The organism is Rhodovastum atsumiense (assembly GCF_937425535.1).
Taxonomy (GTDB): domain Bacteria; phylum Pseudomonadota; class Alphaproteobacteria; order Acetobacterales; family Acetobacteraceae; genus Rhodovastum; species Rhodovastum atsumiense.
Map to the genome: position 1 here is coordinate 1 of NZ_OW485605.1, position 54,968 is coordinate 54,968.

At 66.2% G+C, this 54,968-nt stretch carries 60 protein-coding genes; 20 read left to right on the forward strand and 40 right to left on the reverse strand.

Going from position 1 to position 54,968, the window contains the following annotated elements:
- Positions 1-31: 31 nt before the first annotated feature.
- The gene (locus NBY65_RS31610; RefSeq protein ID WP_150041074.1) at positions 32-430 is read right to left on the reverse strand and encodes a hypothetical protein; all 399 of its coding nucleotides are present in this window, start codon (positions 428-430) and stop codon (positions 32-34) included.
- 176 nt (positions 431-606) lie between these two features.
- Between NBY65_RS31610 and NBY65_RS31615 the strand changes: the two genes are divergently transcribed.
- Positions 607-1,299, forward strand: a complete 693-nt coding sequence (locus tag NBY65_RS31615; protein WP_150041072.1) for a hypothetical protein — start codon at positions 607-609, stop codon at positions 1,297-1,299.
- A gap of 1 nt (position 1,300) precedes the next feature.
- Positions 1,301-1,600, forward strand: coding sequence for a hypothetical protein (locus NBY65_RS31620; protein WP_150041070.1), 300 nt, complete (start codon positions 1,301-1,303; stop codon positions 1,598-1,600).
- A 247-nt stretch (positions 1,601-1,847) separates the two neighbouring features.
- Here NBY65_RS31620 and NBY65_RS31625 read toward each other — a convergent pair whose 3' ends face one another.
- From NBY65_RS31625 to NBY65_RS31670, 10 genes are all read right to left on the reverse strand, one after another.
- Positions 1,848-2,834, reverse strand: coding sequence for a site-specific integrase (locus NBY65_RS31625; RefSeq protein ID WP_150041068.1), 987 nt, complete (start codon positions 2,832-2,834; stop codon positions 1,848-1,850).
- A 183-nt stretch (positions 2,835-3,017) separates the two neighbouring features.
- Positions 3,018-3,782, reverse strand: coding sequence for a hypothetical protein (locus tag NBY65_RS31630; protein ID WP_150041066.1), 765 nt, complete (start codon positions 3,780-3,782; stop codon positions 3,018-3,020).
- Between the two features lie 32 nt (positions 3,783-3,814).
- Positions 3,815-4,456: a hypothetical protein gene (locus NBY65_RS31635; RefSeq protein ID WP_150041064.1), complete on the reverse strand. Its 642-nt coding sequence runs from the start codon at positions 4,454-4,456 to the stop codon at positions 3,815-3,817.
- Between the two features lie 24 nt (positions 4,457-4,480).
- Positions 4,481-5,590 carry a hypothetical protein gene (locus tag NBY65_RS31640; RefSeq protein WP_150041063.1) on the reverse strand — a complete coding sequence of 370 codons (1,110 nt, stop codon included), beginning with the start codon at positions 5,588-5,590 and terminating at the stop codon, positions 4,481-4,483.
- A gap of 56 nt (positions 5,591-5,646) precedes the next feature.
- Positions 5,647-7,029: a DNA-methyltransferase gene (locus NBY65_RS31645; protein ID WP_203330495.1), complete on the reverse strand. Its 1,383-nt coding sequence runs from the start codon at positions 7,027-7,029 to the stop codon at positions 5,647-5,649.
- A 198-nt stretch (positions 7,030-7,227) separates the two neighbouring features.
- Entirely contained in the window at positions 7,228-7,611 is a 384-nt protein-coding gene (locus NBY65_RS31650) for a hypothetical protein (protein ID WP_150041062.1), read from the reverse strand.
- Entirely contained in the window at positions 7,604-7,876 is a 273-nt protein-coding gene (locus NBY65_RS31655; protein WP_150041061.1) for a hypothetical protein, read from the reverse strand. The genes NBY65_RS31650 and NBY65_RS31655 overlap by 8 nt, the downstream gene beginning before the upstream one ends.
- Entirely contained in the window at positions 7,869-8,432 is a 564-nt protein-coding gene (locus tag NBY65_RS31660; protein ID WP_150041060.1) for a hypothetical protein, read from the reverse strand. Before NBY65_RS31660 ends, NBY65_RS31655 begins: the two co-directional genes overlap by 8 nt.
- Positions 8,425-8,778: a hypothetical protein gene (locus NBY65_RS31665; RefSeq protein WP_150041059.1), complete on the reverse strand. Its 354-nt coding sequence runs from the start codon at positions 8,776-8,778 to the stop codon at positions 8,425-8,427. The genes NBY65_RS31660 and NBY65_RS31665 overlap by 8 nt, the downstream gene beginning before the upstream one ends.
- A gap of 509 nt (positions 8,779-9,287) precedes the next feature.
- Positions 9,288-9,641, reverse strand: a complete 354-nt coding sequence (locus NBY65_RS31670; RefSeq protein ID WP_150041058.1) for a hypothetical protein — start codon at positions 9,639-9,641, stop codon at positions 9,288-9,290.
- 239 nt (positions 9,642-9,880) lie between these two features.
- On the opposite strand from NBY65_RS31670, the gene NBY65_RS31675 reads away from it, so the two are divergent.
- From NBY65_RS31675 to NBY65_RS31685, 3 genes are all read left to right on the forward strand, one after another.
- Complete coding sequence (locus tag NBY65_RS31675; RefSeq protein ID WP_150041057.1) at positions 9,881-11,143, forward strand: hypothetical protein; 1,263 nt, start codon at positions 9,881-9,883, stop codon at positions 11,141-11,143.
- Positions 11,144-11,206: 63 nt separating this feature from the next.
- Positions 11,207-11,959 carry a hypothetical protein gene (locus NBY65_RS31680; RefSeq protein ID WP_150041056.1) on the forward strand — a complete coding sequence of 251 codons (753 nt, stop codon included), beginning with the start codon at positions 11,207-11,209 and terminating at the stop codon, positions 11,957-11,959.
- 91 nt (positions 11,960-12,050) lie between these two features.
- On the forward strand, positions 12,051-13,499 hold the full coding sequence (locus NBY65_RS31685; protein WP_203330494.1) for an ATP-dependent nuclease: 1,449 nt from the start codon (positions 12,051-12,053) through the stop codon (positions 13,497-13,499).
- A gap of 13 nt (positions 13,500-13,512) precedes the next feature.
- On the opposite strand, the gene NBY65_RS31690 is transcribed toward NBY65_RS31685, so the two are convergent.
- Positions 13,513-13,809, reverse strand: a complete 297-nt coding sequence (locus tag NBY65_RS31690) for a hypothetical protein (protein WP_150041055.1) — start codon at positions 13,807-13,809, stop codon at positions 13,513-13,515.
- A gap of 9 nt (positions 13,810-13,818) precedes the next feature.
- Between NBY65_RS31690 and NBY65_RS31695 the strand changes: the two genes are divergently transcribed.
- The 3 genes from NBY65_RS31695 to NBY65_RS31705 all read left to right on the forward strand — a co-directional run bounded on the left by NBY65_RS31695 (position 13,819) and on the right by NBY65_RS31705 (position 17,285).
- Positions 13,819-14,304, forward strand: coding sequence for a very short patch repair endonuclease (locus tag NBY65_RS31695; RefSeq protein ID WP_150041054.1), 486 nt, complete (start codon positions 13,819-13,821; stop codon positions 14,302-14,304).
- A gap of 76 nt (positions 14,305-14,380) precedes the next feature.
- On the forward strand, positions 14,381-15,853 hold the full coding sequence (locus NBY65_RS31700) for a DNA cytosine methyltransferase (RefSeq protein WP_150041053.1): 1,473 nt from the start codon (positions 14,381-14,383) through the stop codon (positions 15,851-15,853).
- A 97-nt stretch (positions 15,854-15,950) separates the two neighbouring features.
- Entirely contained in the window at positions 15,951-17,285 is a 1,335-nt protein-coding gene (locus NBY65_RS31705; RefSeq protein ID WP_150041052.1) for a protein NO VEIN domain-containing protein, read from the forward strand.
- Positions 17,286-17,308: 23 nt separating this feature from the next.
- On the opposite strand, the gene NBY65_RS31710 is transcribed toward NBY65_RS31705, so the two are convergent.
- The 4 genes from NBY65_RS31710 to NBY65_RS31725 form a co-directional block, all read right to left on the reverse strand.
- The gene (locus NBY65_RS31710) at positions 17,309-18,304 is read right to left on the reverse strand and encodes a PD-(D/E)XK motif protein (RefSeq protein WP_150041051.1); all 996 of its coding nucleotides are present in this window, start codon (positions 18,302-18,304) and stop codon (positions 17,309-17,311) included.
- Complete coding sequence (locus tag NBY65_RS31715) at positions 18,297-20,663, reverse strand: Z1 domain-containing protein (protein WP_150041050.1); 2,367 nt, start codon at positions 20,661-20,663, stop codon at positions 18,297-18,299. The genes NBY65_RS31710 and NBY65_RS31715 overlap by 8 nt, the downstream gene beginning before the upstream one ends.
- Positions 20,663-22,732 carry an ATP-binding protein gene (locus NBY65_RS31720; protein WP_203330493.1) on the reverse strand — a complete coding sequence of 690 codons (2,070 nt, stop codon included), beginning with the start codon at positions 22,730-22,732 and terminating at the stop codon, positions 20,663-20,665. Before NBY65_RS31720 ends, NBY65_RS31715 begins: the two co-directional genes overlap by 1 nt.
- A gap of 90 nt (positions 22,733-22,822) precedes the next feature.
- Positions 22,823-23,974 carry a C2H2-type zinc finger protein gene (locus tag NBY65_RS31725; protein ID WP_162530561.1) on the reverse strand — a complete coding sequence of 384 codons (1,152 nt, stop codon included), beginning with the start codon at positions 23,972-23,974 and terminating at the stop codon, positions 22,823-22,825.
- Positions 23,975-24,244: 270 nt separating this feature from the next.
- Here NBY65_RS31725 and NBY65_RS31730 point away from each other — a divergent pair, with 270 nt between their 5' ends.
- From NBY65_RS31730 to NBY65_RS31750, 5 genes are all read left to right on the forward strand, one after another.
- Positions 24,245-24,463: a helix-turn-helix domain-containing protein gene (locus NBY65_RS31730; RefSeq protein ID WP_150041048.1), complete on the forward strand. Its 219-nt coding sequence runs from the start codon at positions 24,245-24,247 to the stop codon at positions 24,461-24,463.
- Positions 24,463-25,794, forward strand: a complete 1,332-nt coding sequence (locus NBY65_RS31735; protein ID WP_150041047.1) for a DUF3440 domain-containing protein — start codon at positions 24,463-24,465, stop codon at positions 25,792-25,794. Before NBY65_RS31730 ends, NBY65_RS31735 begins: the two co-directional genes overlap by 1 nt.
- A 72-nt stretch (positions 25,795-25,866) precedes the next feature.
- Positions 25,867-26,328, forward strand: a complete 462-nt coding sequence (locus NBY65_RS31740; protein ID WP_150041046.1) for a GNAT family N-acetyltransferase — start codon at positions 25,867-25,869, stop codon at positions 26,326-26,328.
- Between the two features lies 1 nt (position 26,329).
- Positions 26,330-26,605, forward strand: a complete 276-nt coding sequence (locus tag NBY65_RS31745; RefSeq protein WP_150041045.1) for a hypothetical protein — start codon at positions 26,330-26,332, stop codon at positions 26,603-26,605.
- Entirely contained in the window at positions 26,599-27,234 is a 636-nt protein-coding gene (locus NBY65_RS31750; protein ID WP_250266046.1) for an IbrB-like domain-containing protein, read from the forward strand. Before NBY65_RS31745 ends, NBY65_RS31750 begins: the two co-directional genes overlap by 7 nt.
- Positions 27,235-27,293: 59 nt before the next feature.
- Here the strand turns inward: NBY65_RS31750 and NBY65_RS31755 are convergent, their stop codons facing one another.
- The 16 genes from NBY65_RS31755 to NBY65_RS31830 form a co-directional block, all read right to left on the reverse strand.
- Positions 27,294-27,887: a hypothetical protein gene (locus NBY65_RS31755; RefSeq protein WP_150041044.1), complete on the reverse strand. Its 594-nt coding sequence runs from the start codon at positions 27,885-27,887 to the stop codon at positions 27,294-27,296.
- An 82-nt stretch (positions 27,888-27,969) separates the two neighbouring features.
- On the reverse strand, positions 27,970-28,548 hold the full coding sequence (locus NBY65_RS31760; RefSeq protein WP_150041043.1) for a hypothetical protein: 579 nt from the start codon (positions 28,546-28,548) through the stop codon (positions 27,970-27,972).
- Between the two features lie 77 nt (positions 28,549-28,625).
- Entirely contained in the window at positions 28,626-29,423 is a 798-nt protein-coding gene (locus NBY65_RS31765; protein ID WP_150041042.1) for a phosphoadenosine phosphosulfate reductase domain-containing protein, read from the reverse strand.
- 2 nt (positions 29,424-29,425) lie between these two features.
- Positions 29,426-29,683 carry a hypothetical protein gene (locus NBY65_RS31770; protein WP_150041041.1) on the reverse strand — a complete coding sequence of 86 codons (258 nt, stop codon included), beginning with the start codon at positions 29,681-29,683 and terminating at the stop codon, positions 29,426-29,428.
- Positions 29,680-30,387, reverse strand: a complete 708-nt coding sequence (locus NBY65_RS31775) for a hypothetical protein (RefSeq protein ID WP_150041040.1) — start codon at positions 30,385-30,387, stop codon at positions 29,680-29,682. The genes NBY65_RS31770 and NBY65_RS31775 overlap by 4 nt, the downstream gene beginning before the upstream one ends.
- A complete protein-coding gene (locus NBY65_RS31780; protein ID WP_150041039.1) occupies positions 30,375-31,301 on the reverse strand; it encodes a hypothetical protein in 927 nt (308 codons plus the stop codon). Before NBY65_RS31780 ends, NBY65_RS31775 begins: the two co-directional genes overlap by 13 nt.
- A 38-nt stretch (positions 31,302-31,339) precedes the next feature.
- Positions 31,340-31,810, reverse strand: a complete 471-nt coding sequence (locus NBY65_RS31785) for a hypothetical protein (RefSeq protein WP_150041038.1) — start codon at positions 31,808-31,810, stop codon at positions 31,340-31,342.
- Between the two features lie 30 nt (positions 31,811-31,840).
- The gene (locus tag NBY65_RS31790; protein WP_150041037.1) at positions 31,841-32,527 is read right to left on the reverse strand and encodes a hypothetical protein; all 687 of its coding nucleotides are present in this window, start codon (positions 32,525-32,527) and stop codon (positions 31,841-31,843) included.
- A 298-nt stretch (positions 32,528-32,825) separates the two neighbouring features.
- Positions 32,826-33,227 carry a hypothetical protein gene (locus NBY65_RS31795; protein ID WP_150041036.1) on the reverse strand — a complete coding sequence of 134 codons (402 nt, stop codon included), beginning with the start codon at positions 33,225-33,227 and terminating at the stop codon, positions 32,826-32,828.
- 88 nt (positions 33,228-33,315) lie between these two features.
- Positions 33,316-33,885, reverse strand: coding sequence for a hypothetical protein (locus tag NBY65_RS31800; RefSeq protein WP_150041035.1), 570 nt, complete (start codon positions 33,883-33,885; stop codon positions 33,316-33,318).
- Between the two features lie 339 nt (positions 33,886-34,224).
- Positions 34,225-34,533 (reverse strand): hypothetical protein, encoded by a 309-nt coding sequence (locus NBY65_RS31805; protein WP_150041034.1) that lies wholly within the window; start codon positions 34,531-34,533, stop codon positions 34,225-34,227.
- Positions 34,520-34,792 carry a hypothetical protein gene (locus tag NBY65_RS31810; RefSeq protein WP_150041033.1) on the reverse strand — a complete coding sequence of 91 codons (273 nt, stop codon included), beginning with the start codon at positions 34,790-34,792 and terminating at the stop codon, positions 34,520-34,522. The genes NBY65_RS31805 and NBY65_RS31810 overlap by 14 nt, the downstream gene beginning before the upstream one ends.
- A 49-nt stretch (positions 34,793-34,841) precedes the next feature.
- A complete protein-coding gene (locus tag NBY65_RS31815; RefSeq protein ID WP_162530560.1) occupies positions 34,842-35,213 on the reverse strand; it encodes a DUF1937 family protein in 372 nt (123 codons plus the stop codon).
- Positions 35,210-35,854 carry a hypothetical protein gene (locus tag NBY65_RS31820; RefSeq protein WP_150041031.1) on the reverse strand — a complete coding sequence of 215 codons (645 nt, stop codon included), beginning with the start codon at positions 35,852-35,854 and terminating at the stop codon, positions 35,210-35,212. The genes NBY65_RS31815 and NBY65_RS31820 overlap by 4 nt, the downstream gene beginning before the upstream one ends.
- Positions 35,851-36,498 (reverse strand): hypothetical protein, encoded by a 648-nt coding sequence (locus tag NBY65_RS31825; protein ID WP_150041030.1) that lies wholly within the window; start codon positions 36,496-36,498, stop codon positions 35,851-35,853. Before NBY65_RS31825 ends, NBY65_RS31820 begins: the two co-directional genes overlap by 4 nt.
- Positions 36,499-36,501: 3 nt before the next feature.
- Positions 36,502-37,047, reverse strand: a complete 546-nt coding sequence (locus NBY65_RS31830) for a hypothetical protein (RefSeq protein ID WP_150041029.1) — start codon at positions 37,045-37,047, stop codon at positions 36,502-36,504.
- 99 nt (positions 37,048-37,146) lie between these two features.
- On the opposite strand from NBY65_RS31830, the gene NBY65_RS31835 reads away from it, so the two are divergent.
- From NBY65_RS31835 to NBY65_RS31845, 3 genes are all read left to right on the forward strand, one after another.
- The gene (locus NBY65_RS31835; protein ID WP_150041028.1) at positions 37,147-37,818 is read left to right on the forward strand and encodes a helix-turn-helix domain-containing protein; all 672 of its coding nucleotides are present in this window, start codon (positions 37,147-37,149) and stop codon (positions 37,816-37,818) included.
- Positions 37,819-38,086: 268 nt separating this feature from the next.
- The gene (locus NBY65_RS31840) at positions 38,087-38,755 is read left to right on the forward strand and encodes a ParA family protein (RefSeq protein WP_150041027.1); all 669 of its coding nucleotides are present in this window, start codon (positions 38,087-38,089) and stop codon (positions 38,753-38,755) included.
- The gene (locus NBY65_RS31845) at positions 38,752-39,099 is read left to right on the forward strand and encodes a ribbon-helix-helix domain-containing protein (protein WP_150041026.1); all 348 of its coding nucleotides are present in this window, start codon (positions 38,752-38,754) and stop codon (positions 39,097-39,099) included. The genes NBY65_RS31840 and NBY65_RS31845 overlap by 4 nt, the downstream gene beginning before the upstream one ends.
- 60 nt (positions 39,100-39,159) lie before the next feature.
- Here the strand turns inward: NBY65_RS31845 and NBY65_RS31850 are convergent, their stop codons facing one another.
- A complete protein-coding gene (locus tag NBY65_RS31850; protein WP_150041025.1) occupies positions 39,160-40,116 on the reverse strand; it encodes a replication protein RepA in 957 nt (318 codons plus the stop codon).
- Between the two features lie 546 nt (positions 40,117-40,662).
- Here NBY65_RS31850 and NBY65_RS31855 point away from each other — a divergent pair.
- Positions 40,663-42,027 carry a hypothetical protein gene (locus tag NBY65_RS31855; protein ID WP_150041024.1) on the forward strand — a complete coding sequence of 455 codons (1,365 nt, stop codon included), beginning with the start codon at positions 40,663-40,665 and terminating at the stop codon, positions 42,025-42,027.
- Positions 42,028-42,044: 17 nt separating this feature from the next.
- On the opposite strand, the gene NBY65_RS31860 is transcribed toward NBY65_RS31855, so the two are convergent.
- The 4 genes from NBY65_RS31860 to NBY65_RS31875 all read right to left on the reverse strand — a co-directional run bounded on the left by NBY65_RS31860 (position 42,045) and on the right by NBY65_RS31875 (position 46,405).
- Positions 42,045-42,374, reverse strand: coding sequence for a helix-turn-helix transcriptional regulator (locus tag NBY65_RS31860; protein WP_203330492.1), 330 nt, complete (start codon positions 42,372-42,374; stop codon positions 42,045-42,047).
- A gap of 726 nt (positions 42,375-43,100) precedes the next feature.
- A complete protein-coding gene (locus NBY65_RS31865) occupies positions 43,101-44,918 on the reverse strand; it encodes a DEAD/DEAH box helicase (RefSeq protein WP_239002810.1) in 1,818 nt (605 codons plus the stop codon).
- A 242-nt stretch (positions 44,919-45,160) separates the two neighbouring features.
- A complete protein-coding gene (locus NBY65_RS31870) occupies positions 45,161-45,451 on the reverse strand; it encodes a hypothetical protein (RefSeq protein ID WP_150041022.1) in 291 nt (96 codons plus the stop codon).
- Entirely contained in the window at positions 45,452-46,405 is a 954-nt protein-coding gene (locus NBY65_RS31875; protein ID WP_150041021.1) for a helix-turn-helix domain-containing protein, read from the reverse strand. It lies immediately after the preceding gene.
- Positions 46,406-47,249: 844 nt separating this feature from the next.
- On the opposite strand from NBY65_RS31875, the gene NBY65_RS31880 reads away from it, so the two are divergent.
- On the forward strand, positions 47,250-48,236 hold the full coding sequence (locus NBY65_RS31880; protein ID WP_150041020.1) for a site-specific integrase: 987 nt from the start codon (positions 47,250-47,252) through the stop codon (positions 48,234-48,236).
- A 793-nt stretch (positions 48,237-49,029) separates the two neighbouring features.
- On the opposite strand, the gene herA is transcribed toward NBY65_RS31880, so the two are convergent.
- A complete protein-coding gene (gene herA / locus NBY65_RS31885) occupies positions 49,030-50,793 on the reverse strand; it encodes an anti-phage-associated helicase HerA (protein ID WP_150041019.1) in 1,764 nt (587 codons plus the stop codon).
- Positions 50,790-52,061: an SIR2 family anti-phage-associated protein gene (locus NBY65_RS31890; RefSeq protein ID WP_162530559.1), complete on the reverse strand. Its 1,272-nt coding sequence runs from the start codon at positions 52,059-52,061 to the stop codon at positions 50,790-50,792. The genes herA and NBY65_RS31890 overlap by 4 nt, the downstream gene beginning before the upstream one ends.
- Before the next feature lie 158 nt (positions 52,062-52,219).
- On the opposite strand from NBY65_RS31890, the gene NBY65_RS33980 reads away from it, so the two are divergent.
- Complete coding sequence (locus NBY65_RS33980; RefSeq protein ID WP_275266303.1) at positions 52,220-52,699, forward strand: histidine phosphatase family protein; 480 nt, start codon at positions 52,220-52,222, stop codon at positions 52,697-52,699.
- Between the two features lie 538 nt (positions 52,700-53,237).
- On the opposite strand, the gene NBY65_RS31900 is transcribed toward NBY65_RS33980, so the two are convergent.
- Positions 53,238-54,101, reverse strand: coding sequence for a hypothetical protein (locus NBY65_RS31900; protein ID WP_150041016.1), 864 nt, complete (start codon positions 54,099-54,101; stop codon positions 53,238-53,240).
- Positions 54,102-54,262: 161 nt separating this feature from the next.
- Here NBY65_RS31900 and NBY65_RS31905 point away from each other — a divergent pair, with 161 nt between their 5' ends.
- Positions 54,263-54,727: a hypothetical protein gene (locus tag NBY65_RS31905; RefSeq protein WP_150041015.1), complete on the forward strand. Its 465-nt coding sequence runs from the start codon at positions 54,263-54,265 to the stop codon at positions 54,725-54,727.
- Positions 54,728-54,968: the final 241 nt, after the last annotated feature.

Below are 54,968 nucleotides of genomic sequence, written 5' to 3' on the forward strand. Positions count from 1 at the left end.
TTCCCGGATTCTTGCCGTGCCACGGCAAGCCCTACGCGGCGGACGGCAAGCCCTTGTCGGCTTCGGGCATCCGAGATTCTGCAGCCGCCTCGGAGAACCATCCGCACGCCGCCTCCCCAAACGACGCCGCAGTGGCCCAAGGATGCCCGTGGATCAGGTGCGCGGCCGCCGCAGCGGCGCAGGCGGCCATCTCCGCATGCTTGCCGTCGGCGCTCGGGAGGCACCGCACGAGTGCGCCGGCCGCAGCGCATTCCGGCGCGCAGCCGTCTTTCACGGCGGCCAGTGCGGCGCGCGCTATGGCGGCCGCGACGATCTCGGCATGCTGCCCGTCGCGCACGCCACCCAGGCGGTGCAGGGCACGGCCGCAGAGGCGCGCGATGGGGCCATGGACTCGCCAGGCGACCTTACTCGCTTCCACCGTTGTCAACATTTCTCGGCCTCCCGGCTGCAACTACGCAAAGCATGGGCCAAGGTGAGCCTAGGGCTCAAGGACGTCGGCGCACGCCACGTGTCGTCAACAACTTTCCTGCGTCGGAATGCTTGCCTTTCTTCCGTCGTGTCCCTCATCATTAGGGACAGGGCAACCAAGCCCACTGGGAGGCATCAATGGACTTCGGTTACAGTATCTCGCAGAGCGCGGAGCGGGACCGCCTGCAAGTCACGTTCGCGGACCCCGCGTTTCTAGCTGTCATTGACTTGACGAAGGTCATGCGCGTCGGCTCGCGCCGTGATGCGGCCAACCTCGTCACGCACTACGTCTTCCCGCCAGAGGTCGAGCCGGCCGTGCGCGCGCACATCGCGCAGAAGGAGGACGACATCATCAACGGCCCCGCGCGCCTGGCGGCGGCACGGGCTGAGGCTGACGCTCGCCGCGCGGCGGCCGACGAGAAGGCCAGCCGCGCAAAGGCTGCCGCGGAGAAGCGGTTCGCCGCCAAGGTCGCGGCGGCGGACGCCGCGGGCGTCAAGATTGAGGTCTCCGCGACGACGCTGAGCATGCCGTGCTACGCAAAGGGGGCGCCAGAGCTGCTGCGGAGCGCCGGGGCGAAGTGGGACGCCGCCGCTCGCAAGTGGCGGTTCCCGGAATCCGCTTCCCCGGCCATCCGCGAGCTCGTGCCGCAGCTCAAGGTCCTCGTCGTGCAGGCTCTGAATGGTGGGCCGTCCGGCGGCGGCGGCCGGCGGCGCAACAGCGGGATCGGCGCTCGCTGGGGGATGACGGACCGCGAAATCGTCGCCGAGATCGGCTACCTTCCGTCGTCCGAGGACGCGATGCAGAGCGCGTTCGGCGCGTCGGACTACTGACGTGACAGGGGAGCCATCCCTGCTGGCGCGCCTCGCCATCGTCGGCGAGGCGCTGCACGGCGCCGAGTGGCAGCGCGCCATCGCGCGCGACCTCGGTCCGCTTCACCCGGCGGGCCCCCGCCCACAGATCGACGACCGCCTCGTGCGGCGCTGGCTGGCTGGGGAAAGGCCGGTGCCCGCGTGGATCGGCGACGCCCTTCCCGCGCTCCTCGAGCGCGCCGTGAGGGAGCGCCAGCAACACATGGCGTCCCTCGAGCGCCTGCGCGCCAACCTCGCCCGCGCGACCGCCGGCGGCTCCTGAAGACGGCTTCGACGTCCATGCCGCCCGGTGCTGGCGGCGGTCCGGGGCGCGAAAACCGACGCCGTGCAATTACAGTGGCTTACCGTGTGCTGCACGGTATTTTGCCGTGCATGTGCCGGGCTGTCGCCGTGCGCCCGAACGACACCCTTTGTGTTGCACGGCTGCGGAAAGGTGTTGCACGGACTTCGAAGAAGTGTTGCACGGCGTCGAACTGGCGTTACCAGGCGGCGAAGAGGTGTTGCACGCCTCAAATCATCCTATGGGCACCCTCGGGAAACTCACTGACAGCATCAGCGCTTTCGGCTGCAACGCATGCCCTGGACATCCCGGGGTGCCTCAGGCGCGCGTTGTCGCGCACGCTCGCCACCTCGTGGACAGCGGGCCGCGGCACGGCACAGCCGCCCGAGAACCTGATGCGGCGCCCATAGCGGGAGGTCGTCCGGGTTGCGGCATGGCCCAGGAGCGCTGCGATTTCCGTCCGCGTAGCGCCGCCCGCCCGAGCTGCGGTCGCTGTCTGGTGGCGCGCGGACACCAGCGTGTAGTGCCGTCGGCCTTGCCAGATCCGGCGGCATGCCTCACGCAGGGCTCCCGCGCAGGCGAGATGGTGGTCCTCGTACGTGCCGGAATCCGACCACCGCTTGGCGTTGCCGAGCATGCGGTGCACGGCGCCCATCGCTTCCTCCGGTAGCGGGGAGAGATCGAGGGTCCGCCAGTCGCCATTGCCGACGCCTTCCCGCCGCTTGGCATTCAGAACGTGCAAGGTTTTCCCTTCCAAGAAGGCGGAAGGCCATTCGCAGGGGCGCAGCCCGGTCGCGATGCCAGCCGCGAGCCAGTCGGCCGTCGCATGGGCATGCGAATGCCGGGAGAAGTGCATCAGGAACACGGTAAGCTTCTCGGCGTCCTGGGGCGGGATGGATCGCTCACGCAGGCTGGAATCCTGCCGCGGCGGACGCGGCATCCGCGGGTCGTACGGCTCGCGGAGGAGCGTCTCGGCCGTCAGCACCGCTGGATCATCCATCTGCGCCAGCAACCCGTACCTGACCGACTGCCGGTAGATGCGCCACGTGGCCTTGGACATGGTTGGCCGAAGGCCGACGAGCCATTCGGCGACCTTCACCGGATCTGGGGCGGCGTCGGCCGGAAGGCCCGCCTCACGTCTCCAGCGAGCGACGAGTGCGGTCGCGCGCTCAGCGTATGTGGCGAGCGTTGCGGCAGAGGGCGTCGAGGTGTTCATGCGGACCTCCGTCGGGAGCGTGGGCGCCCGTGATTCAAAGGTTCGCCGTCAACACGCAGACGTCCAGGAACGGCAGCCGGCGACCAGGATGATGGCCGCCGGCTCCAATGTTGACAGTGTTGACAATGGCGGCCTGCGCCCATGCGGCGGCGCCGACCGGAAGGACGGAGATGCCTCGGAGCCTCAGAGGGGCACGATCTTTGGCTCGGCCCGCCACCACCCGGACGGGTGTCGATCCAGCGCGAGAAACCGGAAACTCCGTTCCCGCAGGAACGCAACCAAGCGGTCCTGGGTGCGAGAGGTAGACGCAACGAGGATCAGTCGTGGTGCCATCTTCCGCAGGCGGCGGTCCAGGTCGTCGCGGATCTCTGGTAGGTCAAAGAGAGCATGCCACGTCCGGTCGCGCACCGCCTTGTTGATGGCGCACCTTGGCTTGGCCGTGCACGCAGCCAAGCTCGTTTGGTATTGCACCGCGTTGACGACGGCGATCCTGAATCCACCCGCTACGCCGTCCGGAACATGCCGGGCGACCTTCTCCAGCAGCCCGGGAAGGCGGTTGAGAACGACTCGGTTTACCTCCGTGTCGCGTAGTGGTCCGAGGGCCTCGCCCCTCCCGCGATCCGCGTACTCTGAGCGGTGCGGGGATTCGATGAGTAGGGCGTCGCATTCTTGTAGGGCATTTCTTACGGAAACGAAGTCGCATGCGCACGCGTGTTCGGTCTTGCCGTCCCACTCGAAGCGCGGGGTGGGGTCGTCGTCCACCCGTCGGGTGGCGCAGAACTGCCAATCCGGCAATTGGAGGATGCCTGGTTCCGCAGTCAGTGTTGGGTCGAACCAGCTCCATTTCCGCAGGCGGAGTTGGTATCGGATTTCCTTGACGGTCGGGCTATCACCGCCCGGCGGTGGAGCAATCCGGGCGACGACCTCGCGCGCAGATAGTGGTGGCATGGGTGGCCTCCCGGCCCGGCCGCGTCGTACGCCTACTGTCCGAGGCACTCGGCCACGACATCCTCCCAGCGCGTGTAATCGAGCACTTCCTGCTGGATCAGCTGCACGATCCGGTGGCGATCCTGGCGCAGTCGCTTCGCTTCGTCGGCACGGTCGGTCCCGATCAAGTAGGAGCGCAGGAAGTCATCGAGCCCCTCGCCCGGCACGCCCGTGGTCCCGTTGATGACCAGGGAACAGATTGGCGGCAGGCAGACGCCCCAACGTTCGCCGATTTCCATGACTGCACGCCCAACGCGGCCGAGCGGGTGGCCGTACTTGGCCAGGGTGCCTGACGGCCCGCGCTCCGGGTGGCGCCTGGCCAGGATTCCGTCCAAATCCAGGTAGGTCATGGGTGCTTCCGCCTCCGCCAGCACGGGCAAGCTCTGCCGCGCCGTCACGGCCGCCCACAAATCACCCTTCAGCACCTCTGGCATGTCGCCGCTGGCGCGGCAGGAAGCGAGCAGGCCGGGGTTGCGCACCAACTCTGCGAGCAGGCCCTGGACCACATATTCGGCCCACCGGGGCGGATCATCCATCGCGAGCGCGTTCGAGAGCGGCTTTCGAGGAATTTCGGCGAACAAGGCGGCCTGGCGGACCGAAAGCCCGCTCCGCTCCAGGAGCAATCTGGGGTGCATCTATCGTGGCTCCATTCACAGCTATCAAGCAGGAATGGCGCCACGATAGATGGCGGGTATCTGGTTTGCAAGCTGAATGGTTTGACCTCGAAAGAGAAGCTGATCAGGTCGCTGCCGCCTCTCCATCCCGGCGGCGACGGGACGGTACGCGGCGAGCAGCTCGAGGACGGCTGGCTGCTCGACGCCGAGACGCACCGCGGCGTGACGGCTGGCGCGGCGGCCTTGCGGTCCGCCGAGCGGCGCGCGGTCACAGGGCGACTTTCGCGGGCGGCGTCGAGAGTCGCCCCTGGTGACCGCGCGCTCTCCCCTGGCTGCCTTGGTGGACGTGCGCGGCGATGCCGCGGGGGCGGCCAGTTCCGCCTTTGGCGGCGTGACGGCGACCGGGGCGGCCTTTCGCCCCGCCGGCGGCCGGGCCGTCGCCTGGGCGGCTGGCATCGCGGGCGGCGTCGGGAGAGGCAGGACGGCCCGGCGCCTGGCGGCTGCGCGCCCTTCCGCCTTCGTCGCCTTGGTGGACGTGGCGGCGTCCTTGCGCCTTGCAGGTGGCTTGGCGGTCGCCGGAACGGCCGTGCGCGCTGCCGCCGGCCGCATCGGCGCGGGCAGCGGCCGCCCATGCGCGGCGCACCAGCGCCTCACGGCCTGCCGCAGCGACGTTCGGTCAACCCCGAGCTGCTGCGCGGCCGCCCTCTGGCTTGTGCCGCCCGTCAGCAGCCTGTAGGCCGCCTCCGGGTCAACTGGCGCACGCGTCCGGCGCGGGAAAGGGCGCACGGCAGGTGGCATCGGGAGCCCCTGCTCGGCGCACCAGCGGACCGTAGCCGCCCTGAGCGTTGAATGCCGCACGCCGAGCGCCTTCGCCGCCCGCTTCTGCCCCATGCCGCCCATGAGCATCTCGTAGGCCGCCTTCCGGTCAAAGGTCCGCCTCGACGGACGGGGCGCGCTGCTCCCTCCCGTGGGCCGGAATGGTGAGGCAAGCCCGCTTTTCGTGATGTAAACCTTGATGCCGAGGCTGACCGCCGCGGGACTGACGCCGAACCGGGTGGCGATTTCCCTCCGCCTCATGCCGCCGGCCGCAAACTGGTAGGCTTCCGCGTGCCATGCGCCGTCGTGGGCAACCGCGTGGCTGTCGGTTCTGTTCAAGGCTTCCCTCCCTTGCCGAGCGGAACCCGGGCGGCACGAGGCCGCCCGGTTGTTGGTCAGGCGGCGATGCCAGATTGGGCCCGCCGGAGCCGGGCTTCGATGTCACCCCAGTAGTCCGGGGTGAGCTCGCAACCGAGCGCGCAGAAGCCCTCGAGCAGCGCGGCTTCCAGCGTCGTGCCGCTGCCCGCGAACGGATCCATGACGACCCCGCCGGGAGGGGTGACGAGGCGGCACAGATGGCGCATGAGAGTGAGCGGTTTCTGCGTGGGGTGCTTCCCCATGCGGTCGCGCGCGCAAGCTTTGGCACAGAAGTAGAAGCGCGAGGCCGTCCCCGTGTCGCCGCGGGGCGCCATGGACGCGTCGGACCTCCCCATCTTGCCGTAGACTCCGCCCGTGCGCGGAGACGCCGCATTGGCGCTGGACCGCCCTTGCTGCCCCGGCCGCTCGCCGAACGCCGCATAGGCCGCCTCGACTTCCTCCGAGCCGTCATGAATGACGTTTCCAGGCCAGCGCCCGTTGTCGGTGACGGTCCGCTCGATGGTGGCGCGTTCCTTGTACGCCTCGGTGCCCTGGCCGTAGTTGCCGCCCCGGATGTCGGGGTAAGACACCGTGCGGGTCTTCCCGGTGCCCGTGCCTACCCGGCAGCCATCGATGTTGATGCCGCCCGTTCCCCACTGGAGCACCGTCTCGGCCACGGTACCGTCAAGGGGCTTCCGGGCTGCGATGATTGGCTCGTAGCAGGGCTTCAACGCTGAGCCCCACCCGGACCAACGGGCGGCCTCGGCGGTGGCGGGCGCCCCGTGTTTCACCCCGGAATGCCTCAGGCTCATCTTTTCGACGGCCTTGCTCACGTCAACGGACTTTGGGAAGCCTGTCGCATGCTTCCACGCCACCTCGGATCCCAGGCCATCCTGATCGTTCAGGAGTTCGAGCAGGGCACCGCGCTGGTCGTCTGTCAGGCTGGCCCACAGCGGCCCGAACTTCGTCTCTGGCGAGTACTCGTAGCGGATGCGGTCCCGGATCTCGAACCCGGCGTCCTCGATGGCGACGGCGAGCCGATGGACGGTGCGCGTGCCGCCGAAGCCGAGCAGATGACCACCCGGCTTGAGCAGACGCCGTACAAGGTCCCAGGTCTCGGCACGGAAAGCGACATCGCCTCCATCCCATGCCTTCCCCATAAAGCCTGTGCCAATCATTGATCGGCCCGCCGGACTACGGGTGTTGACACTGGCCAATCCCGTTCCGCCCCTCTTGCCAGCGGTCAAGTGGTACGGCGGATCGGTCACCACGGCGTCGATGGAGTTCTCGAAGCCCAAGTCGAGGAGCTGCCGCATGATCTGCAGGCAGTCCCCCCTGTAGTAAGCGCCATTGCCGATTTCGACAGGCGCGAAGGTCAGCTGCGCCGTCTCCGCTGGCGCGGTGTTGTCAAGGATTTCCAAGGGAACCTCCGCAACGGAGGTTGGCAACCGGAGGGCGCCGGCGATGGCCGGGATGCCCTCAAAACAAACGCGCGGGCACCGAACAGGTGCGCCACCATGATGTTCGGCAACGGACCCTGCCGATGCAAGAGCATCCCGGGGCAAAATGAAGGCCGGGCATCCTCGCGGGTGCCCGGCCCTGTTCCGCGGCGGCTGCGTTCAGGTCGCCGACGCCTTGGCGATGGCGCGCGCCGCAGCCCTTCGGTGGGCCTCAGCGACCGGGCGGTATGCCGCGAGAAGCTCGAAGACCTCGGGAAGCGAGACGCCCATCCTCCTGGCGGCGGCCTGGATGCTCAGGCCACGCCAGTGCACGAAGTCCCATGCCGTCGCCGGGGTAGCTTCGATCTTCGTGGCCGGCGTGACGGGCGCAGCCGCCTTTGAAGCGCGCAGCCCGAGCGTGGCGCGGTCGCGGATGACCGCTTCGTATCGGATGCCGAGGGTCGTCGCGATATCCGCCGGCGCCATGCCCTCCTCGGTCATCCGCAGGACGTCGGCGCGGCGCCTGGCTATCGCCGAGCCCCTCGGCAGGCTGTCGTCAGGCATGGATGGCCTCCATCTCTTCATGGGCGGCGATCAGCGCGCGCCGCCAGTTCCAGCTCTCCGATGTCGCCCGGCGCACGGGGGCGTCGACGATGAAACGGTGGCCCATGTGCCAGCCGCCACAGAACGAGCAATGATACACCTGATGCGCATCGAACGCCCGCTCGTGCCGCAGCCGCTTGTGCGCCTCGGCCGCCCGCGTCTTCGAGGGGAAGCGGACCTTCCCCTCGCAGGACCGCTCCAGCGTGAACCGCCGCCGTTCAGACATGGCACGTTGGCCGCAGGTAGACGTCGACGGGCGGCGAGATCCAATCGTCGCTGCGCTTACACTCCAGGCAAACCCGGTTGCCGATGCTGTCCGACATGAAGAGGTTCCCGCACAGCAGGCACTTGCGCTCCTTGCGTCCGGTCGTGGGCGTCCTCGGCTTCTTGCGGTCGTCCCTCTCCCTTTCCGACGGCGGACTCTTTCGGGCGGCAACGTCCGGCATGGGCGGCAGCGGCAGGTCCGCGACCGCCCGGGTCCCGACGAGGACGATGAGGCGCGCGGCCACGGCGTCCGGGCTCCGGTCGAGCGCCGTGGCGATGTCGGGCAGCGTGTGCCGCCGCCCGGCCGCCATCGCGATTGCCTGGGCATCCTCGTCCGGCGTCCAGCTATCACGGCGCGCGCGGTCACCCGCCACGGCGCCCATGCGGCTCGCCAGCGTCTGGACGGAGCCGCGCGTGCGCCCAAGGAGGCCCGCCGCAACGTGGTAGGAACCGTATTCCCGGAGGGCGGCGACGAGCCGCTCGCGGTCCTCGGTGGTGATCCGCTGGCGGTCAGACATTGCGCGCCTCCCCGCCCCCGGCCGCCGCACCGACGCCCGCCGCCTCGTCGCCAACCAGGCCGCCGAGAATGGTCCGGGCGGCCGCCTCGAGGTCGTCGCGGACCTGCCTGAGGCGGGCGTCCGGGTGTCCCTCGAGGCGTTCCGTGGCGCGCCAGGCATCCCACAAGGTGTCGCCGGCGACGCGCAGGGCGGCACGGCGGTGGTGGGCCGCCGGGAGTTCGGCGGCCGCCGTGCGCAGTTCGCGCGCATACTCGAGCGCATCGGCAGCCGCGCCCGGCAGCATGTCGTCCAGGCCGCAGTCGGCCAGGTCGCGCGCGGCGGTCGCGTTGATCAACAGGAGCGCCAAATTTGTGTTGTAAGCGGATTGTGCAAAGGACATCTCGCTCCTCCCCGGGGAGCCCGTGCCTTGCTCGGCGCTCTTGCGCGCGGCACGGATGGCGGCCGATTTTTTCCGGCCTCGATCAGAGATGGGCAGTCGGGGAGGCGGAAAGCAAGCTTGGCGGCTTGGGGATTTCTTTGACATAATCTGCAGACTTTCGGAGAAGACGTTGTCTCCCCTCCCCCGCAGGCGCTATGCTGCCAAGCAGGCAACGCCTGCAGGTCCACCATTGGGGGCCGCACCGAGGGCTGGGGTGTTCCCCCGGCCCTCGGTGTTTCTGCGGGTCGGCGGTGAGCCCGCGCACGCGAAAGCCGCCCGAAGCTCTCCTCCGAAGTTCGCAACCGTCCCCAACAATCTCAGTTCGGCGCCGCCGGGTTCATCATGACAACTTTTCCCTCTGGCGGCGGGCCCAAGGATGCGAAAGCCGCCCAGCTGGTGTCCGGGCGGCTTCATGTCAACACGGCGGCTGGTGACCGTCAGGCGGCCGGCAGTGCCTGCAGCGCGCGGCCGCACACGTAGATGACGTCCAGGCAGCAGCCGGCGGCCCGCCCCCAGTCGGCGTCGTCTCCGTGGGCGCCGACGGTCCCTTCAGCGCATTCGGCCGCGAGCCGGAGGATGCCGATGGAATCCCGCAGGCCAGCCGCCTCATCGCCGGACATCGGCGCCGTGCCGTCGGCAACTGGCCTGAGGACCGCGAAGACGGACGTCGAGGCATCGGCCGCGAGCCAGGCCGCCTGTGTGCCCGGGGTGGCCGCCGCGGCGGCGTCCAGGGCGGATGTGGCGGCCGAGATGATCTGGCGGGTGTCGGCGCTCGTCGTGTCCTCCCCCAAAGCTTGCGATGCCCTTGAGGATGATGTCGGCGGTCATGATCGGCATCCGCAAGGGCTCGGCCGCCATTTTCGTTTGCGCACGAAAATGCCGAAGCCGCCCGGACGCCCCTCTATGTGGCGGCTAGAGTAGAGCCGCCGCCATTTCCCGGCCTACGCAGGGCCGCTATATTGTTGACATGCACCGGTTTGCCGGATGCCCAACCTCCACCAATGAGACGGTGAGTCAGAGTTCTGCTCGCATGGAACGATACCGCGACCTGTTCGCCAAATTGTCCTCCGAGGGGCTGCTTGGCTCCGCCGAGGCAATCCGTCTGGCGCGTGAGCGCATGGGCCTGCCTATTGCCCATGCGATGCACCAGAGGTTCGAGCTGGCGCACGGCGCCCTCTCGGAGTTCATGCGTGCCCAACAAGACCGCCAGCGGCTCATTGAGGCCGCCGGGCACCCTCTGTCGGCTACCCTCAAGGACCATGCTGCCTCCTTGGTCGGGGCTGGCGGCATCCCCCCAGAGATCCTGCGCCAGGCAGAAGTCCAGACGCGGCTACTGGCGACGTTCGGGGGCGCAGCAGACCGCATCAATGAACTCATTGGCGCCTCGGCACCGGTGCACGCTCAAGCGGCATCGATGCTGGCAACGTTCAAGGAGGCCAGAATCCATGAGGCTGCCATGCAGGCGGCCGAGATGGCAGCACGTATCCACCTGCCGGATTTCCTCGAACAGCATCGGCTTGGCGCTCCGGCTTTGGCCGACCATCTGACGATCGCTGGCCTGTCCCGTTCTGCCGATGCCAGCCGGTGGAACGATACCGGCTATCTCTCGGCGTTCAGCGGTGCGGCTGCCATGGCGCAGGCACTCGGGCACCACGACCGGATCGGCGCCAACCTATGTGGCGCGATGGACTCACTCTCCGTCGAGGGCTTCGCCGGCCCTTCGGGCCTGCGGGACTACCAGGGGGTCTTGAATGCGGCGGGCCTCGTGCTTCCGAGATGGCCGCAGTTCCGTCCCGTGAGCCACCGGGAACGGGCAGCACGTCAGAGGCGACGGCTGGCTCAGCATCAGCCATCGCAGCATGTCAGAAAGGCGATGCCGCTCGTCCACCAGCACGAATCCTACCTCCGGCAAGCCATAGACGAGGTAATGGAGGCGGAATACGGGGAGAACTGGGTCGAGGAGCGGCTGCCGCTGTGCGGTCCGGCAGGCCGCAGGCTCTTCGGGAAATGGCAGAACAGGGGAGGGCATGCCCTCGACCATGCCGACTATCCCGATTACCTGGCCATCATGGCTCACCCGGAGCACTTCGACGCAATCTTCGCCATCGCCTTCGAGGACATTCCGGTTCTGACCGACCTTATGGAGAAAGCCCGCCGCCTCCGGGCAGCATCACACCACCCGGGGCACGAGTTCACTGCCGCCGACCTGCGCGACCTTCGCGTCACCTGGAATGCGATAAAACGGGGGCTGTGCCTTCTTGAGGGCAGCCATGAAGTCGTCTTTGAGCCCTGAGCCAGAGATGTTGTATTCTATATGGATTCGAAACAGATTTGAGGCGAGGACGTGCCGAGACGAATGACGAGGCGGCAGACTTTCGCATTGAGCGGCCTGTGCGCGGCGTCGCTGGCCACTCAGGCACGCGCCGCCGACATGGTGATTCCCGCTGGCTATGCCGTCGCCCAGCATTTCAACGTCGACAAGCCGGGCGCGCCTCTTTCGTCGATCGTTCTCTTTGAGGACGTGCGCATCGATCGGTCCCTGCGCGCGACCATGTGGGGAACGTCCTCTGACCCGATGTTCATCCTGACCGACCAGGATCCGGGGCGGGCCGAGGAGTTCTCGAGGAATCCCCCGCTGCCAGCCCTCCTCAGGTTCTTGACCCCCGAAGGGAGGGTGAGCGACCAGAGGGCCCTGGAGCATCCGCTGGCCCAGATGGAGATGGCAGCCATCAGGGGCGTCAAGGTGCCCGTGATGCTGCTCACCGTGGACGGGCACTCCGGGGTGGGGAGCTACAACGGCTGGCGCACCACGGTTCTGCGGCCGACCATCCGGGGCCTCGAACCGGATACGGCGAAGCTGCAGGGCTCTGCGCAGACGCTCGCGCTGACGCGAACGGGCAAGGCTTCCTGGCGGATCGTGCCGACGCGCGACCGCCTCGGAGAGGAGATTCAGCAGGTGCGCTGTTTCCCTGCGGTGTCAGGCCCAGGATTTGTCATGACATTCATCACCTACCGCGTGGCAGGCGACGGGTGGATGGCACTGACCAGACAGGAGCCAGGCTTCTGGGAGTCCGATCAGCCGTTCCCTGAAGCGCAGCGGTTTCCGTAGTCGCCAAGCTGCTGCTGCCTGCTGTCAGTGTTACCTATGCTCGTCTTGCTTTCTATATCTTCAAAAAATCGAAACAATATAACTACAGTTGATGCAAATGACTGACTCAAAAATCGTGCTTTCCGCCAAATTCAAATTAGCAAGCCGCTATGCAAACTTCGGCCCACTTCTAACAAAAATGGAAGTCGATGGCTTCCGTGGCATTAAAGCAGATATCGAGTTCGAGTATCCTGTGACAGCAATCACTGGAACAAACGGATCAGGCAAGAGTACACTTGCTCAATTGTCGTTATGTGCATACCGAAGACCCGTCACGTCCAGCGATAAGCGTTATTATGTGCCTGATTTCTTTCCAGTTTCACCAGTAGACCCGGCCCCATTCACAGCTGACGCTGCCGTGAAATACGAATACCAAACGGAAAAAGCCAAGGACTCGCAGAGTGTGACCGTGACCCGCGTGAAAACGAAATGGTCCGGCTACAAGAGGCAACCTGAACGAGATTGCTACTATGTGGGTCTGACGCTCTACATCCCCAAGGTAGAGATGCGGGATATGAGCATATACAGGTCTTCTAAGATTGAGTTGACGGACAAACGAGATTTTGCAGATGGCGCAAAATATATCAGCCAAATTCTTGATAGCGCGTATAATGATGTTTATTTTCAAGGCATCGAGCACAACGACAAGCAGGGCGAACTCGGCATCACTGAGCGGTTCGGCACCAGTTATTCTGAGAACAACATGGGCTTCGGTGAGGGCCGAGTAGTCTATATGGTCCGGCTGCTTGAAACGTCGCCGCTCCAAAGCCTGTTCGTCATTGAGGAGCCAGAAACATCACTGCACGAGAGCGCACAGTACAGGCTTGCAAGCTATCTGTTGGATGTGTGCGCCCGTCGGAAGCATCAGATTATCCTCACCACGCACTCGTCGGCGTTAACCGAGGCGCTGCCACCGGAAGCGCGAAAGTTTGTCTTCAGGGGGGATGCGGGTGTCCGCGTGTTCGACAGGATCTCCGGCTCGCGGGTGCGGGCAACGCTCTCGAATGGGCGCATCGGCAAGGTCGCCGTCTGCGTAGAGGACAATTTTGCATCCGCAATGCTACGGGAGATGATGCGCCGGCATGACCCGCTGATGCTCAAGGCTGTCGACCTTGTCGAGGCGGGCGATACGAAAGCCGTGCTGACAGCTAAATCTTTTTATGAGAAAGCGGGCATGAAGACACTAGCCGTACGAGATGCAGATACGGCCCCTGATGAAGCCACAAACATCTTTGCACTCCCAGGCACGATGCCACCTGAGAAGGAAGTCTTTTCCTGCCCTGATGTCAGAGAGCGCATTGCAGCAGAATTTCAAGTCGAATTCACGAAACTAATGACGCAATATCCCGAAATGGACCACCATGACTATGTCAAAACGGTAGCCTATGAAGCACAGGAAGACCCAGCACATGTGAGGGCGTGCGTCATAAAGTGGTTCCTTGACGCTAACGGGCCGGATTGGGGCGCCGACCTTATGAAGAAGCTCTCGATGGCTATCTGATTTACTTTTCGGATCAGCCTGCCTTGAGCGTTTCGGCGCGCCGCCCCAGGAACGCCGCCTTGGCTGCCTCCCAGTCGCCGCCGGCCCCGGCCAACGGCCGCACCAAGAGCACCTGCATGGCGTCGGCAGGCTGGTAGTAGCCGCCCTCGGTCACCGCAAGCCAAGCAACGTCTCCGGCCGCCTCAAGCTGGCGTGCGACTTCGGCCAGCTCGGCGTCTGTCGGGTCCGAATGACGGCCGAGCCAAGCGTGGCGGCCGTCGGCGGTGATGACGGCCCAGCGGTGCTCGCGGACGATGCCTGTGCTACCCATGGCCGCACCATGCCACCGCCGGCCGCCCCTCGCCAGCTGCCCCGTCCGGACTTCTCGGATGTCCCCGAGGCGCGCCGCCGCAACATGGCGGCCGTCCGGGGCAGGGACACCAAGCCCGAGATGGCGGTCCGCCAGATGCTGCATGCGATGGGTTACCGCTTCCGGCTGCAGCGCCAGGACCTTCCAGGGCGGCCCGACATTGTGCTGCCGGGGCGCCATGCAGTGGTGGATGTAAGGGGGTGTTTTTTCCACCGCTGTCCCAACCCGGGCTGCAAAAACTCCGTGCTGCCGAAGACCAGGGCCGACTGGTGGGCGGCCAAGCTTGCCAGGAACGTCGAGCGTGACTTGGCCAATCAGGCAGCCCTGGAGTCGGCTGGCTGGCGGGTTTTTGTTGTCTGGGAGTGCCAAGTGCGTTCAGACCGGGGGGCGCTGGCCCAAAAACTGGCAGATTTTCTTGGTCCACCAGGGATTGCACGCAGGGAATCGGAGCCCTGAAAGTAGGCTCCTGGCAAGCCTTACAGGACCTGGTACCATCCGCCACGCCGCGACTCGGCGGCCCAGGAGCCTACGAATGGATGCCTTGACGAAACCGGAGATCGATACCGCCGCGCAAGCGAAGCTGGCGCGGCTGGCCCGTGGGGAAAAGCCGCGGGTGTTGGACATGTTCTCCGGAGCTGGCGGGATTTCCCTGGGCTTCCAGAGGGCAGGCTTCCAGATCGACGGCGCCCTTGAGCTGGACGAGCTCGCGGCCTGCACCCATGCCACCAACTTCCACGGGGGCGATCCTGAGCAGCTGAAGCTGCACGCGAAGCCCCGCGACATGACGAAGGTCGAGCCTGAGGAACTGGTCGAGGAGCTCGGGCTGGGCTCGGTGGACAGCGCGATAGACGTCCTGGTCGGCGGGCCGCCATGCCAGGCTTACGCGCGGGTCGGGCGCGCCAAGCTTAGAGAGGTCGCCGAACACCCACAGGCATTCAAGGTGGACCCGCGCGGCAACCTGTTTCTGCGCTATTTGGCGTATGTGAAAGCCCTGCGCCCACTTGCCATACTGATGGAAAATGTGCCCGACATTCTGAATTTTGGTGGGCACAATATCATCGAAGAGATGGTCGAAGCACTTGATGTGCTTGGATATGATGCCCGTTACTCGCTAATCAACAGCGCATTTCATGGCTGCCCACAGATGCGCGACCGCGTTTTCCTTGTCGCCTACCGCAAGGAACTCAAGGTCAAGCCACGGTTTCCCAAGGCTACCCACCACATGGAATTGCCGCCTGGCTATGCTGGTACCCGGGCAGTAGCGCTGCGCTATGTCGACATTCTCGGCGGCGCCGGATACGTCCAGGCCGACCTGGGTGACGAAAGCCTGCCGTTTCCTGTGACCGCCGAAGAGGCGATCGGCGACCTGCCGCCAATCCTTGGCACGTCTGTGAAGCGCGGCGCACGCCGGTTCAGCCGGGCCACCTGGGTCCCCTACCGGGAAGACGTCGAGCCCAGCGATTATGCGTCAAAGATGCGGAACTGGAAGGGCTTCGAGACGGACGGCGGCGTGATCGACCACGCCATCCGCTATCTTCCACGCGACCACTTGGTTTTCAAAGAGATGCGGCAGGGTGCCGAGTATCCGGAGGCACACGCGACCGCCGTCAGAATCGCCCGACGTGAAGCGGTGCGCCTAGGCATCCGGGAGGGCACCAAGGCATACCAGGAACACTACAAAGGGATCGTCCCCCCTTACGACGTCAGTAAGTTCCCCAACCGTTGGTGGAAATTGCGGCCAGACTACCCAGTCAGAACGTTGATGGCCCATCTCGGCAAGGACACCTACAGCCATATCCATTGGGACGGCGGGCAAGCCAGGACGATCTCCGTGCGCGAGGCGGCCCGCTTGCAGGGCTTCCCGGACGCCTTCCGGTTCTGCGGTACCATGAACCCGGCATTCCGGCAGATCGGCAACGCGGTTCCGCCGCTGATGGCGGCTGCCATTGCCAAGATCATGCGCTCCTCTTTGGAATCGGCAGCGAAGAGGTTGGCGGGCAGCTGACAGCTGAGTCCCGTTCGAGCGGAAGGCCCGTCCAGTGGCCTTCCAATGCGAGGCCGGGCGTGATCCAACCGGCGGGTCCTTCAGCAAGGATTCGCCGATGGCCGACGTTCTGTTCCTCAAACTTCTTACCCTCAAGTCAGACCTTGGGTGGTTTCGCGCCATCTACAAGGGTGAGAAGCTGCGAGGTCGCCAGAAGGGCATCACGCTCGGCGCCAAGCTCATCAAGGCGGCTTATCCGGCGATGGTGCCCCGGGAAGCCGCATACCGGACGGCCGTAGCTGCCCAGCAAGCTGCCAAGGCACTTGGGGAAGCCGGACAGGAGATTGTCAAGGCCGAGAAGGTAAAAGCCCGCGAAGCCGGGCACATACCGACTCTGGTTACCATTTACGGTCCTGGCGGCAAGAATGGCTTCAAGGTCGCCAGGCGGATAGTGCTGCAGCGGAAGAACTGGCGACTGGATGGGCAGTTCATCGACGAGCCAGAGAACGAGCCAGGGCGCTTCTACCCCGCCCTCAAGGATGGTGATCTCGCCATCATGGCGTTCAGTGGCATTGAGTTTCCAACGGCCGCCTCTGTGCTCCTGCTGGGCAATAACCCCGCTGATTCCGCCCTCCGCGCCAAGCTGCTTCCCATGGTCAAGAAGAGGGTGAAGTCCATGGTCCGCCTCGACCCGGTCGAGATGCAGGCGCTGGCGGACACGCTCGGGCTTGGGGAAGATCATCCGCTCCGTTCGATGGCGACGGATACCGTGGTCGCCTACGAGATGGAGCAGGCTGCCTTCGGCGACCCCGGCGCTGCCGAAAAGGTCAGAGCGCGCCGCGGCGGGCGGCACATGACCGCCGAGGAACTCGCTGCATCGCTCGAGCGCGCGGCCGCCACCGGGCGTGTGGGCGAGGAAATGGTTGACTGGTATTTACAAGAGCAGACGCCCGCTGGCGCCCCACGTCGGCATCGCCGAATGTGGCCCGACAGCGCGAATCACCCTTACGATTTCGAGATATTTGACGCCACCGTCGCACTCGAAGCCGTCCTGGACGTGAAGTCGACATCGGGCGCATGGACGCTTGAGATGTTCATGTCCATGAGCGAAGTGGAGCATGCGGCCACCAGCACGGTGCCGTATTTCATTTATCGGGTGTCCGAGGTCAGCGAGATCGGCGCTTGGCTGCGCATTTCGGGAGACATCCGGCCGCTGGCCAAAGCCATCTCTGCTGCGTACTGCCCTGCCTATCCAAAGGCCACCCGGGCGACGACAATCGGCATCCGCCCTGCGGACAGCGACATCGTCTGGTCGGATCCAATCCGTCTCGACATTGCCGAGCTGGCTTCGGCTTCTGAGCCAGCCGAAGATGAGGAAGGCGAGGAAGAAGACGAGGAGGAGGGTGACGACGGGCCCGAGGAGGACGACGACACACCTGACACGGCCCCATGATGCGTGTGCGCCCCGGGCCTGCGTCAGGTTGCCGTATGAAGATTCGTCTCCCTGATGATCTCCGTCGCCTCATCCATGCCCAGGGAAGGCAGGTTGGCGAGGTCGATCGTGTACTTCACGGCCACCACGCCGGAAGGCGGCACGAAGTCGTCCGGAAGGCGTGGGAATTCGTCGTCGACCGCGAAGATGGAGGCATCGCGGAGAAAGAACCGCACGAGCTCGCCGGACCTGACCATCTCGTCCGACCAGCCGACGTTCACCAGCTTGGCCATGAACGCGTCCAACGCCGCCGCGTCGCCCCGCAGCTGGTCGGTGACCGCATCGATAGCAGTGGCCAGCGTTTCATTCCCGCCGACGGACTCCTCCACCTGGACGGAGACCACCAGCAGCTGGCAGCCCTCCGGGGCCCGTAGCTGGTCCAGGCGGGAAATCTCATGCTCATGGCGGCTCTTGCGCGTCGTCTTGACCTCCACGTGCAGCCGCTCGCCGACGAAGTCATGTCGCTCGAACTCCGGACCGCTCCACTGGCCGACGGCGGCCGGACCCAGGCAGGGGATCATCAGGCGCTGGAGGACTAACAGTTCGCCAAAGAGGCCGACCTGGGTGGTCTTGTCCATCTCCGGGCGGGCTGGCTTCCATGCCGACTGCCACGCCCGGACGATGGCGCCAACCGCCGCCCATGGATCTCGCCGCTGGACCAGCACGGCGTCCACAACCTCTCGGCAAACGGGGGTGAAGACCCGCTCGTGCGCGGGGGTGGCGGTGAGGTCCAGCACCTGACCGAGGCTCTCGAGGTGGCGATGGCGCACCCTGAGGCCGGTGAGGTCCGGCGGCTTGGGGCCTGCCGGGCCACGCTGGACGGGGACGAGGAGGTGCAGGTGGCCCGCGCTGTCCATGGCCATCAGTACCGGCGTGTCCTTGCCGCCGGCGGTGACCGGCATGGTCGCAAGGGCGTCCTCGGCGACGGGCCTCGCGGCCCTCAGCCCGGCCCATTGCTCGGGAGTGGGGCCCTCAGCCATCGGACACGCCGGAGTTGACGATCCACTTCGTCGCGGAATCGGAGGTGTTGGGCAGGCTCAGCGCGAGGGCGATGACGGCGTCCGTGCTCGTGACCCCCAGGGGTTCCGGATCAAGGGGATAGACGATCAGCAGGCCCTGGGTCGGCGGCCGCGCCCCGCGCATCGCGTCGGCGTCGTAGGAACCTCCCGCCCGCCTGTAGGCGTCCGGCCCGTCCGGTAGGTCGACGCCCTCGTGCCGCGGGTCCGTCAGGATGCCGATGCTTTCGCTGCTGACGCGCGAGCGGCGGGCGAGCCCGACGCGCAGGCCGCCGATGGACGCCTGCCTGGGCGCCTCGCCGGGGGAAGCGACGAAGACCGACCAGTCGGTGAGCTCCCCGGCGGCGGCGCGCTCCGCGATCCAGTCGGCCAGCAGGTCGCTCCGGAAGGCCACAACCTCTTCGTGCACCCAGTAGGCCCTCAGGAAGTCGCAGACGGCCTCCGGGGCGACGTCGCGCAACAAGAGGCCGCCGTGACATGGCAGCGCAGCCGGAAGGCTGGCCAGGAAGCCGTCAGCCAGCGCCCGGTTGGCCTGGAGCCTGCCCGGGTCGGACAGAGGCAGCAGAACCGTCTGGGGGTGCTCCCCTGACCAGGAGTCCTGTCGGGCGACGGCCATGGACGACTTGTTGCGGGCGGTGAGCAGGAGGCTGCTGTGGCCGCGGAGCCTGATCGCCATCTGGTCCGGTCGGCGGCCCGCCCGCCCCAGGGCGACGATGGAATCCCGCATCGACTGCTCGACCAGGGCGAGCTCGGAGAACCAGCGCGCAATCCCGTCAGTCGTCCAGATCCGGATCAGGTCTTCGTAGCCGCTGCGGTAGCCGTACCAACGGGCCATCTGCAGCAGGGTGTCGCACATAGCCGTCGTGCGCAGGAAGTAACTGACCGTCAGCCCCTCAAGGGTCAGCCCCCTGGAGAGCCGGTTGCCGCCGACGGCGACGATGTGCCTGCCGGGCTTTTCCTCGTACTCCAGATCCTCTCCGGTCACGCTGTTGAGCACCAGGATCACCAGCCGCCGCATGACGGCGATGGAGGCGCGCACGACCGCCGCATCGTCCGCAGGGGCGTCCACGCTTGCCCGGAAGGCTTCCCAAGCCTCCTGGAATAGCGGCTCCAGCCTCTGCCCCTGCCGGTCCGCCTCGCGCCACAGCTCAACCTGCTCGCGGATGGCGTCCGCAATGCGCTCCTGGTCCTCGATCCGCTGGCTGACGTGCACCAGCATCGTGTGCGGCTGGCCGTCCAGGGACGGCCGAAGCGAACGCACGCCGCCGGCGACGCAGAACGCGAGGATGGCCTCGCGCAGCGACCCTGGGAGCGCGCCCTGCTCCGCCTGCAGCACGACCTCGGCGGACTTCCGCCGCCGCGCCGGGCGCAGGGCCCGCACGTCGTCGTCAGGAACGGGGCGCAGGACATCCCGTCCCTGGGCGGAGGCGCCGAAGAGCTCCTCGGTTCCCGTGTAGCCATCCGGCCGCGGCAACTGGACCACGAAATCCCTGGGGAACAGATCGTCCCCCACCTCCCGGTCCGCGGCGGCCGGATTGACGAGAAGGTTGGCGAAGGGGGTGGCCGTATAGGCGACGTAGGACGCCTTGGGGATCCGCCCGAGGATGGAGCGGATGAGCTCGTTCGTTCGGGAGGGCGGCGGGCCGTCGTCCTCCTCGTCCTCGCAGACCGCCGGATCAGACGCCCGGTTGCCCCGGGTGTTGATGGACGCCTGGTCGGCCTCGTCGTCGATCAACAGGACCGCCCTGTCGCTGAGGAAGGGCTGGGCGGCTTCAAGCCAGCGGTCCAGCCTGGCCAGGACGCTCACGTTCTTCTTCGCCACGACCAGGAACGCCGCGTCGGACTGCAGGACGCCGGGATCGCATTCCCTGAAGTCCTCCGTCGCGGTCGTGAGCAGCCCCCACTCCCGCCCCGGACCGTCCGTGCCGCCAATGCCAGCCTGGCTGCCGACCAGTTCCCGCTCGAGGCGGAGCTGCGTCTGGGTCCTGAGCGAGTCGTGGATGCCCGAGAGGACGATGACGATGCGGTAGCCAGCGTCCACGGCGCGGGCGGCAACGGCGGTGTAGTTGGCTGTCTTGCCGCTCTGCACGTAGCCGACCACCAGCCCTCGCCCCTGGAACGGGGCCGGGCGCAGGGGGTCGCGAAGATGCCGCAGGACCCGAAGGGATTCCGAGGTCACCGATTCAATCTGGTGAGGCTTCCAGCGCGGGTTGGCGCGGAGCGTCGCCTGCAGGCGGCCCCAATGGGGCCAGGATTCCGGCCCCATCCTGTCCGTCCAGTGCGGCAGGAGGGGCTCGGTCCCGACGACCCGCACCGTCGCCATCAGTCTCCGGTCCTGCCGAGCAGGGATTGCTGGACGCCGATCCTGTCGAGGCTGTCGAGGAAGTCGGCGAGATCGGCCAGCGCGTCCGGATCGCCGGCGATCCGCTTGGCCAGGGCAGCCAGGCTTGGCGCGGCGTCGCTCACCTGCACGTCGCGGCCGCCCGCCAGCCCCGTGCTCACCTTCCACAGGAACTTCCTGGTGGCCACGGGCCTCACCGCGATGCGCGGCGGCGGCTCCCCGCCAGCTGGCGCCGCCCCTGTCGCGCCGGAGCCTGGAGCCTGGCCGGGAACGGGCGGCGTAGTCCTCGGCACAGGCGCCCCGTGTCCGTTCCCCGCGTGTGCGCTGCCGGAGCCGCCAGCGGGCGAACCCGAAGCGGATTTGCGGTACTTCTTCTGGCTGTCCTTGCGGGCAACCTCAGCGATCAGCTTGATCTCCGCCTGCAACTGGCTCGGCAGTTGGACCAGTTGTTTGCTGATGTTGATTTTGAAGGAGTCGTCCAGGACGGTGTCGTAGTTGACGACGACGCGGGCGAGCTTGGTCTTCTCGTCGTTGGTGGACCACATCTGGTGCCAGCCGCCCCATTTGATGAGGCGGTCGTTGCGGTAGATGAACAGGCCCTGCGTCTCGTTTCTTTTGCCGTGCAGGCCGATCAGGTCGATGGCCCTGTCGACCGCCTCCTGCCCCTGGGCGGCATGGTGGGCTTTGATTTCGTCTTCCGACGGTAGCAGGAATGCCTGGATCTGCACCCGGCCGTCCCCGGTGCCGGTAGGGACCCGGATCGACTTCATGTCGTATGGCGAGGCCAGCGGATGGCCGACCGGGTTGTTCGGCTCCACCTTGCGGCCGTTGATCGTGATCGTGACGGGGCGCCGCCCGGCCGCTGTCCCCTCCAGGAAGCGGTGGAACACCAGAGCCAGGTGACGTTCGAGCTCCATGACCTCCGCGGAATGCGGGTCGAGGCCCTTAATCGTCGGCATAGTCTGCGGCGGGCGCATGCTCTTCCAGAGCACGACCGTCCCGTGGTCCGGTATGGCCGTCGCGTCCTGTTCCCAGGTTTCCAGCGGATCCGTGCTCGGGATCCAGTCGTCCATCTCGTTGGCATCCCAGGTCATCCATGCCAGCGGGCCCCCGGCCTTCCTGGTCACGACCGTGAAGACATCTGTCTGGGACCATGAGGCGCCTTTCAGGCCGTACCCGTACTTGCCCAGGCTGTTCGCCTCGTAGCTGGCGTCGCTGCCGATGCGCATGGCTTCCGCAAGCCCGGGCGCATCCATTCCCTCCCCGTTGTCGGCGATGCTCATCCATCGGCCGTGGCCACCGTTCGGAGGCCCGAAGGTGATCGCAATCTCCGTGGCCTTCGCGTTGATCGAGTTGTCCACAAGGTCGGCGACGGCGCTGTGCATCGTGTGGCCAACGGCGGCCAGAATCCTCACGAGCCTCTTGGGGTTGGGAGCCAGTTCCATTCCCTTGCCGCTGCCGTTGGCGGTTGTGGCGCCGCCGCTTTCGATGACGCCCTTCCCGAGCAAGAACAGGTCAGGACGGGCCTTGGCCAGCGTCCGCCAGGCGTGCTCGCCCTCATCGCCGTGCAGGGCGATCATCGCCGAACTCGCCAACCTGCTGCTGTCGCCGTGGGCGAGTATGGAGCGGGCCACCTCGTCATCCTCGGGGAACACCGCCCATGCCCCAGTGGCTGGGGATGTACTCGCGTCGACCTCCATCGCGAACAGACACCCCGGGTCGACGAAGGCGTAGCACTTGTCCCTCGGGCAGTTCCCTTCCAGTCGCCAGTTCTTCTCTTGGCGTTTCAACCAGTGTGGCCTTTCAGCCACACCGGTATCAGTCTGATACCGCATTTCGATATCAATTTTCTCGGTGTCCTTGGCCGCCGGAAAGACGCGGTCAACAACATCCCAATCGAAATTCACAGCGCGCTGCTTGGAGCCTTCTTTTCCCTGCCGCCGATACTCGTGAAACATTCCCAGTTCGCTATGGGTAAGCACGCGCAGAATTAGAAAACGCATTTCTTGTTCGCTCTCGGGGCAGGCAAGGCAACCCTTGTGCCATGGCATCGGATGGGTTGCCACAATATACGTGCCCCACCATCTCGTCAGCCTTCATGGCGCCATGAAGGCTGACGGCCAGCGCTACGGGATGGCCATTCACAGCGGCACCTGCGCGAATGGCACCCCCGCCTTCGCCGCGAATGCCTGCATCGCCTCGGACAGCGGCGGCTCGATGCGAAAGGCACCGTAAGCGGCCCGGAACCCTGCCCAGTGGCGGGTCAGGATGCCGCGGCGCCGGGCACCTTTGGCCAGCCAGATCCAGTCAAGCCACCACCCGGCCTGATTCCGTTCTCGCCACCTGAAACAGCAGGCCCCCTGGATCGTGCCGTCCGGATCGACGAACAGGTGCCCTCGGACTGTGGGTTCCCGCTCCCCTTTGGGATCCCACTGCGGGAAGTCGTACCCCATCTCCCGTTTGAAGGCGACCGCGCGCCGATACATGGCGTCCTGCATCCACCTGGGCGACTTGCTTCCCACTTCCCCCGTCCATCCCTTGGCAAGCGCCGCGGCCGCGCGGGTGTCCGGGGACGGCTGGAGAATCCGCATCGTCTTCTTGTGGTGGGCGCGATGGATGACCCCGTCGTCCGGGTCGCCCTTCATGTAGCTCATGCCGCACTCGTCGCAGCGTGTCAGCTCCGGCTCCGGGCGGAGGCGGTAGCGCGGCGCGTGGACCGTCAGGCGGAGCAGCACGCCGTCCGCCCCGAAGGCCGCCTCGGCGCGGTAGTGCGCTGGCGTCTTCAGGGCCTCGGTCTTCCCTCTCGAATGAACGGCGCCAGCCCGTTCCAAGGTGAGGGGGAACATCCGGTGCCGGCTGTGGGCAAAGTTCAGGACGTCCACCTCCCCGTCGGTCGCCCGCTCAAGCCCTTTCAGGGTTGGAAGGACGGCCGCCACCATCGCCGACGGGTCGACCGCGAAGCCCAGGCGTTCCAGCCAGATCATGAACGCCGCCGCATCCGCCGGCGCCATGGCCTCGCTCCCGCTGAAGTACCGTTGCGTCTTCCGCCCGGTCAGGCGGTAGGCCATGCGGAACGGCACGCCTGCAATCCGCGCAAGCTCTCCGAGGTCCACGTCGCGCAGCCTCTGGTCGTGGTCCTCGATGAGGTCGGAGACGCATACCCTGTCGATCCAGCGGTCCCGGAGAAGATGGGCGATCCTTGTCCCCTCGGCGCCGGCAAACGACCGCTCCGAGGGAGCCTTGAGAGCCGCCCAGATTGCGTCAAGCACATTGGGCGCGACATCCGCGGTCAATACGGCCTCCCGATCACAGGGGCGCCGCGCGCCCGGCACTGTCGTTGCTATTGCAGCCCAATCTGCCCGTACACGGCAAGCTCGCCAGGGCTTCCCGGCGGCGCCGTGCGCCCCCAGGCCGTCCCCTTCACATGAAGGCCGCCATCGCATCGAATCCTTGTCAACATATTGATTTAGATCACTTTTTTCTCGCCGGCCGGCTTGATCTGCGCCTTGGCCGGCCCCAACCTCAGTGTGTCCCCGCTGTGGGGACAGCGTGAGGAGGAGCGGATGGCGACGGGGGAGATGGACGGCCAGGGCCTGAGGGAAGCGCGGATCCGGTCCGGGCTGCCCGTGCGCGAGTGGGCCCGGCGCCTCGGGGTCGGCAAGTCGAGCATCGGCCGTTGGGAGACCGGGCAGCTGCCCGTGCCGCGCAAGATCGCCCTGGCGGTTGTCGGCCTGCAGGCCGAGCTGGCGGCCGCCCGGAATGCCGAGGGAGGGCGGGTCTGATGGGCAAGCGTTACCTCGACATCGACGTCCTGACCGCCGCCAAGGAGCGCATCGCCTGGACGTTCGACCGCTTCCCGGAACGGCTCTACGTGAGCTTCTCCGGCGGCAAGGACAGTACGGTCCTGATGCACCTGGCCTGCGCCGAGGCCCGCAGGCGCGGCCGCCGGATCGGGCTGCTCTTCATCGACTGGGAAGCCCAAATGGAGATGACGATCGCGCACGTCCGGCACATGCTGGCCGAGTACGCGGATTGTATCGAGCCGCACTGGATCTGCCTCCCGCTGCGGACCACTAATGCGTGCAGCCAGATCGAGCCGGAATGGGCGCCGTGGGATCCGGCCAAGCGCGACATTTGGGTTCGCGAGATGCCGCCCGAAGCGTTCCCGGCCGACCGGTTGCCTTTCTTCAAGCCGCACGACACGTTCGAGGAGTTCGTGCGCGATTTCGCCGTCTGGTATTCCGGCGGCAAGCCGACCGCTTGCCTCCTGGGCATCAGGGGCGACGAGGCGAGCACGCGCTACATGGACGTCGTCGACCGCGGCGGCCGGGACCGCATCGACCCCGACACGGGCGAGGTCGTCCGCATCGGTCACGAGCGCCTGGAAGGTCGGTCCTGGACGGTGAAGCTGAACCTGGGGACGGCGGACGCGCCGATCTACAACTGCTCGCCGATCTACGACTGGCGCACCGAGGATCTGTTCACCTACCTGGGCAAGTTCGGGCTGGCCTACAACCCGCTCTACGACATGATGCACAAGGCGGGCCTCAAGCTTTCGCAGATGCGCATCTGCGAGCCGTATGGCGACGAACAGAGGAAGGGCCTCTGGCTCTACCACATCGTCGAGCCGGAGACCTGGCAGAAGGTGGTCAACCGTGTGGCTGGCGCCAACACCGGGGCGCTCTACAGCCGCGAGCGCGGGAACGTCGCCGGGGTCGGCAAGGTCCGCCTCCCGCCCAACATGCCGACCTGGAAGGCGTACGCCGAGTTCCTGCTCGACACGATGCCGCATGCCACGGCGGAGCACTACCGGAGCAAGATCGCCACGTGGCTGCGCTACTACCAGCAGCACGGCTACCCCGACCTCAATATCCCCGACAGCAAGGACGGCGACACGGGGGTCAAGGACGTCGCCTCCTGGCGCCGCGTCTGCAAGTGCCTCATGCGCAACGATTATTGGTGCAAGACCATTGGATTCTCGCCAACGAAGACCCAGAGCTACGAGCGCTACCAGCGCATCATGGCCAGGCGCCGCGAGGAGTGGGGCATCATGGCCAGCGGGGCTTCCTCCGAGGCAGCGTCAACAACTTTCTCGCATTCGGCGTGCGCATGACGCTTGCCTTATGCGCAATAGTTCCTATATATTAGGAACACAAGCCGACGCGAGGTCGGCACGGAGGGGAAGATGACGAAGCACACCGAGACCGCCCTCACCTACGTGACGCTGACCCAGGCCGACGGCGCCGCCTTCTGGGTGAAGCTGGGCCCGCTCGCGACCGATGCGGCGGCCGTGAAGGAGATCGGCAGCCAGATCGTCAACAACGAGCGCTACACCTGGGTGTTCGCCCTTGACGGCGACGAGGTCGTCGGCTGCGGCGCGTTCGTCGCGCCCAGGAAGTCGGGCGACCCGGCGTGGCTGGACTTCGGCTACGTGAAGCCATCGCACCGCTGGCAGGGGATCTGGAAGGAGCTGTTCGACCGCCGCATCGCGCTGGCGCGGTCGGCGGAGGTCACGCACCTGCGCGTCTGCACCCGCGTCCTGGCGCGCGCCCTCGAAGCCCGCGGGTTCGCCACGTACCAGCAGCGCGGCTCGTGGTCCTACATGGAGCGCGACCTGACCGCAGCCCCAACGGCCAAGGCGGCCTGACATGTCGCTGGACCTCCTCAGGACCGCCGGAGAGGCGGCCTTCGGGGCGGACTGGCAGCGGCCGATGGCGCGCGCCCTGGGGCCGCTGCATCCGTCGGGCGCCAAGAAGGAACTCTCCGACAGGCTGGTGCGGATGTGGGTCGCCGGCGACCGCCCGGTTCCTGCCTGGGTGGCTGCGGCGCTCCCGGCGCTCCTCGAGGCCGAGGCTGCCGAACACGACCGCCAGGCCGCCTCGCTGCGGAAGTTGGCGGGCAAGATAAGGGGGAAGGCATCGTGAGCACACAGGACATCGTCGCCCAGGCCAAGGCGCTCTTCGCCGAACTGGACGCCCTGCCGGACGACGCGCGCATGGACGCGGTCAACGAGATCCGGCTGGCGCTGCACGAACACTCGCCGATGCGGAGCGAGCCGGTAGATTGTGTCATCTGGGTCAGGCAGGACGCCGTTCACGCCAACGACTACAACCCGAACTCGGTCGCCCCGCCCGAGATGCGTCTCCTGCAGCTCTCTATCCAGGCGGACGGCTACACACAGCCAATCGTCGCCATGTCGGAGGAAGACGGCCGCTACGAAATCGTGGACGGCTTCCACCGCAACCGCGTCGGCCGCGAGGTCGGCGCCGTCCGGAAGCGCGTGAAAGGGCGGCTGCCGATCGCCGTCATCAACGCGGGCCGGACGTCGCGCGAGGATCGGATGGCCGCCACGATCAGGCACAACCGGGCACGCGGCAAGCACAGCGTCGACACGATGGCCGACATCGTTGTCGACCTCCATCGGCGCGGCTGGGACCAGGAGAAGATCGGCAAGGAACTCGGCATGGACGCGGACGAGGTCCTGCGCCTCAGACAGACGACCGGGTTGGCGGCGGCGTTCGCCGACAGGGAGTTCTCGAAAGCCTGGGAATAGTCGGCGGCTGAGCAGGGCGACCCGGAAGCGGGGCGGTCCCACGGCCGCCCCGCTTCGCGTCAGGCCGCCGTGCGTTCGGCGGCCGCCGCCATCGCCGCGGCGTTGATGTCCCAGCGCCGCAGCAGGGCCCTGGCGATGTCGGCCGGGTCTTCGGCGTACTCGGACGCCAGGTCGGCGGCGGCGTCCACGCCCTCCCACCAGCTCATGATGGAAGCGGCCGCCTCCGGACGGACGCCGACGGAGGACCGCTCCTCGAACGCCGTGGCGAGGTAGATGAGTCCGTCCGGCGACGGCTGCACCCAGGCCAGGCCGCAGCGGAGCCGGACCTTGGCGCCGACATTGGAGAGGATGGCGGCGATGTGCGTGAGGACCGTGCCCTCGGCCATGTGGTCCCACGCGTTGACGAACTGCCACGCCTCGTTCGCGGCCTCGTCGCACTCTCCGTCCTCGAGCATGGCGGCGATCTCGTCCCCGTCCGGCATCCCACACAGAACGAGCTGCTCGGCGACGGCATCGGTGACCGCCCACTCGGAGATGTGTCCGTGCGGGCCGACGGCGCGCAGCATGTCGGTTCCCGTCCGCTCGATGCCAAACAGGCCAGAGGCGTCCATGACGGTCGTCGACAGCAGCTGTGGGATGATGGTCGTGGTCATGGTTTGGTGTCCTTGGTGATGGTGATGGCGGCCGCGCTGCGGGGGCGGCCATTCCCTGTTGCCGGCGGCGAGCCGGATGGGGTCACGCGTCCGCAGCGAACGACAGCGGCGCGGTTTCGGAGTCCCACCGCGCCAGCGCGGCGCGGGCGACCTGTTCCGACTGGCGGCCGAACTCGGACGCCAGGCTTTCCAGGACATCGCTGGCATCCCAGCGGCATGCGATGGTCACGGCGGTCTCGGGGGTCGTGCCGTTTACCGACATCTCACCTGAGAACGCCGCGAGCCTCACGAACCCGTCGCGGCACGGCTGCAGCCGGAGCAGGTAGTCGGGCCGGGCCCCCTCGCAGGGCGAGGGATGCTCGAGGCCGAACAGGGGGAGCGAGTATCCGGCCAGGGCATCAATGATGCCGCAGACCGAGAATTCGGCCTCCTCGTCCCAGACTTCGTCGAACATGCGCGCGTCGGAATCGGTGAGCCTGCCGATGCAGGTCGCCATGAGGTCGGCGGCGATGTCTCTGTTGACGCTCCACTTGGAGGAACGTCCGGTCGGCCCGACGGCGCAGACCGTTCCTGGTGTCGCGCAGCGCAGCCCGAAACTGCCAGACGCGTCCATTACGGTATCGCCGACAGCTCCGGGCAGTCTGTTGATGGTGGTTTCCACTGGCATCTTCCTTTCTCGGCATGCGGCCGCGCTGCGAGGGCGGCCTGTCCGCTTTCCCGGCGTGCGCCGGGGGAAAGTCACAGTTCCTGGGAAAGGCCGGGGTAGCGCTCGACGAGGGCGTGCCAGAGTTCCGGGTCGCGGAGCTGGATGCGCCTGGCCATACCGCGCGCCCAGACATTCGGCGCGAACCAGGCGTCGTCCGAGCGTTCCCAGACGCGGTCCTCCGCTTCGTCGTAGCGCGCGAGGTAGGGCAGCCCTCGGCCAAGGATTGCTGCCCAGACATCGCGCCCGCTCCAGTCGTGCAGCGGGCAGCATGTCCATCCGGGGCGGCTGGCGACGCGGTAGAGCCAGCCCTTGCGAGAGATGGTGATCGCGCGCGCCATCGATTCCTCGCGGCGCATGCCCATGATGATGCCCGTCCACCCCTGGCGCTCCTGGAACGCCGTGAGCTCGGCCTTGTAGGTCCGCTCCCACCAGCGAGCCGCCTCCGTGACGGCCTCCTGGCCGACAGCGCCAGGCGCGAAGAAGCGGTCAGCGCCCACGCGGTCGATGGCCTCCATCTCGGAGGCGACCTCGACCATGACGAACGGCAGCCCCCAGCGGACGGCGAGCGCGCACGCGTTCGCCGTCGGCTGCGGGTCGTAGTCGCCCCGGTAGGCGAAGTGGAACACCGGGCCCCTCCAGCCCGCCTCGACTGCGACGGCGAGCGCGGCGGTGCTGTCCTTGCCCCCGGAGCAGCCGACCGCCCACGTGCCCGGTGCGGCCGCCAGCGCCTCGCGGACGCGCCCGGCGGCGCGCTCGACCGCCCGCTTGTGGGCGGGCAGCCTGGCATGGAGGCGCGCGGCCTCCATGCTGAAGTCCTGGACGTAGCGCATCGTCAGCCCTCGAAGATGGTGGCGACGGCAGGCATGCCGCCCGGGTGCTCCGAGGGCACCACGAAGGCCCGGAAGCGGAAGGGCGCCCTGGTGCGGACCACCACCGTCACCCCATCGCGCTGCGGCTTCAGGCGCACGTCAGGCGACTCCAAGGACTTGATGATGGCCGCCAGCGCATGGCGCTCCGGGAGCGGCGCGATGCGCTCCCGGAACCGCCGGACGGCATGCGGCGTGACGAAGTAGCCGCCGGCGATGCTCATGCCGCCGCCCTCGCGCTTGCGGCGAGGGCCTCGAACGGGTCGGGCACCACGCACATGACGCTGTTTGCCGCGAGGTGCTTGGGCGGCCGGATAGCGTGCATCGCCCGCCGCCCGCGGATGCCGTGCTCCTCTGCGTAGCCGATGGGAACCGGGCGTACGATCTCGCCCGCGAAGCCATCCCTGATCTCCCAGCGGCTGACCTGCCCCAGTCCGCGCGAATGGCCAGAGCCGACAGACGTCATCTGCGTTACCAAGCGCTCCACCTCCCTCGGGTCGCCGATGCACTTCCACGACACGCTGGCGCACGTGCTGACGAAGTGAGGCTTGCGGAGGTTCTTGTGCGGGCCCGTCGCCGTCTCGACCTTCCGGCCGTTGAACCAGCGCTCGGCGTCCACGCTGTTGAACCGCCGATGGAAGTACTTGTCGCGCTGGCCGAGGATCTCCGACGGCTCCGGCATCCCGGCTGCGTACCACCACAGGTCGCCGTGCATGACGACCTGCAGGGGCAACCCTTCGACGGGCGCGAGGTCTAGGTTCGTGCCGAAGTCGGGGCCCAGGCGCTCCCGCATTGCCGCCCAGGCGAGCATGCCGTCGATGCTGGGGGACCACGCGTCGGCCGAGGCGTAGCCCGCGGGCGTGTAGGCGGTCACCGTCAGGGGGCGGAACGCCCCCTGGGTGACCTCGAGAGAGGTCAGGCTGCGCACCCGAGCACCTCCTTCACCGCGTCGACGCTGGCCGCCAGGTGCGCCTCGTATTCGCCCATCACCTCCCGGGCGAACGGCGACAGGCGAACGCCGTCGTGCGGGCACACGCGCACGAAGCCCTCATGCCGCTTGCCGTCGGCGACGAGCGCGTAGGCGAGCCTGACCAGCCCGTGCCCCTTGTTGTTTTGGCCGCCGATGAAGGGGCTGGCGCCGAAATCGTTCAGGGCGGCGACGAGGCAGCCGAGTTCCACGCGGCTGACATAGGCGCCGTGGATTTCGGTGCGCAGCTTCGCCCCGGGCGCCAGCAGCTCGGAGGTCATCCGCATCTGGTCGGCGACCCTCGTGTTCCTGGGCGCCTCGTCTCGCGCCAACCAGTCGGCGGTCCAGCCCAGCTTGCCGTCGTCCTTGCGCGAGAACTCCTTCTCCCACGTCAGGCTGCCGTAACGGATGACGGACGCCTCGGCGTGGTCCTCCTCCGGCAGGACTGGGATGGCCTCGCGGCACAGCGGGTAGCTGTTGGTCACCCGCAGCCGCCCTTGCAGGATCTCGGAGCCGACGCCGCCGCCCAGGAGCGCCAACATCGGCACGGTCGCCCGGATGCGACGGGCCGCCTCCAGGTCGACTCGCTTCTCGGCCATGTCCAGGCGGCCGCCGCTGAACAGGAGGTGGAACGCATCGCCGGGCAGGCGGCAGTCCAGGGCGGCGCACACGCGGCGCGCCATGATGTCGCGCAGCCCGCCGCGCCAGCCGTTACCCGAGTAGGAGAACACTTCCACCACGCTGCCGTCCGGCTGCACGATGATGTCCTGCGCCAGGTAGGCCGTCGTGCTGACGACCTCGCCGATGTGCGAGACGGGCGACAGGGCGGTGAAGTGGCCGGTCAGCTTGATGGTCTTGAGGACGTTGTTGGGCACGTGTGGTCTCCTTGAAGGATGGGATGTCTGGTGAGAGGTCAGGCGGCCTCGAAGAGCTCCAGCTGGAACTCAGCTCCCTCATCGATGACGCCCTGCTTCCCGGCGGCCTTGGCGGCCTCACGGGCGACGCGCTCGCGCTCGAGGCGCTCCCGGACGAGCAGGACGCACAGCGACGTCTCGCGGTGCAGCACGCGCAGCACGGCATGCGGGTCGGCGGGCGGGGCGTCGAGGATGGAGGTCAGCGATGCGAAGTCGCGCGTCGCCCCCTGTTCCTCTCCGGCTTCCCGGACCGGGCGGAGCACCTCGCACCCAAGGCGGGGCATCAGCCGCTCGATGAACGTGGGCAGGCTGTCGGCGCGCTTCGCGGCGGCCTTCACGAACCGCTCGATGCGCGACCACATGTCGAGGCTGACCTTGAGCCGCGCGACGTCGCGCGAGCGGTAGACGACGTAGATGAGCAAAGCGGCAACAGACGCGTCCGCCCGCTCGGTGTCGAAACCGAGTGTCATAAGGCTCTCCGATGTCGTGGATTGGGTGGTCTAGCGCGCCGGGCTGGCTGCTATTGCGTGGACCAGGCGCAAGAGATGCAGGCTTTGCCTACGAAACTGTCCGATGGCTTCTTCGTGGACCTGCCACGTCGCACGGCCGACCTTGAAGATGGATGCCGCCGAGTAGTCGCCGCTGAGCAGGTCGTCACGGCGCAGGCCGTCGGCGAGGGCCGCCTCGAAGGCGAGCACGATGTCGCCCAGCAGCCGAGGGTTCACCCAAACGGCCCTGTCCTCGACGAGCATCGCGAACAGATCGCCGTCCTCAGCGATGAGGCCGCGGTAGACGAGGTTCTTCATGCCGGTGTTGGTCATCACCGCCATGAAGCGGCCCCCGGGCGGTGATGTCAGGACGCGCCGCCAGTCCTCCCGGCGCGGGATGATGTGCCCCAGGCTCTCCGAGAAGATGTGGGAGTACGAACGCCACGACGCCTGGGGCCAAAGCTTCACCTGCAGGCCGCGCCGCACGATGGTCGCGTGGAAGGTCTTGCCGATTGCGAAGTGCACGCAGGCGCAGCAGACCGCGCGGCTGTGCTGGACGGAAAGGCTCTCGGAGGGGCCGAACGATTCCGAGATGGCCTTTTCACGGCGCCACGCCCGGCCATAAGCGTGCGCATCGCCGCCGCAGACAGCGCAGCGGGCAGGCTCTTCCGGGTACGCTTCGCGGTGGGTGGGCTGCACGGCGTCCTCTCCGAGGCAGGCCAGAGCGAATGAGCAGGGATGCATGTGAGGCAAGTCCTGTCCCGTGGTGGGGACAAGATGGGGCACGCAGGATCGCCGTCCAGTGTAACTAGAGGCGTCTTCTTTGTCGTTGTTACATAATCTACCTAGCCAGCAGCCAGAAATGTTGACAACGCGACCAGAAACCGCCGAAAATTCTGTTCGTGACGCTTCTGTTATTTCAGCAATGCATGAATGCCATGCCGCACGTGCGCATCTCGGCGGTCCGGGCGCCGTCAGTGACGGCGCCCTTTGTGCATCAGACCGCTTGTTCCCCGCCCGGTTCGCGGCCGCGCAGCCAGGCCGTCACGCTTCCGCCCTTGCGGGCCACGGCGTGAGCCGCGGCGTGCGTGATCACGAGGGCAGCCGCCGTCTCGTCGCTGGCGTACGCGGGAATGGACACGCCAGCCGGGATCTCGCCCGCGATCTCGCCGATCTCGCGTTCGACGCGCGCGAGGACCGTCGGGTTGCGCTGCTCAAGCCGCGGTGCGCCGGAACGCTGCCACGCCGCGGCGATGGCGGGCAGCCCGCGCGCCGGGGACTGCAAGGTTTCTCCGACCAGGCTGCGGACGCGGAGGCCGAGGCCTGCCGTCTCGAGGCCATAGGCATAGAGGGCGATCAGCGCGCCGAGGCGCTGGCCGAGGATTGCATCGGGGGTCATATCGTCTCCTGGGGGCCGCCTCGCAGGACGGCCTGTGGGTTTATGGGGGGAAGCGCCGGCTGTGCCGGCGCTCGTCGGTGTGGCCGCCTTACGCGGCGGAACAGACCGCCGCCGCGTGGGCGAAAGCGGTTTCGGCGCGCGGGTAGCGGCGGTGATATGCGGCAACCTCGCCATCCCAGCGAGCACGGGAAACCGATCCCGCTTCGACGGCCTGGGCATGGGCTGCCTCGACGGCGCGGACGAATTGCGTCGACAGCGGCATCCGCATCGCGGACCGGATCACGCCACGGCCGTCCATGACGGAGATGCTGACGGTTGGCGAAACGTACGGGTTGGCCCACGGCAGGGTGTGCAGGCCGTAGGCCACCCGGCAAGGGGAGTAAGGGATGGCGAGCGAGCCGATGCCGGTTCGCAAAAGCCAGATGTAGCCGGCGGTGATGGGGATGATGCCCAGGGTGATGCCGCCGCCACGGAACATGGTGACGGCCTCTTCGCTGCAGGGGCTGATGCAGACGCAGATGCCGATGCCGCGGGCCTTGTAGATGACCGAGCTCGTTTCGACGGTCGCCTTTTCGGGGCGAGGCGGCTTCTGGCGAACGGGGGTGGGCGCGACAGGGCGCGCAGGCGCGTTTGCGCCTGCCAGGTCGGCAGTGAGCATTGGAAATCCTTGCGTGAGGGGGGACGACAGCCGGTCAGGCTGCGGTCGTTATTCGCAAGGAGGTCCCAATCTGTCCCATGCTGGGGACTATGATCGCAGGTCGATCCGCCGTCAAGACGACGATGCGTCCATCAGCGTGCCGGATTCCCTTGGTTTCCGCACGCTCCCTGGCCACCCGGCAGCCGCTCGGTCTGCCCCTCAGCGAAGACGGCGACCCACCTGCTGATCAGGCCACCCTCCTCCACGACGGCCGCCGGCGCTTCCCCAGGCCGCACTATTCGGCCGTCAGCCGCCCCGCGCTGCGGCGGGCAGGGTGGCCTCAGGTGCAGGTCGGCGACTTCATGCCGCCCGGTCTCCCCCCATGCACCGGGGCGTCGGCAGCGCCGCGAGCACAGTCGCCACCCGCGCGTCGTAGGCGGCCCAGCGAGCTTGCTCGTCGGCCTGGCGCCTGGCGGCCGCGATGTCCGCAGCACGGCCGCCAAAGGGGCGGGTCTGGCCCTCGCGCCACAGGGCGGCGTTGAACCCGCCCTGGACGGCAACGCGGTGATCAGGCTGCTCGCCAAGCAGGACATCGCGCCCTTCCCGGCGCCACTGCGTACGCGTCAGGTAGCCGGGCGGCACGTCGCGCCAGCGGTCAAAGTCCGCCATCGGTCATCTCAAGGAAGTCCGCGAACTCGACGCTGGCCAGTATCCGGGCCAGCTCGGCATCGACGGCGGCGACGTGTTCGTTCCGGGGCGGCAGACCCGGCTCTATCGGCGGCGAACAGGCTGCAAGGGCGGCGCGTCGGCGCTCGTCAGCGATCGCTGCGGCGGTGGCGAGTTGGCGGCGGAGCGAGGTCATCCCCTCGACGAGGGTCAGCACGGGCGAGCTGGCCGTCGCGTTGGTTTCGAGGTCGTCCTCGAGCATCAGGGCCTCCCTTGCCTTGGCAGCGGACCGCGCGGGAGTGCACCGGAGGTCATGGCGCCCTCCGCAGCTCGGCGGGCACCGTGCCGACGTCCATCCACACCACCGGCTTCCCGGCGGCGGTGAACGCCTCCAACTCGAGCCGCATGCCGTAGGACTGCTCCCAGGACTCGGCTCGCAGCATGATCAGGCCGGAGGCGGCGCGCATTATCGGTTCGTCCACCGGGATCCAGATGTCGTGCGAGTAGGGGTCCAGCCCGCACTCGACGGCGACCGGGTGCGTGTGGGCGATCGGGGAGAAGACGGGCACCCCGGCGCTGACGAGGCGCCCGGTCTCGCGGAGAGCCAGCCGGAACGCTTCCTCGATGCCGCCCGGGTAGCGACTGTATGGCGACGCGAGATACCAGAAGGTCGTGCCGCTCACTGTCCCCTCCCTCGCACAAGTGCCTTGTCGGCGCTCGCCAGCATGGCATCCGCGCGGACACGCACGGCGTCTGCCCAGGTAATGGCTTCCGCCGACCTGCGATTCGCGGACTCAGGCTCGGCAGATTGCTCGCGCAACACCGACAGCAAGCTTGCGAGCCGGGCCCGCAGCTCGGCGTTCTCGGCCGCCAGCCGCGCGAGTTCGCCGCCCTCGACCTGCGGCCGCCCTTCCCGCCCCTCCGTCGCCTCGACGCTCAATGCCGACCTCCCAACACCCGCAGCGCACGCCCGGGCGACGACAGCCAGGATGGCATGCGCGTGGTTCTTCCCTCGTCCGCTGATACGGCCGTCCTTCGTGCCTGCGATGTACCATCCGTTCGGGAACGGGCTCGGCGACTTCGAGGCGCGCACATCCAGCCCGCAGTCGGCGGCGAGACGGAACGCCGCCGACCAGCTGCCATCGGCACCGTCCAGCGCCATCCGCACTCGTGCGCGGACACCGGGGCCGCCTGCGAGCGCAATGGCCAGCTTGTCGGCCAGTGCGTCGAGCCTGCCCGGTGCCGGGCCGTCCTCCAGTTCCTTGAGGATGCCAAGGAAGGCTTCGCCGCCGCCGAGGTCGGTGGCCGGGACTTGCTGCGTCATGCGGCCCTCCCCTGCCCCGCCGCCATCACGACAAGCTGGCCGCCGGCGATCTGCCGCAGCCGCCGTGCGACCGCCCGGCTGCCGTTCAACCCGCCGGCGGACGCCTTGGCGCTTCGCCTGGCGTCCGCCAAGCGCTTCCGGGCTGCCTGCCACGACGCGTCGTCCTCCCGGCGCTGGATCTCCGCCAAGGCAACGGCGGCCGCAGCCGGACCCAGGCGGGCCTGCAGCTTGGCCGCCAGGACGGCGCGAGCCGTCGTGTTCAGGGCGGCCACACGTTCGGCGACCGTCGCCGGGTTGGCGCGGTCCTGCTGCTTCGCGGCCATCCGCTCCCGGTGCGCGGCAGTGCGAGCGGCCAGGGCGGCGGTGGTGCTCAAGGCCGCCACGTGCTGGTCGTGGCGGCGGTGCAGTGCCTTGAGGGCGGCCCGGGCCACAAGCCGGGCGACACGGCAACGATCGGGCGGCACGAGAGCGTCAGCGAGGGTGTCGAAGAACTGATCCAGCTCGGCTTGGCTCTCCGGGGTCAGCTTGAAGGTGCAGGAATACGACGACGGGAGCCATCCGAAGGGACGGCGGGTGCCGCCCTCCGTCGCGAGGGCGACCTGGGCGGGATGGGCCTCGTCGCCGACGATGAGGGTGGCGTCCATGGCTCAGCCCCTCCTCGCCGAAGAGAGCGTCCGGTAGCTGAAGGCATTACGGACGCCGGAGCTGAAGGCGGCCCGTCCGTTCCAGGCTTCGATGGTGCCGCCGACCTCGAATCGAACGATGACCTTGATTGTGCCGTCCTCGGCGACGCCGACGGCAAGGAACTCCGTGTCCGGGATGGATACCCGCAGGAGGGCGCGGATCCACTCCCTGTCCCTGTTCAGCCCAGCGGGCTCGTTGGCGGCCTTCGCGAGCACGGCGCGCAGGAGGTCGAGGCGGGCTTGCGTGATGTCCGCAGGCTCTTTGAGCAGGTGTCCCACATGCCTCTCGCCATCGATCCCGATGAAGACCTCGGCCTCAGGCGCTGCCCCTGATTGCTGCCCAGCGGCTGCCACCTCGCGCGCGGCCAGGACGTCGGCGATGCCAAGGGCGACCGTGCGGAAGACGCTGCCCTTGGTGAAGTCGAGCGGAACCGGGGAGTGCCTCTGAAAGGCGGCGATGAGCTGGTGCGCGATTTCGTCGGCGCGCTCGGACGTGCTGCGTGCGGGCATGGATACCTCCCTGCCAACGGCCGCCCGGAATCTGGCGGCGAAATCGTTGGTGTGGTATCAAGCATGCCGCGTAAGTCAGCATAAGAAGGCAAGCTTTCCATGGCTTTGCAGCCCGCCGGCGGTCTCCTGGGCGCCCGCCTCGACCGCCTCCTCAAGCTCAAGGGTCTCAGCCCTCGCGCGGCGAGCCTGGCGGCGCAATTGTCACCTGATGCCTGCAGGAACCTCATGACCGGCAGGAGCCAAAAGCCGCACCCATCAACTATCGCGGCTCTGGCCCGCGTGCTCGGTGTGCAGCCCGCCGACCTCGACGGTGCAAACGTGCCCTCCGATGCCCCTGCCCGCTCGATGCCCGCCGAGATCCAAGAGGTCGATCTGCGGCGGGTAGACGACGCTGGAGGGGACTTCCTGAAATACCGCCCGCAGTTGGCCCTTTGGAGCGTTCCCGCTGACCTCCTTGCAGCCAGGGGGCTGCAGGCCGACCGGACGGTGGTCCTGCGGGCCCAAGGCGGCCTTGAAGGCGTGGCCGCCGGCGATCGGCTGATCGTCGACCTGACGCAACGCAGTCTCTACCCACCGGGGCTGGCCGTCATTTGGATCGAGGAGTCCGGAGAGTTCGACCTCGTGCGCATTGGCGCGCCGTCACGTGGCGTGAGTGGCCGGGATGCGGGAGGGATGTCCGTTAGCCTGGAGTTCGGATGGGGCAGCGTGTCGTGGGCGCCGTCCGACGTGCACGTGGTTGGCCGGGTGGTCGCGAAGTGGGCTTGGGGGTGATGCGCTCATCCATACGACCATACACGCATGAGCGCATACGCGCTTACCTGGATGGCCACATACCTGTACGCGGACATGCGCGGGTTCGAAGCTGACCTCTCAGCCGTCATACGGACACGCGCGTATATGTGTATGGTCGTATATGAACATAGGCGCAAATCCGTGTTGCAGCATACGTGTATGCCCGTTGACACGTATCATTGTATTGGCGCATAGAACCACGTGCTGATACACGCACACATCAAGACGCGGATGGGAGTATGCGCGGATGAAGGTCGTCTCGGTGGTTCAGCAAAAGGGCGGAGTTTCAAAGACTTCGATTGCGACTGCCCTGGCAGTCGCGGCCTCGATGGAGGGTAAGCAGGCCGCTGTTTTTGACCTCGACCCCCAGGGCTCAGCCGCATTTTGGAAGGACACGCGGAAGGCCGACGAGCCAGCCGTGGTTTCCGTTCAACCCGTCCGCCTCAAGCACATGCTGGCGGCTGCTAAGGAAGCCGGGACCGAACTCGTGGTCATCGACGCGCCCCCAATTGCCAAGGATGTCGCCTACCAGGCGGCGGAGGTCTCCGACTACATCCTGGTGCCTACGAAGCCGAGCGTCCTGGACGTCATGGCGATGACGGAGACCCTCAAGCTCATCAAGCGGGCAACTGAGCCGCCTGTGCCCCATGCTGTCGTCCTGACCCTGTGCCCGCTGCAGGGACGAGAGGTCGTGGACACCGAGGAGGCCGTCAGGAAGCTTGGTGCCGAAGTCGCTCCGGTCCGGCTTCACAACCGGATCGCCTATTCGCGCGCCCAGCAGTCCGGTCTGACTGCCATGGAATACGAGCCGGAAGGGAAGGCGGCTGCTGAGTTGCGCCAGCTATACGAGTTTGTGTGTATGCACGTATGGCCTCATACGGTCACACGGAAGCCAGAGAAAGCCGCTGCAGCATGAGTGCCGCCCGTCCAAACTCGCTCCAGGCCGTTCTTGAACGCGAAGCTCGCGAGGTCGCTGCTGTGCCTGCACCCGAGCCGCCGGCGCAGCCTTCGTCTCCAGCACCCTCAGCGCCGCTTGCCACCACTGCTGCGGTTCCCCGCCTGCCAAAGGCTGCCAAGCAAAAGACCAAGCGGCCGTCGCGTGACGGACGGCGGTTCCTCGGAGGCCACTTCGAGCCAGGCGTCGTCAAGGCAATGCGGATGCTTGCGGCGGAGGAGGACACAACGGTGCAGGCGCTTCTCGAGGAAGCCGTGGATTTGCTGTTCCTCAAGAAGGGGAAAGGTCGCATCGTACGCGCATGACCGTATGTGCGCATACGTGTATGGACGTATTGTGAACTGAACGGCTGGCGAAGGCTCTTTCTAAAGCAACTGAGACGGCAGCGTCAGGACCTTCGGGGATACTGGCGGTTTGGATGGCTTCAGGATCAGGCCATCTTCCGCCACATCCACCCTGGCTTCCGGGTAAGCGGCCATTGCCGCGCTGAAGGAATCGATGAACCGCGGCTTCCAATGGCTCAGTTTCCCGAACCCGGCGCCGAATTGGTCAAATAGGGCCCGCCACGACACGTCAGTTGGCCCTGAGAGAGCATGCAGGCGGTAGGCAAGCCAGACATACACATCCAGTCCCATGCTCCGGTCGCGAAGCGCTTTCACAGCCTCCTCAAGAAGCGGAACGGGATGTTCGCGTAGGGCGGCGTAGAAGTCCTCGTCGAGGACAACAGTGTCTTGCCATGAGTCCTCGGACCTGTGGAAAGACAGGCCGCGCTTGATGATCGCTGCCCGTTGGAAAGCGGTTGCCCGGCCTTCCTCGGCCTTCCAGAAGAATTTCAAATTGCACGCCGAGAGCCGCATGGCCTGATCGCGAACGGCGGCCGCCTGCTCGCCGCCGATCGACATCCCCATCCGTTTCATCCAGCGGTTCATATTGCCGCCCAGGTGAACCTCGCGGCTGCGGGTCTTGATGGCTTCGGACATCAGGAAAATGACGATCAGCCGGGCCCGGGCGCCGTAGGGAACCCCGAATTCCCGGGTTTCGCCATCGATGACCATTCGGCCGGGTTCCACGAGCAGGGTCACCTGATGCCCGTCGCGGCGCCATGCCTGACCTTCGGGAAGAGCCTTGTGGGGAAGCGACGCGAGGCAGAACCCGCTGTAGCTAATACCGAGCCGCCCGCGTTCGTCGGCGAGGACATCGGCGGAGATCCGGACGAGCTTGGCTTCCTTGTGGCGTCCCTGAGCCTTGAGCGTGGCCACGGCCTTTTCTCGCCCCTGTTCCAGGACCAGTCGCGGCACCTCCGATGTGTCACTCGCGCTCATGCCCGCAACGGTGCCGGATCCACATCCCCGACGTCAAGTTGTGGTTAAGCGGCCCGGCTACATAGAAAGATAGTTGATTCTATCTAGTTGTACAGGCCGCTTAACCACAGTTGATAACTGGAGTCGCGGCCGCTTAACCACAAAAAGAGGCCGCTTCTCCACAGTGGACGTTGCGCATCCATTGTGGATGACGATATGGGCCGCGTCCCCTGCAGAGCGAGTTTTCCACAGGGGGGGGAGGTGCCTCAGGTCGATCTTCCTGCCCCCGATTCGGGGGTTGGTTTGTGGTTAAGCGGCCAGAGGCTGCGGCGCAGCGGAGGCCAGAGTCGGTCGGACAGGCGTCGCAAAGACAGCGCCGGCGTCATGCCGTGCGGTGTTCCTAAGGAAGGGCCGAGGGCCGCTTAACCACAAAGCGGCCCCGGCTTAGCTCCCGCACTGCTTGGGGTGAATTGGCAAGCTTGACGTTCCCGTGATCGGCTGGCCAGGGTCGGCAGCGCCCGCTTCCGCTCGGGGTGGCGCGGCGGCGCCACCGCAGAGAGCCTCGACATGCCGATCTCCCCCAGGACCAAGCGTCATCGCATCTCGGCGCGGGCCGCCGAGGAAATCGCCCGCCGCGCCGACGCTGCGCGCAGGGACATCCTGGACGAGACGGGGCGCCTGGTGCAGTTCCGGGGCGGCCTCGACGCGTTGACGGCGCCCCAGGCGGAGGCGGTCACCGAACTGCTCGCCGACACGCCAGCCGCGCCGTCCCTCGCGACCCTGCGGCGCCTGCTGGCCCCCACGGACGCCGAAGCGGCGGCGCTCAGCTTGCGGCGATTGGTGTCAGAGCGGCTGCGGTCAGAGCAGCGACGCCGCGCCGAGGGCGCCAAGCCCGCCGCCGAGGCGCAGGCGGCACGGGCAGCGGCAGCAGAGCGGCCGTGGGTGGCGGCGGGGGTCAGCCGCGCGACGTGGTACCGCCAGCAACGCGCGGTCGCGATGACAGCGGCGCGGGAGGCCGTGCGGCAGGCCGAGATGGAGACCGGGGGAGGGCAGGGGGCCGGTGAGACTCGGGCCGACCCTATACAGAAAGAAGAAAAGGGTAGCGAAGAAGGGAAGGGTCGCCCGCGTAGTAAGGTCGCCCCGAGTCTCACTGCCGCCCCGGCGCCCCCAAGGCTGCCAAGGATGGCCGATTTGGAGACCGCCGAGGCCAGGCGGTACACCGCAACGGCATTGCGGGCCGGATGCCGCTGGTCGGACGGTCTGCAATGGTCTCGGCCGATGACGTGGTTCACGCGTCCGCCGGACCTTCCGGCGGACGCCGCCGCCGTCCTGGACACGATGGCAGCGGTCGCGGAGGCATCCTTGGAGCGCAGGGAGGCAGTTGTCATCGCGCGCGCCCGCCGTACCGGGCCGACGCCCGAACGTGCCGAGCGCCAGATTGACCCCCAGGCATGCCCGCCGACCGTGCGGGCCGACGTCTGGCAAGAGGTGCCCGCCCATCTCTGCCCGCGCGTCAGGCGGCGGGCCGCCCTGGCCTGGGTGAAAGGCGTCGAGGCCAATGCCGCGGTCGTCCAGTCCATCGTGCCAGCTGCGCGCGAGGCGGCGCTCGTGGCGGCCCTGGCCGATGCCGCACCGGAACTCGATGCCGCTGCCTGCGAGCGGTTGGCGCAGCAGTATGCTGGCTGGCCGCTGGCCGACGGTGTTCGGCATGCCCTCGCCGATGTTGCCGACAGGCTCAGCCGCCGTGCTGCCGCCGAGGCCGCCGCTGCAGCGGCGGTCGACGCGGCCGATCCGCCGATTCCGCCTGCCGATCGGGCAGCGGTGATTGCTAGGGCGGCCGCCATGCTCGCGACGGAGAGCTGCCGTCGGGATGCCGCCGATGTCGCGCATGCCGTCGCGCTGGCCCGCCAGGTCGTAGCCACCCGGCGGTAACCAGGCGTGGCCAGAGCCTAGAAGTCCTCCACATCCTTTGTGCGTGAACTGCGCCGCCGCCCGGTTTCGAGTTCCAGGTCCGCCCCGATGGGGTCGGAATCCAGGATGCCGGTCAGACGGTCGGCGTAGCCCAGGATCGACAGCGCCTTCAGCAGGCAGCCGACGCTGACGCCGCTGTCCCCGGCCTCGAGCGCGGCGTACGTCTTCCGGGTCACACCGGACCGCTGGGCCATCTCGGCTTGCGACCAGTTCCGGCGCAGGCGCGCCGCCCGGAGGCGGCGGCCAAAGACGCTCATCGCCATCTCGCTTTCGGGCAGGAGTGCAACGCGCTTTCTCAAGGTGGGCATGGTAGGGCCATCTTGACCCATTTTATAGCCATATTGCCGCCTAATGGCCAAAAAATGGACCAACGCTCGTCGAGCGCAGGCATCCTCTGATGTGCGGCGGCAGCGTGGTTGCGATATGCGCATAAGGGCGTCAGTGGCGTTTGCCTAATCATCTGATTCAAAATCGGTTTTACCAAAAGACGAAAGCAAACATGGTGTGTTGCTTTCGGATGTCCTGCGGGTCCGGGTGGGAGGCTCGCCACAATCGGCGGCTACTTTATCAACAGGCGTGATAACCAACTTCCGTCCGGAATCCGGACATGCTACGGCTGTCCGAGAATCACAATTCTCGGACATACGTGTAGAGGAAAGCAAGCAACGACGGCACCGTGCCAGTGCAGTGAGGGCGCCAGGGGGGGGGGACTGGTGATCGCCTGCTCCACGCCCGGCAGCGCCAAGCCGTCAAAGAGCCCAAGCACCGTTCATCACATGACGCAGGTGCATCGGCACCATCGGCCGAAGTCCTACCAGTCGCGAGTGTATTTGCTTCGGGTGTTTCGGTCCGCGAAGCGTCGCAGTAGCCGCGGGCGGCCTCGATTTCCTCGCGCGAGGACCGGAAGCTTACGACGTCGATCGGCACCAGCGACCCGGCGGCGCCATCCACCTCGTTCTCAGCCACGTGCGGCGATCCGGTCAATCGACAGCCGCAGCCCACCATTCCACCCATCGCGGCGCCCCCGCCTCCCCTCATTTCGCGACGGCGTGGAACAGAACCACGTCGTGTCCTCGCTCATGGTAGTCGGGCCACGTCCTGCCGAATGCGGCGAGTTCCGGCGTGGCGCACACCACGGTCAGCCAACTTCCATCCGGACTACGCTTCAGCCGTGTCAGCGCGGCGTAGACGAGCGCCTTGCTCTCGTCGGTACGGAACTGGCTCACGTAGACCACGAGCAGACGGGATTCCCATCCCTTAAAGCTGTGCAGGGTCGTCGCCTTGATTCGCTCGCTCCCCATGTAGAAGCCCATCTTCTCGCGGCGACGCTCCATGACCGACTGGTTGAAGGTGCTGATCGCCCTGATGTTCCTGTCCGACAGGTGGGCAATCACTTTCTCGCCCACCTTCGTATCGTCCGTAAGATAGGTGATGTCTGCGTTCGCCAGACCCTTCGTTCCGGTCTGTCGCATGAGCAACATGAGCTCACTGACGCAGACTTCGGCTCCTTTCTCTTCGGGGCATTGCACCCACCGGAGACTGCAGTTCTCCAAGGTAAGATCGGTCTGCCCATCGTCGGGTAGATCCGCGGTCAGGGGCGGCAGGAATCGTTCAGCGAAGTTCCTGGCGTAGTTCTTGGCGATGGGGGGGAGGCGATAGCTCGTCTTCAGTTGTGCCCAGCGCCCTCTGCTGAAGCCCATACCGTGCATGGCCTCTTCAGTCCAAGCCTTTCCCGTGCCGTAAACGTCCTGGGTCGCGTCGGCGACGAGGAGCATCTCGCCCCCTTCTTTCAGCGCTTTGCGGATAATGTTCCACCATTTCGGCTCGTGATCCTGGCCCTCATCGACCATGATGGTGTCGAACGGCTCTACATTGCCGGATTCCAATGCCTCTTCAGCCAGACGCGGTATGGCGACGCGGAACAGATAATCTTTCTGCCTCTTGTCCTTCAACTTCAAATAATCTTCAAATAAAGAATCATAGCGTCCATTGAATCCAGCTTCGTAACAGGCACGTTTACAGAAATTGTGAAAATGATCGAAGCGAATTAATTCGATATTGCTAGACTTCTTCAGTCCTCTGACGACCAGGTCCTTCAGGTAGTGCCAAAGCGTGATGTTAAAAGTGACGATCAGGACGGACTTGCCCTGGTTCGCGCGGTGCGCGGCTCGCGCGGCCAGCACGAGGGACTTGCCGGAACCGGCCGGTCCCTTGATGCGCCTGTAGCCGGAAGTGGGCCACGTAATGACAAGGTTCTTTTGATTATGGTCGAGTATCAACGGTTCCCTCTGGGTCGCCGCGAAATCCGGTTCCACGAGCCAGCCGCGCAAATCCTGCGCCAGCGCTTCGGTCATGATGCGCGAGCCCGGACGGAACGCTTCAGGAAAGACCGCCCTGACCTTGGCAGAACGGACTTCTGCCATACCGCTCACGGGATGATATTTGGCGTATTCCTCAACCTCTTCATGTGAAAGGAAATGCTTCATCAAATCCCTGACCCTCTGAGTCGCAGCGTAAGGGAAAATAACACCTGCGGTTATTGCTGCAAAGCCGTTATTCGTCTCAAGACGAGGGCAATACAGCTCGTATATGCTCCGCTTATATAGCCGCACTTTTATGACAGGATTCTCCCGTTGCATGCTGAAATGCTTCCCGTCACGTTGCGCCACAAGAACCGGTATTCCGCCACCGTCATCTTCGACGGAGTATCTCATGACGTCGAGATCCCAATCCTTCACCTCGAAGACGCCGATGCCGACCTTCGGGTTGAGCAGCACGAAGTCAGGGCGCAACCCGTTCATATGGGGTTGTACGTAGATCTCCCATTCGATGGGAAGATTGCGGTCAAACATTTCGAACACGGCCCGCTCTCCCGCCGTGAGGGGCTGGCGCAGCTTGGAGAATGCTTCAACGGGCGGGGAAACGATACGGCGTGACATAAACACCAAAGTAACAAAAATTGTTATAAGTAAGTATTTCTCTCGGCACGCTCATCTACTCGGCTGCATCCGAACTAGAGCAACTGTCTGCGTTACTCGCCGAACCTATTTGCAAGGTGCCGGGGAATTCATGTCCAGCGCCGCCGATCCGGAACTCATTGCTTCCAACAAACGGTGATGATGGTGCCATCCTCGGCAACGACGATGTAGGCGTTGCGGTAGCGCTCAAAGTATTTGGCCTGCACCCCTAAGTATTCAGCGAACTTGCGCCAGCCGCGTTTGGAGAAGGAGTAGGAGGAAGCCCCGCAACCCGCATCCCTGCGGTCGCCCCAGCCGAGCAACCCGTCGTGAATGAACTGCGGTATCGAGCGCTGCTGGGTGCGGACAGCAGCGTGCCTCGTCAACTTCAATGCTTGGCGGTCAGGGGAATGGCATTCGTTCCACATTTAGCGGTTCTCCTCTTGTTCGGGAGACATTGTGTCAACAAATTTAATTTTAGCGAGGAAATTGGCACACGTTTCTCTGAATGCACGTGACCGTTCCTCCCGTTGCGCCCTGGCCTCAGCGGCCCTCGTCTGGAGCCACTGCAGACGCTGCTTGGCCATCTCGCCATCCAGCAGTTCGTGGGGAACTTCGTGGAGACCGACGGTTCCGTCCAGCAGCGCCATTGCCATAGCTTCGTCGCCGCATGCGAAATCCAACGCCAATTCCGAACAGATAGAGAAATGGGGGCCCGCTTCCTCCCAGTGATCGATCCCGCCCGCCTCACCGGTCCGCTCGAACCAGTCCTTGATGTAGGCTTCGAACGGGTTGCACTGACCAACCCAGTCCACGTCCTTGAAGAAGTCCAACGGCTGGATGCTAGGGTCGTTCAATTGGAGGCCAAAGATGTCCTTGGATCGGATGGACCGTTCTTCATCCTGCTCAAAACGCTCAGCCGCGTCGCGATAGATCCACGGCAGCGCTTCGCTATTACCCTGTGCGGAGCGGATCATGGAGAGCCTTTCGACTCGCTTGCGCAGGCTGTCCTCCGCAACCATCACGAACAGCAGAGGGGCGAGCTTCAGAATGGTCGTTTGGTTGATATCGTACCGCCAGCACACGAACGCGAACGCGTTACGAAAGCGGTTCTCCAGCCTGAAAGAGACCTGCGACTTGTCCTGCGTGTTCCGGCGGTGCTGTTCGGCCACCGGCTCTGCTTCGGAGGTAAGTTCCTTCTCTGGCACATTGAGAGCCTTGGCAATCTTGCCGACGACATTAGCGCGGGTTGTCTTCGCCTGACCGCTCTCGATCCGAAAGATCGTGCTCTTGTCCACGGATGACCTGTCCGCCAGGTCCGCCATGCTCATGTTGCGCTTCTCGCGCCAGTGCTTCAGGCGCTGAGGGTTGATGCGAAGCATGCTGCTCTCCTTTTCTGAGAGCACTTTCGCCTACATAACGATATCTGACCATATGCATATTATTGCTTTTTGCACACATCTGGGAGTGTTTCTGCGGCTATTTGGCAGCATGACAGCGCTCAAATGCATATGCGTATGCATTTGAGCGCCCCTGCTTCGAATGCTGAGATAGGAGGTTCTCTGACGTGCGGCACGTCCATCCAGGCTTTGCAGTGCTGGATGCGCAGCCCGCTATGAGGAGATGCCCGGAGACCAGCGCGCCGCGTGGCGCCGCAAGCCGTCTCCCGCAGCCGTAAAGCCCATCGAGCCGGGCCGCCGCGTCCAGCGCGGACCTGTACAGGGGCGTCCGGTATAAGGCGTGTGACTGTGCCCGCAGGAGCACAGCACCGTACAAATCACGTCACTGTCTGCGGCAACCTTCTTCTTCGACGGTGGAACGTGGTTGCGCGGGATCCCGGCGAAAACGTCCAAGACTATGGTGTCGGTCTCCGCCTTCTGCAGCGTGGACTGCCTGCTTGGCGGTAGGAGAAGTCGATAGCTCCGACCTTGCGGTTCACCGTCGGTGGCGCGCCGCGGCGATCAGCTTCATGGCTCATGTGAACGGCGACTACGGCCGGGCTGGCACCAGCGCGCGAAGTAAGTCCAGTCGCGTGCATAGTTTCGGCGCGCGCCTCTTCGCACGCGAGGGGCCGCTATAGGAGCGCGCGCCACGACCTCTTCAGGCCAAAGGCCAGGGTGAACTGCGCTGCCGCCTCAACTTCTTCAGACACCACATCCCCCCAAGGAGAAAAACGGGGTAGAGTCTCTTGAAGTGGGCGGGCGCAGGACAGCAGAGGTGGCAGGCATGGGCGACATCGTGCCGGTGACAGGCGGAGGCGGGAGCCACGCGGGGGAGGTGGTCGGGCTGGACGCCAACGCCGCAGCCGCCCGCGACTACGCCCATGCCAGCCGCGCCGCTTCCACCCGGCGCCTCTACGCCACTGACTGGGCCCGATTCCAGGACTGGTGCGCCGCCCGTGGCGTGCCGCCGCTCCCGGCCGCCCCCGAACTGGTGGCGCTCTTCATCGCCGCCGAGGCAGACACCGGGATCGCGCCGCCGACCATCACCAGGCGGCTGGCCGCCATCGCCTGGGCGCACCAGCTGGCCGGGCAGGTCGCCCCGCAGCGCGCGCCGGGCGGCGAGGTCATCCGGGAAGTCATGTCGGGGATCCGGCGGTCGCGTGGCGCGCCGCCGGCGCGGAAGGCTGCGGCCGACGACGGCGTGCTGCGCGACATGCTGCGCGCCATTGAAGGCGACGGCCTGCGGGAGGTCCGGGCGCGCGCTGTGCTTGCCATCGGCTTCGCTGCGGCGCTCCGGCGCGCCGAACTGGTCGCCATCCGGGCGGAGGATGTCCTGCGGGATGCCGACGGCGTCCGCCTGACGATCCGGCGCTCGAAGACCGACCAGGAGGGCCGGGGGGAGATTGTCGCCATCCCGAACGGCGAGCGCCTGCGCCCCGTGGCCCTCCTCGACGCCTGGCTGGCAGCCGCCACGGTCACCGACGGTTTTCTGTTCCGGCGTCTCGACGCCGCGGAGCGCGTGACGGACTCCCCGATGAGCGACCGTGCCGTCGGCCGCCTCGTGCAGGCATCGGCCGCGGCGGCGGGCTACAACCCCCGGCGGTTCGGCGGCCATTCGCTGCGGGCGGGCTTCATCACCTCGGCTGCCCGGGGCGGGGCATCTATCTTCAAGATCCAGGAGGTCAGCAGGCACCGCAGCGTCCAGGTGCTGGCGGGCTACGTCAGGGACGCGCAGCTCTACAGGGACCATGCCGGGAGCGGGTTCCTGTAGCGAGCGGGCCCGCGATGGAACAAGACGATGGTTGAGGTCACGGCTTCGAACATTCGTGGCAAACCATCAAGCATATGATGATATAGGCCGCCAGCATCACAGGTCAGCCGGAATGTTCCGGCTGACCTTTCGGTATGACGCTCGCTACCTCATCATAATCCACCACTCCATGATGTGGCGAACGAGTTCGGACGCTGAGTCCGAAAGTGCTCTGTCAGCTAACCAGCGGGCGGCGGCAGCGAGCAGTAGACTCGCCAAGGTGTAGCCCAGACTCATTTTACTCTCCCAAACGACTATTTGCTTTCGTGAGATGACGGGAGATGGACGGAGAGTGTGCTCGGACGGCTTCAACGAAGCACCGCATGGGCGCCGCGTGCGTCCGGTCTGATAATGCTGGCGCCCGGAAGTGCGAACGCCGGCTGAAGATGATACGGGTGACCATAGCCGGGGCCACCGTCTGCTGAATTGCAGGCACCTGGAAAACTAGGTGCCGGTAGGAAGCGTGGTGAACGTATCACAGGCCTGTAGGCGATACAATGGCAACGTGTACAGAGCCGACAGCAAACGTCGCCCGCTCACTCGCCACCGCTCGGTGCGCTCCGTTCGCCGACCCGTCAGCGAGGATCTCGCCGAACTTGGCCTTCAACCGCCCATCGCCAGCTGCCGCGGAGGTTCGGCTGGAAGGCGGCGATTGAGGCGATCCGGCGCTACCTGCGCAGCCATCGGCGCGATGGCCGCCGATACGCATCGGCCGCACAAGCTGGCTATCAGACTATCAGAGCCCAGATGTCGGCTAATCCGGGACCGGGGGCGATTCCTCGCCGACATCGCTTCCCATCTTCCAGCTTCTTCCGAAACAGGGATCGGCAGAGCGTGGCTCCGGGTTCGGACGCACGACAGCGATGCGCGTGGCAATGGGAACCGCCCCGCCGAACAGGATGGCTTCGCCCCGTGCAAGGCCAGACATCTGGCGCGCCACGTTCGCCGCAGCCGATTCGGCAGCCGCCGAAACCGAGCGCTGGTCAGCCTCATTGCTGAGGCGGAAAACCGCCCATGTGCCGCATTGGGCAAGGACGGTCGGAGACACTTCGGAAGGTCGCTGTGTGCTCACAAGAAGAGAAACGCCAAACTTGCGGCCTTCCTTGGCCAGCCGTTCGTAGGCAAGCGCGTGCTGGCCGGTTTCTGCGTCACCCGGTAGCTGACGCAGGTAATGGTGAGCTTCCTCCAGCACCAGCAGTGTTGGATGCGTGTTACCCGGACCGCGCTGAAACAGCTCCGCAGCGTAGAGTTCCAGAAATGAGCCAAGGACGAATGGCATCAGATCCTGTGCGAGGCGGCTGAGATCAACCACGTGCACGGACCAGCCGCCCGGGTTGCCTGCTTGGCTGCCGAAGACGGTCTCGACCAATCTTGCCCCTTCCGCAGCCATGGACAACGCCCCCTCGGCAGGCTGGCCGCCTTCCACTCGGACTACCTCCCGGAACCGCTCATCCTCAATAAGACCCCGAATTCGGTTCACAAGCGAATGTATATGCCCGTAATGAAATGAGTCGCGGCGCGCAACGCCCCTATCCTCGCGTGTCGCGTACCACTCTGCGGACAGACAAGAAAGGGCGGACATGTGCGGCCATTTCGCTGCAGGTTTGGCCCCACCTGCTTTCAACTTCCGAATCGCCTGGAAGGCATCTCTCGCGTCGCCCGCTCGACAGTCGTCGAAGAGCACCTTTGCCTCGCCAACCAGACCCGCCCCCTCCTCGTTAGCCTCAACGAAAGCGAGCCGCTCGAGCGCGAACCGCAGGGCAGGCATCTGAGCCCGCTCACTCGGGAGCAGCAGGCGAGAGAGTCCGTGGCGCCCGAGTGCATAGTACGGAATCCGAAGACCCTCCTTACCGAGACGCGTCACCAGCAGGCGAGAACCGAGGTATGCGAAGGCCGGGGCGTATTCTCCGTTGACATCGAACACGACGATGCGCGCGTCGGGAGCGCGGGCGAGGCATTGCAGGAGGGCCGCGACGAAGTGCGTCTTGCCCTGGCCGGTTCCTCCGAGCACCGCAAGGTGCCGTCCAAGAAGGCCGTCTACTCCCACCGAGAAAGGAAGCAGCCCGCTCCGCGCATCCCTGCCCAGCAGAATGCGCTCACCGTCACCTGTTTTCCCTCCAAGCGTCGCGAGCACTTCAAGGTCAGAGAGTGGGAAGGCTGCAGCGCCGAGAACAGGCAGTCGCCATTCGTGCGCCGTGAATTCAAGTCGTTCATTGTGCCGGGAGATGCAGCCGATAACGCAGCCACGGAGTTGTCGAAGCGGGACTGCAGGAGTGGAACGCCCCATCGAGCCCCGTGAATGCACTTCTCGCGGCTCCGCAAAGGCTACGGAGAGAACGCGGACGACGATGACGTTGGAGCCCCCCTCGACCCCAATGAGGTCGCCCGGCTGGCCGACGGTCGATACGCCGTCTGCATGCCCCGCAGCATGTCCACGGGTGCTTTCATGGAGGTTCAGCAGCACCTGCGGGCCATCGACCTCCACCACGTAGCCCAGCGGGTGACGGCCAATAATCATGCCGTCAGCCCGACGGGGGGCGGGGATGGTGCTTCAAGCCTCTGGATCGCGCGCTGCAAGGCGTGAGCGCCCGAAGCGAGATCATCCATAAGGGCGGGTTCCGGGAGATCCCCAACAAACTCCCCGAAGTAAGCCCGGGCACCCGCACCGACAACGGTGACCTGCGGCAACCCGAGCCCTAGTAGGTGGTGAACTGGATGTCCGTTGGGGAAAGGCTTGGTCGGCGGGGGAGCACCAGGCAGCTGCAGCCTGTCCTTCGCCTCAGGCAGGTACACCACAATCTGCGCGGTCGGGTTCTGTAGGACGGAAAGAAGTATCCGATTGAGATGATCGTCGCCGAAGCCGTAGCCGCACACCAGCAAGGCCGTATTGGGGCGCGACGCAAAGTCGGTCAGGCGGCGGATAACCTCGCCGTACACGAAGCCCGTGGTTTGCACGAATTTCGCGGCGCCGGGGAAGATGAGCAGTCCCGGCCAGTCCTCGGTCTTTCCCTCCAGAAAGGCCGACATCAATGGCCACTGGGCACTGGAGGAGTTTTCCACTACCGAACCATCTGCAAGGGCGCGCCACGACAGCGAGCCATGCAGTTTGGCGAGATAGACGTGGTAGGTGCCAAAGCGTGCCTCGCCGCGTGCCGTTGCGTGCGTCAGGGCTAGGTCATAGCTGGCGGCGTTGAAGCGCCGCAGGTGAAGGCCCGAAAATCCGTTCACGACCTGCAAACCCAGAGTCTCGGCAGCCCACTCGATTGCTAGATCGTAGTTCGTGGTGAAAACCCACGGTGCGGCCTGCCCGGGCTGGCGATTGGCCACCAAACGAGCCAGCAGGAGCATGTGGTCCCGCATCCTCGGGTTGGCGGCAGGTGTTTCCGGGGCGGTCCAACTGGCCTCGTCAAGAAGAGCGGCTCGCAGCACGGCCCGTCTCAACTCGGCTCGGTGGATTCGCAGAATGGCGAGTTCGGTATGCCTTCCCGCGCGAGACCACTCCATATCGGCGAGTTCAATTCGATCAAGGAGAAACTCGACGTTCTCCGTATCCCCCGTCGCAGCTGTGAGAAAGCCCTCTCCCCTGAGCCAATTAACCGAGGCAGGAGAGACTGCTGAGAAGTCATCCCACAGGGCTGGCATCGTGCGGCCGCCAACCCCAACCGAGGCGCCTGCGCCGAGAAGCACGGCGATGTTTTCCAGCCTCGTGCATAGGGCCAAGTGAGCCCTGAATTCTTCCTCGCCAAGCTTACGTGTACCGCGAACCGCATAAAAATCCGAACTCAAGTCCACATCTCCGAAGTAGCGAAGAGGCTGCCAACCAGGAGCCAACGCGCGATCTCTCTGCGGACGATGAGTAGACCCCTTATCCTGACCATTGAAAAGACCGAAAACATAGTCATTGATGCTGACAGTGAATCCTTTTTGTGGCCCGCATCCACCATGTGGCCGGTTGGCGCCGGTCAGCAAGATGCCCGTCGAAATGGAAGCCGCCGTCGGCCGGATACCGGCAGCGGCCGGGTAGTGGCGGCTTGCCCTCACATGCGCGAACGCGGCCCATCCTCCGCTGCGGCGCCGTTACCCGGCCCACGGGTTACCTGCCGAAGACCGAATTCGAAGAGGTGGCCGATCAGTTCTTTGCTCGCCCTGAGGAGAGCGTGCGAGGGTGGGAGCGGGCGGCGGATGCCCAGAGGAGGATCGTGGCGGCAGTCGAGCGCATCATGCCGACGGCCGTCAGCAACGGAGACACCGCCGTCATTCCCCATGGCGGTGTCGGCGCGCTGCTGCTGTGCCACCTCAAGCGTATCCCGGTCAGCCGGACGGAAGACCATCCGGGCAATGGAGGCGGCAACGTCTTCTCCTTCGATACCGAGAGCCGTTTCCCGTCGGGATGGCGCCGTATCGAGGACGAGTGGAAGGGGTAGCAGCCTCGGTTTCGCCAGGGCGGCGTTCCGCTGACGACGCTCTGGCGCCAACACTCCTAGCTAGTTGCGCAGCAAAGTGACGTCCTCTGGGGAGACGGGCGTTGAATATACTTCCCCCGTTAGCGGAAATGTTATGGTCATTGCGTGGCCGTCGAAGCCCACACATTTCGTGGTTGCGCTTTCACCAGGCAATCCAAGGCCACAAAAGAGCAGTTGGCCGCCATCTCTCAATTTTCTATCCGCAACCATGAGGGTGCCGGCCGGAAATATTACCGGCCCACGCAGCGGGCCTTGCGACACGCTGACTTCACGATTAAAGCGAAACGCCTGATAACCTTCCGGCGGGCGTGGGAGAATTTCAAAGTTCTTGGCGCAAGAAGCAAGCAAGCTTGCTGCACAGGATAGGGCCAGCACGGTACGATATCGCATTAGATGACCGTCGCACGGCGAGGATCCGCGAGCAAGATACCCGTCGAAATGGAAGCAGCCCCAGGCCCTTCCCAGAGCGACCTCGCGATCGTCGGCGTCCGGTTGCTGGTCAGGCGCCGGGCAGCGCGATGGGGCGGCTGCCCGCTGCCCAGCGGGCCTCGATGCGCGTAGCGCCACGGCTGGCGAGGAACGCGGCGATGGCCGCCTCGTCGCCAGAGCGGTCCGGGCGGGGCCTGCGGGCGACCGTCGGCGGTGCGGGCGGCGCGACATGCACAGGCGGCTTGCTGATCGCCGGCGGCGGGGCGGGGAGGGGCGGCATGACCGCCTTGGGCTTCGGCGCCGCCGTCGGCACCCGGTCCGGCTTCGTCGCGGCTGCCTTGGTCGGCTTGGTGGCCCTGGTCAGCTTCGGCGCCTCTCCGGAGTTCTGCGTCTTCACCCGGGGCGGGGCGGCGTCCTCCGCCTTGGGCGGATGGGTGGGCATCTCCAGGCCATGGGCAGCCGCGTGCCGCCGCATGGCGGCACGGAAGGCGCCGACATCGGCACGGAAACGTGCCGCCGCCTCCGCGAACGACAGGCCGCCTTCGACCATCGCTCTGAACGCCGCCGCATGGTCGTATCGGACCGTCGGCTTCCGCCGAGGCCGCAGCGGGCCGAGGTGGCCGGACAGCTTCCGGAGCGCAAGGTTGACGGTCGAGCGGTCGACCTCGAACCGGGCGGCGATGTCCCTGACCGACATGCCGTCGGCGTAGAGCCTCCATGCCTCCATGTGCCAGGAGGCATCCTGCGCGCCGGGCGGCCGGGCGCCGCCGTTGCGCTCCATCGTTCTCACGGCGTAGCGCACGCTCTCCGCCGCCACACTGAACCGCCGCCCGATCTCGGCGAACGAAAGCCCCTCCTCGACGTGCAGCCTATACGCCTCGGCGTGCCACGATCCGGCAGGCGGCCTGCTGCGCACGGTCCCGTTCTCCCCCATCGTTGACCTCCCATGGCCGCATTCGCGGCTCGTAAAGGAATCATGGAGATCTGGAACTCTCGGAATCAATGCTGTTCCGGATATAAATCGCGTTGACCGCAACGAACACCCAGGCGACTCTCTCGCGCCCGGCCAGCGAACCGGATGCCAGGAGTCCCCACATGACGATGAAGCCTATCCGCAGCGCTGCCCTCGCGCTCGCCGTCGCCTGCACGCTGCCGCATGCCGCGCATGCCGCGCAGCCGAGCGAGACGCGCGATGTCGCGGGCAAGCGCGTCGAGGTCTACGGGACAATGGGCCAGCCTCTGCAGGTGCGGGTCGGCGGCCAGACCGTCATTCCGCCAGCTGTCTTCGATAAGGATTCCGTCTCCATGGCGGGCGTCCAAGGCGTCTACGGCGGCCGCTACGTCGTCATCAAGGGCGACACGATGGGCGAGGCGTGCCCGGCCATGTTCTACGCCATCGACCTGTCCGGTCCCCGCCCCACCGCCTCCGGCGCGCTCGGCACCTGCTCGGATGTCCCCAGGGTGTCGGTCGACGGCAGCGGCGCACTCAAGCTGGCGTTCCCCGCGTTCCGAAAAGCCCCCGCCGAGACGGTGACCTTCGCCAACGGCACCGCGCGGTAGCCGCACGCCGGAGGCCGGCGCCCTCGGACTCTACTGACGCCTTGGAATCAGAAAGGCCGCCCGGGATCCTTCCCGGGCAGCCTCATTTCCTTCAACTGCGGTCGCTCGGCCGAGCCCGGCCTCCATCCCGGTTCCCGGGCGGCAAGCTGCCGGGCGGCCTGCGGCGGCCCACCCGAAGCTCGATCGACATCCGCACCGAAATCCGGTATATAGCCCTGATGCTGTCCATCCATCATTCCAT

Excerpts from the sequence above, each read along its gene's own strand:
- NBY65_RS31610 (WP_150041074.1), bottom strand. The coding sequence starts at position 430 with ATGTTGACAACGGTGGAAGCGAGTAAGGTCGCCTGGCGAGTCCATGGC.
- NBY65_RS31615 (WP_150041072.1), top strand. The coding sequence starts at position 607 with ATGGACTTCGGTTACAGTATCTCGCAGAGCGCGGAGCGGGACCGCCTG.
- NBY65_RS31625 (WP_150041068.1), bottom strand. The coding sequence starts at position 2,834 with ATGAACACCTCGACGCCCTCTGCCGCAACGCTCGCCACATACGCTGAG.
- NBY65_RS31630 (WP_150041066.1), bottom strand. The coding sequence starts at position 3,782 with ATGCCACCACTATCTGCGCGCGAGGTCGTCGCCCGGATTGCTCCACCG.
- NBY65_RS31635 (WP_150041064.1), bottom strand. The coding sequence starts at position 4,456 with ATGCACCCCAGATTGCTCCTGGAGCGGAGCGGGCTTTCGGTCCGCCAG.
- NBY65_RS31650 (WP_150041062.1), bottom strand. The coding sequence starts at position 7,611 with ATGCCTGACGACAGCCTGCCGAGGGGCTCGGCGATAGCCAGGCGCCGC.
- NBY65_RS31655 (WP_150041061.1), bottom strand. The coding sequence starts at position 7,876 with ATGTCTGAACGGCGGCGGTTCACGCTGGAGCGGTCCTGCGAGGGGAAG.
- NBY65_RS31660 (WP_150041060.1), bottom strand. The coding sequence starts at position 8,432 with ATGTCTGACCGCCAGCGGATCACCACCGAGGACCGCGAGCGGCTCGTC.
- NBY65_RS31675 (WP_150041057.1), top strand. The coding sequence starts at position 9,881 with ATGGAACGATACCGCGACCTGTTCGCCAAATTGTCCTCCGAGGGGCTG.
- NBY65_RS31680 (WP_150041056.1), top strand. The coding sequence starts at position 11,207 with ATGACGAGGCGGCAGACTTTCGCATTGAGCGGCCTGTGCGCGGCGTCG.
- NBY65_RS31685 (WP_203330494.1), top strand. The coding sequence starts at position 12,051 with ATGCAAATGACTGACTCAAAAATCGTGCTTTCCGCCAAATTCAAATTA.
- NBY65_RS31690 (WP_150041055.1), bottom strand. The coding sequence starts at position 13,809 with ATGGGTAGCACAGGCATCGTCCGCGAGCACCGCTGGGCCGTCATCACC.
- NBY65_RS31695 (WP_150041054.1), top strand. The coding sequence starts at position 13,819 with ATGCCACCGCCGGCCGCCCCTCGCCAGCTGCCCCGTCCGGACTTCTCG.
- NBY65_RS31700 (WP_150041053.1), top strand. The coding sequence starts at position 14,381 with ATGGATGCCTTGACGAAACCGGAGATCGATACCGCCGCGCAAGCGAAG.
- NBY65_RS31705 (WP_150041052.1), top strand. The coding sequence starts at position 15,951 with ATGGCCGACGTTCTGTTCCTCAAACTTCTTACCCTCAAGTCAGACCTT.
- NBY65_RS31710 (WP_150041051.1), bottom strand. The coding sequence starts at position 18,304 with ATGGCTGAGGGCCCCACTCCCGAGCAATGGGCCGGGCTGAGGGCCGCG.
- NBY65_RS31715 (WP_150041050.1), bottom strand. The coding sequence starts at position 20,663 with ATGGCGACGGTGCGGGTCGTCGGGACCGAGCCCCTCCTGCCGCACTGG.
- NBY65_RS31720 (WP_203330493.1), bottom strand. The coding sequence starts at position 22,732 with ATGCCATGGCACAAGGGTTGCCTTGCCTGCCCCGAGAGCGAACAAGAA.
- NBY65_RS31730 (WP_150041048.1), top strand. The coding sequence starts at position 24,245 with ATGGCGACGGGGGAGATGGACGGCCAGGGCCTGAGGGAAGCGCGGATC.
- NBY65_RS31735 (WP_150041047.1), top strand. The coding sequence starts at position 24,463 with ATGGGCAAGCGTTACCTCGACATCGACGTCCTGACCGCCGCCAAGGAG.
- NBY65_RS31740 (WP_150041046.1), top strand. The coding sequence starts at position 25,867 with ATGACGAAGCACACCGAGACCGCCCTCACCTACGTGACGCTGACCCAG.
- NBY65_RS31745 (WP_150041045.1), top strand. The coding sequence starts at position 26,330 with ATGTCGCTGGACCTCCTCAGGACCGCCGGAGAGGCGGCCTTCGGGGCG.
- NBY65_RS31755 (WP_150041044.1), bottom strand. The coding sequence starts at position 27,887 with ATGACCACGACCATCATCCCACAGCTGCTGTCGACGACCGTCATGGAC.
- NBY65_RS31765 (WP_150041042.1), bottom strand. The coding sequence starts at position 29,423 with ATGCGCTACGTCCAGGACTTCAGCATGGAGGCCGCGCGCCTCCATGCC.
- NBY65_RS31770 (WP_150041041.1), bottom strand. The coding sequence starts at position 29,683 with ATGAGCATCGCCGGCGGCTACTTCGTCACGCCGCATGCCGTCCGGCGG.
- NBY65_RS31785 (WP_150041038.1), bottom strand. The coding sequence starts at position 31,810 with ATGACACTCGGTTTCGACACCGAGCGGGCGGACGCGTCTGTTGCCGCT.
- NBY65_RS31795 (WP_150041036.1), bottom strand. The coding sequence starts at position 33,227 with ATGACCCCCGATGCAATCCTCGGCCAGCGCCTCGGCGCGCTGATCGCC.
- NBY65_RS31800 (WP_150041035.1), bottom strand. The coding sequence starts at position 33,885 with ATGCTCACTGCCGACCTGGCAGGCGCAAACGCGCCTGCGCGCCCTGTC.
- NBY65_RS31805 (WP_150041034.1), bottom strand. The coding sequence starts at position 34,533 with ATGGCGGACTTTGACCGCTGGCGCGACGTGCCGCCCGGCTACCTGACG.
- NBY65_RS31810 (WP_150041033.1), bottom strand. The coding sequence starts at position 34,792 with ATGCTCGAGGACGACCTCGAAACCAACGCGACGGCCAGCTCGCCCGTG.
- NBY65_RS31820 (WP_150041031.1), bottom strand. The coding sequence starts at position 35,854 with ATGACGCAGCAAGTCCCGGCCACCGACCTCGGCGGCGGCGAAGCCTTC.
- NBY65_RS31825 (WP_150041030.1), bottom strand. The coding sequence starts at position 36,498 with ATGGACGCCACCCTCATCGTCGGCGACGAGGCCCATCCCGCCCAGGTC.
- NBY65_RS31830 (WP_150041029.1), bottom strand. The coding sequence starts at position 37,047 with ATGCCCGCACGCAGCACGTCCGAGCGCGCCGACGAAATCGCGCACCAG.
- NBY65_RS31835 (WP_150041028.1), top strand. The coding sequence starts at position 37,147 with ATGGCTTTGCAGCCCGCCGGCGGTCTCCTGGGCGCCCGCCTCGACCGC.
- NBY65_RS31840 (WP_150041027.1), top strand. The coding sequence starts at position 38,087 with ATGAAGGTCGTCTCGGTGGTTCAGCAAAAGGGCGGAGTTTCAAAGACT.
- NBY65_RS31845 (WP_150041026.1), top strand. The coding sequence starts at position 38,752 with ATGAGTGCCGCCCGTCCAAACTCGCTCCAGGCCGTTCTTGAACGCGAA.
- NBY65_RS31850 (WP_150041025.1), bottom strand. The coding sequence starts at position 40,116 with ATGAGCGCGAGTGACACATCGGAGGTGCCGCGACTGGTCCTGGAACAG.
- NBY65_RS31855 (WP_150041024.1), top strand. The coding sequence starts at position 40,663 with ATGCCGATCTCCCCCAGGACCAAGCGTCATCGCATCTCGGCGCGGGCC.
- NBY65_RS31860 (WP_203330492.1), bottom strand. The coding sequence starts at position 42,374 with ATGCCCACCTTGAGAAAGCGCGTTGCACTCCTGCCCGAAAGCGAGATG.
- NBY65_RS31865 (WP_239002810.1), bottom strand. The coding sequence starts at position 44,918 with ATGTTTGACCGCAATCTTCCCATCGAATGGGAGATCTACGTACAACCC.
- NBY65_RS31870 (WP_150041022.1), bottom strand. The coding sequence starts at position 45,451 with ATGTGGAACGAATGCCATTCCCCTGACCGCCAAGCATTGAAGTTGACG.
- NBY65_RS31875 (WP_150041021.1), bottom strand. The coding sequence starts at position 46,405 with ATGCTTCGCATCAACCCTCAGCGCCTGAAGCACTGGCGCGAGAAGCGC.
- NBY65_RS31880 (WP_150041020.1), top strand. The coding sequence starts at position 47,250 with ATGGGCGACATCGTGCCGGTGACAGGCGGAGGCGGGAGCCACGCGGGG.
- herA (WP_150041019.1), bottom strand. The coding sequence starts at position 50,793 with ATGATTATTGGCCGTCACCCGCTGGGCTACGTGGTGGAGGTCGATGGC.
- NBY65_RS31900 (WP_150041016.1), bottom strand. The coding sequence starts at position 54,101 with ATGGGGGAGAACGGGACCGTGCGCAGCAGGCCGCCTGCCGGATCGTGG.
- NBY65_RS31905 (WP_150041015.1), top strand. The coding sequence starts at position 54,263 with ATGACGATGAAGCCTATCCGCAGCGCTGCCCTCGCGCTCGCCGTCGCC.